Below are 57534 nucleotides of genomic sequence, written 5' to 3'. Positions count from 1 at the left end.
AACACCACAAAACAACAATCACTTATTTCTTGTCAAGGACAAGAGTTTGGTGACTTTTTACACTCACTTAGAAAGCAAAGAATAGGTGAAGATAATGTTTTAGCTTTAGACTGTCTCAATTATATACATTTACCATCAGCTATATTACATGTACAAGATTTTTATCGTGCTGACCTTAATAATTCAATATTAACAGATTCAGCAATGGCGCATTCTCTTCTTCAACATGCAAATTTATATAGAGCAAATTTATATAAAGCAAATTTATATAAAGCAAATTTAGCAGATTCTAATCTTGAAGAAGCATCTCTTCAAAAAGCAAACCTTCAAAATGCAAACCTTCAAAATGCCAATCTCTCTAATGCTAACCTGCAAGAAACAAATTTTGAAGGAGCAAATCTTGAAAGAGCAAATCTTGAAGGAGCAAATCTCTCTAATGCTAACCTGCAAGGAGCAAATCTTGCAAGCAGTAATTTAAATAAAACAAATATTGAAGGGGCAAATCTTAATGGAGCAAATCTTGAGCTGTATTATGGAACATACATATTAAATGAAACAAAATAGACAATTGTGTTAATAAATATTATTCTCACAAATTTGTATCTTTTGAGACGTCGAACCGCAGGTTAAATGGTCGAGCTGATCCGCTCGATATTTACCGCTTTCCCCTTACTATTCCTCTTCACATACTCCACAATCATCCCATAAACAGCACACCCTTGACAAATCATGATATTATCATTATAGTATCTATATGAAATCGTTAAAATTTGAATGGGATGATACAAAAGCTTCGTCAAATATCACCAAACACGGCGTATCGTTTGAAGAAGCCAAAACGGTATTTGATGATGATTTTGCCCGTATGATTCCCGATCCCGACCATTCGGAACAAGAAGAACGATTTATCTTGTTGGGGATGAGCTATACGTTAAAAATATTAGCGGTAGTCCATTGCTACAGAGATCAAGAGAGAATAATACGGATCATATCCGCCCGACGATCAACCAAAAACGAAGAACGCCAATACAAGGAGCTATTACCATGAGAGAAGAATACGATTTTTCACAATCCGTCCAAAACCCTTATGCCAAAGCGGCAAAAAAACAGATTTCGCTCAATATCGAAGTCGATACCATCGAGTATTTCAAACAGCTCGCCCTCAAAACGGGATTGCCGTATCAAACGCTGATGAATTCATATCTCACTGACTGTGCCATCCGCCACGTCGAACCGCAGGTTAAATGGTCGAGCTGATCCGCTCGATATTTACCGCTTTCCCCTTACTATTGCTCTTCACATACTCCACAATCATCCCATGAAACCGCGCAAAAGCGGCGGGAAGCTGAACGGTGTCGAAATATCCTCTCACCCCCGTTTCACACCACTCCTGCAGCTCATCATAACTCTCGAACTCATATCCGAACGCGTTTAACAGCCGCGCGGTGTAGGCATCGACGACCATAGAAGGACGGGCGCAGGCGTAGCAGAGGATCGAATCCGCCGTCTCGGGACCGACCCCTTTTTGGCTTAACAGCCAGTTGCGGTCGGTACTCAGCGCAAAGGTCTCGAAATCGCCGAACTCCTCCATCATATTGCGTGAAAGACGGATGAGATTGGACGCTTTCGCTTTGAACAGCCCGCTCGGACGGATCAGCTCCATAAGGGTTTCGGGATGTGTTTGTGCGAGGAGATCGGGGGCTAAAATCTCAGAATTTCGGAGATTGTCCAGAGAGATTTGAACCCGCTCCCATTGGGTGTTTTGAGTCAGCACCGCCCCGACGACGACCTCAAAGGTTCCATAGGCAGGCCACCACAACGGCGGAGAGTTCTCTAAAAGCTTCAGTTTTTCAAGTGCGCTGAAAAGCTCCCATGAGTCCTGCAGTTCCACCGCTTATTCCTCTACCCACGCATCGGTGCGAATCACTCTGCCGTCATCGAAGATTTTGAGTTTGAAGGCGTCGTTGCATTTCCCCCCTTCGAGGTTCATCACGGCGATTTGGAGAATCTTTCGGCATTTCTCAGGGACTTCGAACCGTCCCGCAACCCCCGTCAAAAAACGATCCAGCGGTACTTTGGCATCCATTCCGATGACGTTGTCGCGGCATCCGCTGAGACCGATATCGCTCAGATACGCCGTCCCGCCGACGATCTGGAAATCGTCGCTCCCCACATGAGTATGGGTTCCGATAATGCCGCTCACTTCCCCCGAAAGGAGCATCAGCATACCGCGCTTCTCACTGGAGGCTTCGGCATGGAAATCGAGGAAGATATGATGGATTCCCTCGCTTTTGAGCTGTGCTACCGTGTCGCGGGCGCATCGGAATGCATTATCGACATACGGCATCCCGTAATGCCCCATGATGTTGAGCACGGCGAGTTTCTCCCCCGCCACGTCGAAGATTTTACACCCTGTCCCCTTAACCCCCTCGGGGTAGTTGTGGGGGCGGAGCATCGGGAGGGATTCGAGCAGCGGTTCGACCTCTTTTTTGTCCCACGTGTGGTTCCCGCCGCTCATACAGTCGATCCCCATCCCCAGCAGCTCATGGGCATTTTTCATCGTCACTCCGAAGCCATGGGAGGCATTTTCGTAGTTGGCGATGACAAAATCGATCCCGTGTTCGCGTCGAAGCCTCTTCAAATGCTCTTTGATCATGCTCCGTCCCGGACGTCCGACGATATCTCCGATAAACGCTATCTTCACTCTTTCTCCTCTCTTAGATCCTCTCGAAGCTCAGCGAGTCTTTGACGGAAGTTCTCGCTGTCGCCGTAATCGAAGAATTTTTTATAATTGCCGTGCATCGATTTAACCCGTGTGGCGTGGCGTATCGGGCACCAGTACTGCTCAGTTCGGCCGGCGACCTCGGTGATGTATCCCATGAGGCCGTTGAAATAGCTGCAATAGAGGCAGTTGAGTTTTTCGATGCTATTGAGATAAGCAAGACGGTGACGGTCGATGATGATGTAATCCTGCCGTTTGACTTTCGAGATTTTGTAGATCGGAAAGCAGATCCACTGATAGATCGTGACGAAACCGTCCAGAATCAACGCCGGAAACAGAACCGACCAGATGACGGGGGCACTGAGGAGATTGAGAATCGGAGCGGTAAAGAGATAGCGCCATGCACCCTGCCGCTCTTTTCGATAAGAGGCCAGAATCTCATCGCGTTTTTTCGTGATCTCGCAGGTAAAGCGCTCATACTCCTGCTGCAGTTCACTCTCCAGTTCCGCTTCGAGTACTTTGATACGAGCTACAAGTTCATCAATCTTCTGGTGTTCCATCCCGAACCTTTGCATTATGTTCTGACTCGGCAGAGGCAAACGCATCCGAACGAGGTTTTGTTCCGTTGATCTATAATTTAATGAAACTATACTATAAAGATAGCAAAAGCTCCCGTAAGTTAGCAAAAACATACAAATTTACTGTGTACCGATAGCAGCTATAAAGGGGTTCTGCTGTATAATTTCAGATTAAAATTTAATACAAAGTGCTCTGATTCATGCGTAAACCAATCGTCAAATTTATTTTTGCATTCTTAAGTATTGGCAGCTGCCTAATGGCAAATGAGATCCCGAATATCTGCAGTCGCGATCAGAACCCGAACGAATTTACCGTCCTGAGCTATCACGAAATTTCCGAAAAAAGCGAAACCCTCGATTCAAGCTATGCGGTCACGCCGGAACATTTTGAAGAGCAGGTGAATTGGCTGATGAAAAGCGGGTACCGCTTTATCAGTATCGATGATATTTTAAAGTACCGGAAAGGGAAAAAACCTTTACCGAAAAAAGCGGTTTTGATGACGTTTGACGACGGGTACCAGTCGGTCTATACCAACGCTTTCCCCGTCATTAAAAAACATAAGATTCCGGTGGTCATCGCATTGGTCGGCAGTTGGATGGAGGCCAAAGAGAGCGTTGATTTCGACGGGCACAAAATAGCCCGCGGCAAGTTCCTGAGCCAAAAAGAGATAAAAGAGATGGTACAAAGCGGATTGGTGGAGATCGCCAGCCATACCTACTCTTTGCACAAAGGGATCGTCGGAAATCCGCAAGGGAACATGCAGCCCGCCGTCATCACACGCCAATGGCTGAGTGACAAACAACGGTATGAAGACGAAAAAAGCTATAAAGAGCGCATATACAACGACTTGGCGACAAATAACACGTTTTTAGAGAACTATACGGGACAAAAGCCCCGCATCATGGTTTGGCCGTACGGCTACTACAACAAAGAGGTTCGGCAGATCGTAGAGCGCCTGGGCATGCCGATCGGGCTGACACTCGATGATGGAAGCAATACCGCCATCACCCCGCTGTGGGGACTTCGACGGATATTGATCGAAAAAAACATGACGTTAAAAATGTTGGAACAAGACATGTGGTCACGCAATGCAAATCGCACCGATAACGACAGAGTGACCAAAGCGGCCCATATCGATCTGGACTATATGTACGATCCCGATCCTGCACAGACGGAACGTAATCTGGGGGATTTGCTGGATCGGATCAAGAAGCTGGGGGTCAACACGGTCTACCTGCAGGCATTTGCCGATCCCGATGCCAACGGTGCGGCAGACTATGTCTATTTCCCGAACCGAAACGTACCGATGCGCTCGGATCTGTTTAACCGCGTAGCATGGCAGATTGCAACCCGTACGCAGGTCAAACGCATCTATGCATGGATGCCGATGATGGCGTGGCAGCTGCCGAAAAACAATCCGGCGGCCAACGATACCGTCGTAACGCTGCAGGTCGATCCGACCCATCTGAATATGGGGTATCCGAGACTCTCCCCGTTTTCACCCAAAGCACAAAAAGTGATCCAAGAGATTTACGAAGACTTGGCAAAATCGCCCCGAATCGACGGAATATTGTTTCATGACGATGTCACCCTCTCCGACTATGAAGACGACAGTCCGTTTGCACGCAGACAGTATAAAAAATGGGGGCTGGCACAAAGCGTGACGCAGATCAGATCGGATAGCGGCCAATTCGAGAAGTGGACAAATCTCAAAACGGACTTTTTGGATCAGTTTGCGATGAAATTGGCACAAATCGTACGGGAAGAGCACCCCGGACTTAAAACGGCACGCAATCTCTATGCTCAAGTCGCCCTGAACGAATACGCCGAAGAGTGGTATGCCCAAGGGCTGGCCGAGTCAATCGACAAATACGACTACACCGCTATTATGGCGATGCCGTATATGGAACAGGCACCTGATCCAAAAGCCTTTTACGAAAAAATCGTCGAACGGGTAAAAAGAGAAGAGTGCGGAGTAGAGCGTACCGTGATGGAGCTTCAAACGGTAAATTGGAGAAAAAACGATGCACCGATTTCTTCTGAGGAATTGAATGATACAATACAACATCTGTACGGATTGGGAGTACATCATCTGGCCTATTATCCCGACAGCGTATTTAAAAATATTCCCGATGCCGATACGATGAGACAAGCGTTCGCGAAAAAACCGACCTATATGCATCAAACGACCCTAAACAATACCATGCCGAACAAATAAGAAGGATTCAGAATGACATTCGATATATTTTGGCATTCGCTATGGCACATAATGCTGGGCTATGTGTTCTATTATCCGCTGTTTATGTCCAGTTTGTGGATAATCGGGGCAATCTTTTTCTATTTTAAAAATGAAAAACCGTATCTTAAATACAAAATTCCTCCCCTTAGAGCCAACGAACGCTGGCCGGGGGTGAGTATTTTGATCCCGTGCTATAATGAAGGGGAAAATGCCGTCGAAACCATCTCGTATGCTTTGAATGTCGATTATCCGGAGTTCGAGGTGATCGCCATCAACGACGGAAGCAAGGATAATACGCTGGATATATTGGTCGCTCTGGCCAAAGAGAATCCGAAACTGAAAGTGGTCAATCTGGCCGAAAATCAGGGAAAAGCACTGGGGCTGCAAGCCGGAGCGCTGTTGGCAAAACATGAATATCTGATATGTATCGACGGCGATGCGTTGATCGATAAACATTGTGTCCACTGGATGGTCAAACATTTTATCCGCTATCCCGAAGTCGCCGCCGTAACGGGAAATCCGAGAATACGCAACCGCACCAGTTTGTTGGGCAAGATTCAAGTCGGCGAGTTCTCTTCCATCGTCGGGATGATCAAGCGGGCACAGCGCAGTTTCGGCCGGTTATTTACCGTCTCGGGAGTTATTACCGGCTTTCGGAAAGCAGCGGTGCATGAGATCGGGTATTGGAGTCCCGATATGCTCACCGAAGATATCGATGTTACCTGGAAGCTGCAGCGAAACGGCTGGGACGTCCGTTTTGAGCCTCGGGCACTGGTCTGGATTTTGATGCCGGAGACCTTAAGAGGGCTATGGAAACAGCGCTTGCGCTGGGCTATGGGGGGCGTTCAGGTTATGCTGAAGAACTTCAAGGTTTTGTTTTCCCACAAGCAAACCCATCTTTGGGGACTTATGACGGAGCTTATGCTCAGTACGATCTGGGCCTACACGATGGTTCTGGTCTTTTTGGTCTGGTTTTTAAGCCTCTTTGTCCACATTTCGTATTTGATGCCGTCGAGTTCGCCTATTTTACCCGATCAAAGCAGCGTGATTCTCATCGGTGCGTGTTTGATACAGTTTGCGATCAGCCGATGGCTGGATGGGCATTATGACGAAGGGATGGGGAAAAATTATTACTGGATGATCTGGTATCCGTTCGCTTTCTGGCTGCTCAATTTGTTCACGGCCGTAACGGCGTTTCCAAAAGTACTGTTCGGTAAAAAAGGGCGTGCACGATGGGTTAGTCCTGACCGCGGTGTCCATCAAAAGTTGCCGAAGAAGAAAGGGTAATATCGTATGGAAACACTTATTATTAACAAACGCCATGAAATGCCGAGACGAAAAAGATGGTTTTGGGATGCGATGACCATCGCTCTGTGGCTGGGCTTTATCTATTTATGGAAACCTTTACTGATCGTATTGTATAAAATCATTACCCTCAAAGAAGCACCCGATACGATATCCGATTGGATTTTCGAAAATGTCAGCAGCGTGACGTTTGAAAATGCTCTGTATATGCTCATCCTGACCCCTGTCATCTTGTTTGTCTTATCACGGCTCAATAGGCACAGAGCACCAAGCGAGCATCTACTCTATACTTCGTACGATTATTCCAATTATTTTCGTATCGACAATGCAGAACTGCAGAAGTGTATTGATAGTCAATTGGTTACGGTTTACCATGATGATCGCGGGCATATAATCCACTTGAATGACCAAATTGAAAACAAGAGCTAAAGCTTTCAGCGTATGCAAACACTTAAATATTTAGCCCACTACACACGGGAGATACGCTCTCAGGTACAAGAGCTGATCGATACCGATACGCTCGGAGATCGGCTTTTGCACAAATATCCCGAACCTCATCCCTACGTCAGCGACAAAAGTCTCTTTGACTATGTGATGGAGATCAAAAACACCCATTTACGAAGCTCCTCACCCATCTCCAAAGTGCTGTTTGATACCAAAATACGCGATTTGCACTCCGCACTGGGTACCCATACGTTCGTCTCACGGGTACAGGGGGGAAAGCTCAAAGCAAAAAACGAGATTCGAATTTCCCATCTGTTCAAGAAAGTTCCCGAGCCGTTTCTTCGGATGATCGTTACCCATGAACTCGCCCATCTGAAAGAGAAAGAGCACAATAAAGCATTTTACTCCCTATGTACCCATATCGAGCCGCACTATCATCAGCTCGAATTCGAATTAAGACTCTACCTGACCTATCTTGATCACTTCGGCAAACTCTATTAATTCTTCTGCTCTATAATACATCCAAACATCCAAAAGAGAAAGCATGCCAAAACCGATCTCCTCTACAGCGCTTCGGATTTTATTGCTGGAAGACGACTTTACCCTCTCATCGATCATCGAAGAGTATCTAAGCGATCAGGGATATTCCGTCACATGCGCGTATAACGGGGAGAGCGCTCTGGATTTTGGATACGAAATCGCGTTCGATCTGTTTTTATTCGACGTTAAAGTCCCCCTACTCAACGGATTTGATGTCCTGCGAGAACTTCGGGATAAAGAGAGAAAAGCCCCTGCTATCTTCATAACCTCCCTCAACACCATCGATGATCTATCAAACGCATACGATGCCGGGTGCGACGATTATCTCAAAAAACCGTTCGAACTCAAAGAGCTCGAACTGCGGATACGAGCCCTCATCAAACGCTCATCGATCCTCGGCGAAGATACTCCGATAGCAATCAGTGAAACCATCGTTTTTGATCCGAAGCTGGGACGGCTTACGAACGATGAAGACGAGATCACCCTTCCACGCAAAGAGGCGAAGATTTTAAAAATCCTCCTCTGTCATCCGGGCTCAATCGTCAGTTCCAAAGTTCTGATCGAATCGGCGTGGGATTTTGACGAAGACGGAAGCGAAGAGAGTCTGCGAACCCATATTAAAAATCTTCGCAAACATCTGGGGAAAGAGAGAATTATAAATATACGGGGACAAGGGTACCAGATTGCACTCGCCTGAAAAAAAATCGCTGATCCGCTTCGTATCGCTTTTTGTCGTATTGAACACCATTTTTCTATTAATTATATCAACGATGTATTATTATTACCAGCGAAATATGTATATCGAACTCCGACGCGACGCCATGTCATACTATGCCGGAACACTTCAGGATCATATTTTCGATGCGAAAAATATGGATGAACTCCAAAAACATCTCAGCCGCGATCCGCGCTTTGAAGTCGTACTTTTAAGTCACAAAAAAAAGATTCTCTACACATCGGCGCCCGAGGTAGTATTTCCGTTTCACCTCGGTTTTTATAAGTACGATCATCACTACTTTTTTACCGATACCATTGAACTTCAACATCTTAAAAAAGTCCGTTATCTTCTTGTCCGGGCTGACTCTATCGAGCCGCAGCTCGAACAAACCCGAAAAAGCATCTATCTTTTTTTGATTTTTTCGATCCTCTTTCTATCGGTTGTCATCTATGTTCTGGGGAAACTTTTCCTGCATCCCGTTCGTGATACCATCCATAAACTCGATCGCTTTATCAGAGACACCACTCATGAACTCAATACTCCCCTCTCCGTCATCACGATGTCTGTTGAGCAACTCCATAAAGAAGAGCTTCTCCCCAAACAACGCAAACACGTTGAGAGAATTTCCCTCGCATCAAAGACGATCTCCAATCTCTACAACGACCTCACCTTTTTGCTGATGCATGATCAGAGCAAACAGCATAACATCGACCTCGATATCAAAGCGCTTCTTCAAGAGCGTATCGAGTATTTCAATCCGATCGCCGAGGCAAAAAAAATCACGATCCGAACCGACCTGAAAGCCGCGGCATTTCGAATTGACAGGGAACATATGATTCGTCTGATCGACAATCTCCTCTCAAATGCGATCAAGTACAATAAACCCTCCGGCGAGATATACATCACGCTGGAACCACAATCTCTGAGTATTCGCGATACCGGAATCGGTATCTCCAAAGAGGTCATTGAGCACATTTTTCAACGCTATACCCGTTTTGATGAAGCCAACGGAGGTTTCGGTATCGGACTCAATATCGTTCAGATGATCACGCAAAAATACCAGTTAAAAATTGCCGTCCGTTCAGAAACCGCAGAAGGGAGCGAGTTTAAAGTTTCGTGGAATAAAAGTTCACACTAACTTCACGGACTCTTTATTATACTTTCAACCGTGTACAGCGATGTATCACCGACAATAAGGATGAATGAGAAAAAAGTTCCTGCTCTTGTAATAGCTTTGGGACTTATTTCGTATTTACTGCGAGAACAGTAAATCTGCTACCGATGCAGACGCAACTGCGGCTCCTCTCCCTCAGCCGCAGTTATTTCCTCTACCTATTCACTTACCGTTTTTTTAAAAATACCAGAACTTCATAATGTTCCGTATGGGGAAACATATCAAAAAGCTGTACTTTTTGGATTTCATACGAGCCTAAACGTTCCAAATCTTTTGCCAGCGTCACCGCATTGCAGCTTGAATAAATCAGATGTTCGGCCGAGACTTTTTCGAGCCATTTGCACAACTGTTCACCCAACCCCCGCCGCGGCGGATTAACAATCACGGCATCGGGCTTCTCTCCCGAATTTGCCCCGAAGCTTGCCGCATCCAGCGACTCAAAACGGAGATTCGTCATCTCCAGCTGCGCGGCCGAATCGCGGGCGCACTCTATCGCTTCGGGCTCGATCTCGATCCCTATGATTTCACGCTCGGGTGCAGAACAGTGCAGAGCAAACCCTCCGACGCCGCAAAACAGATCCCATAACCGCGACGGTTTGATCTCATCGATCCACTCGCTCGCCGTGCGATAGAGCTTTTCGGCGACGTCGGGATTGGTTTGAAAAAAACTTTTGGGGCGGATATAAAGAGGAATACCGTTAAACCGCTCTTCGAGACGGCGCTGTTCGCTCAAAAATATCTCTTCGTCCCCTTCCAAGATCGCCATATGGACCGGCTGGATATTGACCGTAACCACTTTCAGCTCCGGTGAGCGTTTGATCAATTCTTCCAGTCCCCCCTCCAGCCGCGCAATAATACCATGAGAGCGGAGGACAAAACGGAGCATCATCGTCCCGTTTGATTTGCTGCGGGTGAGGAGGACGTATTTGAGTTCCCCTTTTCGGAGTTTGATGTCATACCCTTTGATCCCCAATTCCCGAAGCCACTCTTGAACGCTATGCAAGACTTTTTGCATACTAAGATCATATAAAGGGCAGTCGATCAGACTCACCTCTTCGGAAAGTCCAAGCACAATCCCCTCCGGCGTAGGGGTCGCTACCATCTTGGCCTTGTTACGGAATCCTTTGAGCTGCGAGGTAACGGGCTTTTGCCACCCGTTGGGCTGATATTTGTTCAGCAGGGCATGCAGCTGGTCACTTTTGAGTTTCAGCTGTTCGGCATAATGGTAATCGATCCATCGGCATGAGTGGCAAAGATGGGTATCGAAATAGGAACAAAAACTCATTACAGCCCTTTTTGTTTCGTCGTGCGAAGATAGTGCAATACCGTACCGATAAGATCATCATCGTCTTTGCTTTTGCTCTGAAGCGTCTCTTTGATGCCACTTTGGTACTCTATGGTGATGTTTTGGTTGTAGTTGCTCACCATTTTGATCTTCTTCTCGATACAGAGCAGTTTGATCACCATGATCTCGAAAAACTGTTTCGTAGGAGTATCGGGTTTGCCGAACCGATCCCCGACCTCTTCTTCGATCTCGTATATCTCGCTCGGACTTTCGCACTGGCTCAGGCGGCGGTAGAGTTCAAGTCGAAGGCGGTCTTCGGTAACGATCTCATCGCTGATAAAGGCGCTGACGGTGAGCTTGATATCGACTTTTGCCCGCACCGCCGTCGTTTGGTTGGTAAGGAGCTTGATCGCATCTTCCAACATCCGCAAGTAAAGGGCATACCCGATATTTTTGATGTGACCGCTCTGAGCATCCCCGACGAGATTCCCCCCGCCGCGGATTTCGAGGTCGTGGTACGCCAACATCGATCCGCTTCCCAAAAAGGAGTTCGATTCGAGTGCCACAAGACGTTTTTTCGCCTCTTCGGTGAGGTTCTCTTTGTCATCGACAATAAAATAGGCATACCCCTCGATATGGCCCCGTCCGACACGGCCGCGCAGCTGATGCAGATCGGCCATCCCGAAACGGTCCGCTCCGTCGATAATCATTGTGTTAACCGTCGGCATATGAATCCCCGATTCGATGATGGAGGTTGCGAGAAGGACATCGTATTCGCGATTCGCAAATTTCGCCAGTTCCTCCTCGGTCTGATTTGCACTGATCTGAGAGTGGAGGATGAGTATACGCAGATCGGGGAGGATCGCTTTCAGCTCACCCGATTTGATGATCATCGAATCGATAGAGTTGTGGACGTAAAACACCTGACCGCCGCGGCGAAGCTCGCGCAAGATAACCTCTTTGATCAGTTTCTCGTCGTAGTTTTTCACAAATGTCCGTACCCCTAAGCGCTCGCTCGGAGGGGTGAGAAGCTCGGACATCGTCTTAATCGAACTGAGCGCCTGATTAAGACTGCGCGGGATCGGGGTCGCGCTCATGCTGAGAAGGTGGACGTTTTCATAGAGCGATTTGAGTTTCTCTTTTTGTTTTACCCCGAATTTGTGCTCTTCATCGATAATGACGATTCCGAGCTTCTTACAGCTCACCCCGAACAGGGCGTGGGTTCCGACGACACAGTCGAGTTCCCCCGCTTCAAGCGCCCGAAGGGTTGCGTTTTTCTCTTTGGTGCTGACGAAGCGGTCGAGCTTAGCGACCCGAAGACCGAATGGTGCGAGACGGGTTTTAAGCGATTGGAAATGCTGGGAACTGAGCAAGGTGGTCGGAACGACGAGGAGCGATTGGTATCCCCCTTTTGCGGCGGCGAAAATAGCGTTCATCGCCACCTCCGTTTTCCCGAAACCGACATCTCCACTGAGCAAACGATCCATGATATGACCGGAGGAGAGATCACGGACTATCGAGCTGATCGCACTTGATTGATCCGGAGTGTAGTCAAATCCGGCAGCATCTTGGAATCTTCGAAGCTCACCCGCATCGACACTGATCACCGACGCTTTGATCAGCGCACGGCTCGCCGCAATCCCGACGATCTCGGAGGCAATCTCGAACAACCGTGCTTTGACCGACTCTTTGAGTTTGCCGAAACTTCCCTTGCCCAGACGATCAAGGACGGGGAGGCTCCCTGAGGCGATATAGCGGTCAATCGTATCAAGGTTTTCGACGGGGAGGAGAAGCTTGTCATCCCCCATGTATTTGATGACGACGAGGTCTTTCACCCCGCCGAGAATCTCCGCCTGTTCGATCCCGACGAATATCCCGACCCCGTACTCTTCGTGGACGACGTAGTCCCCTACTTTCAAATCATCGAGGAGAATGGAGGTACGGCGGCGACGGCGCTTTTTCTCATGACGGTTAAGAGAAAGGATGATCTCATCGGGACCGATCAGATTCAGAACGATCCCGGATGTTTTAACCAAGATTCCTTTTAGATCAAAAATCCCCGCCGCTTTGAGCTGCGTATCGCTGGCGGCGATCAGGGTAAATTTTTTGTTTTTATGGACGCTTCGAAGGGTTTCTAAATTCCCTCCCCCCAATGGAGTGTACTTTTCGGATTCGGGGAGGATGTCTGCTTCGAGTCTCGTTCGCGGCAAGACGGGTTGATTGAGTCCGTACGCTTCGTCGAGGACACTTTTCATCTCACGGATACGCGAGACTTTTTTCCCCTCGCACAGATCGACTCCGTGCTCATTCAAGACCCAAAACCCGAGCGAGGCAATGTCTTTGACGAAGCTGTCGCTTTGTGCGGCGGCTATCGCTTTTTCGAACGCTTTGTGCTGCTGCTCATCGAGGGAGAAAAAAGCGCTGGTCACTTCGATAGAGGCCAGTTCCTCTTTGTCGGTGCGCTGGGTTTCGACATCAAACGCTTTGATCTCTTCGACCTCGTCGTCAAAGAGGCTGATACGATAGGGGTTGCTTTGGTTCGGGACGTAGATGTCGAGGATGTCGCCGCGGTGCGATACCTCCCCCTCCATCTCCACCATATCAACAAAGGTGTACCCCCAATGGAGCAGTTTTTGTTTAAAGCTGCCCAGATCGATGCGGGAGGCGAACTCGATCGTCTCGCTTTGAAGCAAACTCTCATGCGGCATCGGAAAAAGGAGTGTTTTGAGCGGGGAAATAATCAGCGGTTTTTTTGAGGCTGTATAATAGGTTCGAAGTGCGGCGAAAAGGGCAAATAGCTCTTCGCCAAACGGTCTGAGATCGTCCATATAGGTCGCACGAAAATCGGGCAATACGATGTGGGGGATTTCTAAAAAAGTGGAAACGTCGCTCAGTTCCGACGCCTCTTTCGCATCCTCGCACAGAAGAATCTCGGGGAGAGCTTTCGGATTGTTTTTACTATATTCATACCATCGTGCTTGTGACATCAGTGCTTATTCATCCTCTTCAAAAACGTTTCGGCTACACTAAAGGAGCCGAAAACCAAATACTCTTTATCTTTTTCAATCGATTCAAATTGGCTATAGGGTATTTCCAATTGCTCCAATACCGATTCGAGAAGCATTCTCTCTACAATCCGCCCCTCATTAACCTCAATAATCTCAACCGATTTGATAATCGGTTTTAGAATACTCAATATTTCCCGGTAATCTTTATCGCCGTAGGTATTGTAGATCAGAGTCACCTTTCTTCCAGCATATGCTTTCGCAATCGAATCGGCCGCCAATGCATTGTGCCCTACATCCAGCGTAACATTAGGGGCAATTTGACTCAAACGCCCGAACAGTGCACTTTGATCAAACAGCTCTTCATTTGCTTCATATCCCAATAGCTCATACGCCGCCATTGCCAATGTCAGATTATCGCGTAAATAGTCGCTAAGACCATTTTTCGTGGCAAGGTGCCATGCCATCTCTTCGATTTGAGAGTTCAGCCGCTCCGAGAGGGTATAGAGAGTACACCCTTTGTCTGCCGCAACCGTTTTGGCGATCGTTTCGACTTCAGGATGTTTTTGTTTTCCCAGCAGAGCAATGTCCTGCATACTGCGCAGTTTCGTCGTTGCGATCGAATCGATTGTGGTACCCAAAAACACCGCATGGTCAAAATCGATCGGAGTGAAAATACTCAATACTTTATCAAAAACATTGGTAGCGTCAAACTCGCCCCCCAGCCCCGCTTCGCATACAACGTATTCGCATCCCTCATACGCAACCATCGCTACAAGGGTCGTATACTCAAAATAGCTGAGCGATTCCGATACCTCCCGTGTCAGAAGCGATAAAAGCTTTTGATGCGCCTCTTCCAGCCTCTTATCGCTTATCTCGGCGCCGTCCATCCATATCCGCTCGTTAAACCGAAGGATATGGGGTGATGTATAGTGTCCTGTTTTCTTTCCGGCTCGATCGAGTGCAGTAGCCAAAAAACGTCCGGTCGAGCCTTTGCCGTTCGTCCCGACAAGATGAATGAGTTTCGGTTTTGGAAGCATCTGTGCAATCTGCCGATACGCTTTGGGAAAGCGCTCGACATCGATCACGTCGTAAAATAAAGGCTTTTGCGCTAAAAAATCGTTCAGTGTCATGCAGGCTCGACGCGGTTTCGCCCTTTACGCTTAGCATCATACAGCCGCTCATCCGCACCGCTTATCAATGCTTTCAATGAAGGAAAGTTACTACGCTGTGCGACACCGATACTTATACTGACGGCTATCCGCTGCCCCTGATACATAAAATGGGCCTGCTCGACATGGGCACGTACTTTTTCGCAAAAGATTTTCGCCCCTTCCAAATCGGTATCTCCCAAAATAGCCAAAAATTCTTCCCCTCCGTAGCGTCCGACGATATCGCTGTTTCGGGCTTCCAATTTCAAGATTTTGGCAAATGCGATCAGCACCGCATCCCCTGCTTCATGGCCGTAGGTATCGTTAACCGCTTTAAAATGGTCCAAATCGAGCATCGCAACGCAAAACGAATGTCCGTGGCGCTCATATTCGGCCTCTTTCAAATTCAGATACTCTTCAATCGCCCGTTTGTTAAAAAGTTTCGTCAAAAAGTCTTCCCGTGACGCCTGAGTCGCCTGCGCCAGTTCCGCCTCCAGAGTAGCGATCTTTTTCCCCATCTGATTCACTTTTTCATTATGAACTTTTAAATCTTTGCTCAACACTTCTACTCTTTCTTCCAGTGTACTGGCAATAGTATAGAGCCGTTTGTGAGCGGTTTTAAAATCAGCAGGCTTATGGCTCTCAAGCGCTTCAAGATCACGTTTTACTTCCCGGATTTCACTGCTTGAGCTTTCGCTTCTCTCGATCAAATCAATGAGTTGTACCGAAAGTTTATCTAGGAGTACATCAAGTGCGTGAACCATCTCTTCCACACTGTGTTTATCGAGGGCTATACGCATCGCAATCGCAGTTTTTATCTCTTTTTCGCACTCATCGGTTGCGATATACGCCGGGTTGCTATGAAGTTTCTGGGAGAGTTCTATTGTCGTATCGTCCATAGTGGGGGCGATGGAAGGGACCAATGAAGAGATGAGAATACGAATCGTTCTATCATAATCAACCCCTCCTCCTTGGCTCGTTTTGAACTTAAGCCCCTCAATCGTGCTTCGTAAATTGGTCGAGTCGACTGAACCGAAATGAGCCAGTTTCATTAAAAACGAATCGTCGTAAACGGAAAGAAAATTTGTCCATGCCTGTTTAAGCAGATCGATTTGCGTCGATCCTCCTTGGGACTCGAGAATGGCGATTGTCTTTTTTGCCAATGCGGAAGCATCCGGATTGTGCAGCAAATCGATGCTTTGCGCCATTTTTTTGGCGAGGCCGCTTAGGAGTTCGACCAAAATCGTCGCTTCATTGGGGTTCATGCGGCTCAGTTTGGAGATTAGGAATCGGATCAGTTCAGCCGTTGTCCGAACACGGTATTGTTTGATCTCATCGAGTGTTTTTTTATCCATCAAAGCGACATAGCGGTCTATTCCGCTGCAGTCTTCGACCGCAAATCCCGCTTTTTTAGCTTCAGCACAAAATGTCTCGGCATAGACGTCGGGAGTCCACACTTTCCCTTCCGCTTTAAGCCTCTCGACCGTATTTCGAACAATTTGGTTAATGGTCATATTTACCCCTTATTTCGAGTCAGAACCCTGTGCCGATACCTGTGCTATGAAAACATCAATCCCTTTTTGTGCCCCTTGACGGATCGCTTCAAAACGTGCCTGATCGGAAATAATAGCATTCGGTTCAATATCGAAATCATATACCCCGCTGGTCGTATAATTCGCCGTTTTGCCCGCCGTCGTACGGCTGATTCCCATTACAACCGCGGTGCGGTAGGTTATGATATAGCCGTTAGTATCGTACCGGAGAGGACTGAAAGATACGGAATTTATCATTATTTTCAAATGGGTATGCGAAACATTTTTAGGAACGAGTGCCGTTCTAAATCTCGTAATAACCGCCATATCGACGGCATCTTTTATAATAACGGTATTTTGAGGGTCTTCCATCCTAATTACCACTTCGGTACTGACACTGTCGCCCACAACATTTTTAGCCAAATGGCTCGAAGGCTGATAACCGCAGCCGGCTAAAAAGATCAATGCGCTCAGTATCCAGTATTTCACACTTTACCCTTTTATGACGAGATTGACGAGCTTGCCGGGGATCACGATCGCTTTGACGATCTCTTTGCCCTCTATCCATTTCTCTACGGATGCTTTGGCAATCTCGATAATCGCCTCTTGAGACTCATTCACACCCACTTCGATCGTGGCGCGATTTTTACCGTTGATCGAAACTCCAAGCGCCAGCGCTTCCACTTCGAATACCTCTTCTCGTACCGTTTGCGTACCGAAGTTTTTGCCGTTGAAAAGGTTGGTAGAAAGTTCCCAGCAGATATGCGGAACGATCGGCTCCATCACGGAAGTTAAAATCCAATACCCTTCCGTCCAGACATCGCGGTTATTTTGTTCGTTTAACGCATTCATCGCTTCCATTACACCCGCGATCATGGTATTGAATGTATGACGTTCACCGTATACCTCTTGAGCCCGTTTCAGCGCTTCATACACTTTTTTGCGGGCCGCTTTCTCCTCTTTGGAAAGGGTACTGTGCTCGATACTCGGTAATTTATCGGTAACATTGACGTATTGGCTTCGATCGGCAAAACGTTTCAGAAAGCGGAATGCCCCCTCAACCGCACTGTCGTTCCACTCCAGCTCCTGGGTTGGAGGGGCGGCAAAAAGGATGAACAGACGCGCCGTATCGGCACCATATTTTGCAACCAGCTCTCCGGGATCGACGGTATTGCCTTTGGACTTGGACATTTTTGCCCCGTCTTTGAGAACCATCCCCTGTGTCAAAAGATGCTCAAACGGCTCATCTGAGTTGACGTATCCCAGATCACGGAGCATTTTCGTAAAAAAGCGTGCGTATAACAGATGCAAAATGGCGTGTTCGATCCCACCGATGTAGTGATCGACACCCATCCAGTAATCAAGTGCTGCAGGGTCAAGCGCCTTTTGGTAATCATTTTTGACCGTATAGCGCAAAAAATACCATGACGATTGGATAAAGGTATCCATCGTATCGGTTTCACGGACGGCGCTCTTCCCGCATTTCGGACAGGTACAGTGTTTCCACGTCGGGTGGTGCTCAAGCGGATTTCCTTCACCGTTAATCACAACGTCTTCAGGCAATGCGACCGGAAGGTTGGCTTTATCTTCCGGAACGATTCCGCACGACTCACAGTGAATCAGAGGGATCGGAGCACCCCAGTAACGCTGACGGCTGATTCCCCAGTCTTTGAGACGAAAATTTATCACTTTTTTACCGAGGTGAGAAGCTTCGAAATGATCCATGATAGAAGCTTTAGCGGTAACATTGTCTAAACCGCTGAACTGTGCACTCTCACGAAGCGTCCCTGCTTCGGTATAGGCGCACCCCAGCGGCAATTCACCCTCGCTCGGGAAGATAACCGCTTTGATCGGCAAATTGTACTTCGCCGCAAATTCATAGTCACGATCGTCATGTGCAGGAACGGCCATAACTGCCCCGGAGCCGTAATCGGTAAGGACGAAATTAGCCACCCATACCGGAACTTTTGCCCCTGTCAATGGATGGATGACATGAATCCCCAGAGACACCCCCTCTTTTGGGCTCGTGGCGCGGTCACGCGCACTGACCCGCTGCATCGCTTTGATAGCATCGCTTGTAGCCTCATCCAAAAGGCCGAACGAAAGCATATGGCGGACAATCTCGTGTTCCGGAGCCAAGGCGGCGTAGCTCACCCCGTAGATCGTATCGGGACGCGTCGTAAAGACATCGAAGCTTTGATACACGGCGCCCAGTTTGCCTTCGCTCTCTTCGTCGAGTTTAAACGCAAATTCCAAACCGTACGATTTTCCGATCCAGTTCTCCTGCATCGTCAAAACCTGCTTCGGCCATTTTCCCTCTAACGTTTTTAAAGACTCAAGAAGTTCTTCGGCGTAATCACTGATTTTGAGGTAGTACTGATACATCTCTTTTTGGACGATCGGCGTTCCGCATCTCCAGCATCCGCCGTCTACCACCTGCTCATTTGCCAAAACGGTCAAATCGTGCGGGCACCAGTTCAAAAACCCCTGTTTTCGATACAACAACCCACGATTAAACATATCGATGATGAAACCCTGCTCGAACGCCGTATATTCCGGGTTAGAAGTCGCAAATTCCCGATCTTCGGAGAAAGATAGCCCAAGCCCGGCAAGCTCTCCGCGCATTGTTGCGATGTTTTCATAGGTCCATTTTTTCGGATGGACGCCGTGTTTGATCGCCGCATTTTCCGCCGGCATACCGAAGCTGTCCCATCCGATAGGGTGAAGAACGTTAAAGCCCTGCTGGCGATAGTAGCGGGCAAATGCGTCGCCGATCGTATAGTTGCGGACGTGTCCCATATGGATACGTCCCGACGGATAAGGAAACATGCTCAAAACATATTTTTTAGGTTTGGAAAAATCGTCCGAAGGCTCATAGGCCTTCGTCGTGCTCCACGTTTTTTGCCACTTGGCCTCAATCGATGCGGGGGTGTAATTCAAAAAAAACTCCTAAATACTCTTGTCAAATGTTAAACAATGCCCTGCTCAAATTGAGCACGCATTTTCTCTTTTTCAGCTTGCATTTTCTGTTTTTCAGCCATCTTTTCACGATAACGCCCGACACTGAATCCCGTCCAAACAACAAGCTGTGCCGCAACGAAAATCGAACTATACGTTCCGATAATAACACCGACCAGCATCGGGAAGCTGAACCCGAGCATAATGTCTCCGCCGAACAAGAACAGGGTCAATACGACGAAAAAGACCGTCAACGATGTCAATGTCGTACGAGACTGGGTACGGGATACCGCTTCATTGACGATCATCACAAAATCGCTGTTTTTAGATTCTTGGATGTGTTCACGGATACGGTCGTAGACAATAATCGTATCATGGATCGAGTACCCTAAAATCATCAACAGCGCCGCAACACTCTCGATATTGAAATCGATCTCAAAATAAGAGACAAATCCAAATGTAATAACGATATCATGCACAATCGCGATGATGGCCGCTAACGCGAAACGCCATTCATACCGAAACGTTACCATCGCCATAATCGCACCCAGCGTCAAAAGAAACGCGGTAAGCCCTTTGACCCGGAGTTCATCTCCTACTTTCGGCCCGACCATATCGACACGGCGGATTTCGAACTCACCCGTCCCTTTGAGAATCTCTCTCGTAACGTCTCCGATATCTTTACTCAATCCGTCCGTCGAAGCCGCTGTTTTGATAACGATTTCTTCAGGGGAACCGAATTCGCTGACCGCAGCGTGTTTAAAGAGTTCATCTTTTTCAAGTGCTTCACGCACTTTATCGATCGGAGCAGGACCTTGATATTTGACCTGAACAACCGTCCCTCCGGTAAAATCGATACCGAAGGAAAACCCTTTGGTCGCGATAAGAGCAATCGCTAAAAAGAAAAGGACAAACGATGCGACAAAAAAGATTTTCCCTTTGCCTAGGAAGTTATAGACTTTATCTTCTTTAAACAATTCCATTATGCATTCACCTTTCTCGTCATTCCAAACCACATTTTGTAGTTTTTCGATTTTTCAATACGATTGGTAAAAAGTTGGAAAATCCCGTAAGTTCCGACAATCGCGGTCAACATAGAGGCTAAAATACCCATACTGAGCGTTACGGCAAACCCTTTAATCGCACCGGTTCCATACACATAGAGGATCGTACAGGCAATAATCTGCGTAATATTAGAATCCAAAATAGCCCGCATCGCCTTGCTGTATCCCTCATGCAATGCCCGCTTAAGCCCTATTCCCAAACGTATCTGTTCACGAACACGTTCATTGATGATAATATTGGCATCAACCGCCAAACCGATATGCAGCACGATACCCGCCATCCCCGGCAATGTCAATGTCGCACCGAGCAGTGCCATCATCGCCAAAATAATAAAGATATTAATTACAACGGCAAGATTGGCGATAATACCGGCCAACCCATAATACATGATCATAAAAATCATGACAAGGACAAATCCGCTCACCAAAGCGAGCAAAGAAGCTTTAATACTGTCGGCTCCCAGACTCGGTCCAACAGAGCGTTTTTCCAACATATAGATCGGAGCCAGCAAGGCTCCCGAACGCAAGGCGATAGCAAGGTCATTTGCTTCGGCAACCGTATAGTTACCGCTGATCTGCCCGCTTCCGCCGCCGATACGTTCATTAATGACCGGAGCCGAATAAACTTTCCCGTCCAATACGATCGCAAGCCGTTTACCGACACTTTTACCGGTAAAATCACCGAAAACTTGCGCACCGGCAGAATTCAACGAAAAGTTAATCACGGGACGGTTGTTTTGGTCGTATCCCACTTGTGCATCGGTGAGCATTGTCCCGTCCAAAATCGGGATTTCATTCACCAAATGTTTCATTTGCGGCTGAAGGGCATCTTCGAGGATTCTATCTCCGTAGCTTGCCGCTTCCGCTTCGCTGAGATCATTCACCCGCATGGAGCGGTCTTCATCCACCGCCATCAGTTCGAGCTTTGCCGCACGGGAGATCAACTCGCGTGCACGCTGCTCTTCTTCAGCGGTTTTGATCCCAGGAAGTTCTACGAGAATTTTATCGATCCCCTGTTTTGCAACGGTCGGTTCAGCCAGTCCGAACTGATCAAGTCGGTTACGGATCGTCTCAATAGCCTGATCCACCGCTTGAAGTTTTAGTTTTTCAACTGCTTCAGGGGTGATTGAAATAGCGTATTTCCCCTCAGAAGCATGAACAACCGTCCCCTCAATCGTTTTGAGATGTTCATCCATAGTCGTCGCATCATCACCATCTAAAAGTTCAAATACAACTTTCCCTTCTCGAACACTGATACCTTCAATCAAAATGTCATTACGCTCGGCGAAATGTTTGACACCCGATGCTATTGATTTGATTTGAGAATTGACCGCTTCTTCGGTTTTAACCCCTAAAAGCATATGCAATCCCCCCTGCAAATCAAGTCCGAGGGTAATTTTTTTCCCTTCGGAGCTTTGAGTAAATGACGGGAGAGAAAAGATCAGACCAAATACAGTGGCGATAATCAGTAAAACAACGCGATAATTAAGCTTCATCCTCGTACTTTCTGGCAACCGCATCTTTGACGAGTCGCGCTTCGGTCTCATTATTCATTTTAATCATGAAGAATTTATCTTCGACTTTTTTGATTTCGACGATAAGTCCGCCGGTAGTGATGATTTTATCCCCTTTTGTGAGAGCTTCGATCATCTCTTTATGCTTTTTAGCCTGTTGGTTTTGAGGACGAATGATCACAAAATACATAATAGCGATCAAAAAGACAAATGGGAGAATTTGGGAAAGAATTTCCATGGATATCCTTGAGTAATGTGAAATTGGGGCATTATACTGAAATGTGGCTAACAACGATATAATTCCCCCATGAAATATCGATCATCCCCCCTTATTGAACTCGTTGTCGCCCCGTTGATCATCGCCCTTTTTTTCTCCGCTTTTATTTATTGGGAATACTTTTCTCTCACTTCGAAAGCACTTAATACCCTCTCAGGGCTGATTGCTTTATATGCCCTTTTGCACGTGCCCAAACGTACCGTCCTCCTCAGCGGATTTTGGATCGGATGGCTATGGTGCTACTGGATCGGATTTAGTTTCCAGTATTACGGTCTTGGGTGGGCGACATGGCTCGTAGCTTTGGGTTTTGGGTTTGTTTATGCCCTCTATTACGGAACGATGGCGCTCACGACCGATGCACTATTGCGCGCCCTTATCTTGTTTGGTCTCACCTTTGTGTGGCCGATGGATTTCAACTGGATGCAGCCCGAACTCATCTTCGTCGAAAGCTATCTCGGATTTTCCAAATGGCAGTTTGCCCTTATCCTTTTTGCCCTCGCTTCAACCGCATACTTTAAAGGATTCAAAAAAGCAATCCCTCTCCTGCTCCTTTTGGGTTCTGTTCAGCTCTCCTATACTCCGCCTCCCGTTCCTGATTTGAAAATCAAACTGGTCTCCACCGATATCTCGCAGGATTTCAAATGGCAAAGCGACCGATTACCCCAAACGATCCAAGACAATTTTTCCGCCATCGATGAGGCGATCGCGCAAGGGTACGATCTTATCGTCCTACCTGAATCGGCATTTCCCCTCTATATGAACGAGCATACCGAAATATCCGAAGCACTCAGTATGCGTTCGCTGCATATCGCTATTCTCACGGGAACCCTGCACAAAGAGAACGGACTGAACTACAATGTCTCCTATCTGTTTAATCAGGGGAACATTACGGTTGCCAAAAAAACGATCCTCGTCCCTTTCGGCGAGTATATACCGCTCCCTAAATTTTTACGCGGATGGGTCAATCGGGAGATTTTCGGAGGGGGAGCCGATTTCGTCACCGCTAGAACCCCGACCGATTTTCAGGTTAAAGGGGTAACGTTTCGCAACGCGGTCTGCTATGAGGCGACTCGTCGTGAGCTCTATACTCCCGATGTCCGCTATATGGTGGCGGTCAGCAACAACGGATGGTTCAAGCCCTCCATCGAACCGACACTGCAAAATCTGTTAATCCGTTTTTACGCACGGCAAAATAAGACGATTGTGTTTCATGCGGTGAACGGCGGGGGAAGCGGGATAGTGTATTAAGAGAGGATCAAGCCAGAGGGCTTGATCTTTTAGTGGCGAACGTTGAGATTGTTTTTGTTGATCGCTTCGATGACGGCAGTGATATGTTGCATTTTCGCCTCTTCGTCATCCATGTTGTGGATCGCATCGAGGTTAAAGTGCTGCAATTTGGTATCAAGGTATCCGGTATCGATTTTACCGTCGATAAAATCTTGGTCACGGACGATTTGTCTATGAAGAGGGATATTCGTCGGAACCCCCTCAATCAAGAACTCATCCAATGCACGAGCCGCTTTGCGCACCGCATCTTCCCATGTCAATGCCGTAACGATCAATTTACCGATCATTGAATCGTAGTTGGAAGGGATTTGATAGTTGGTATACGCCATAGAGTCCAAACGTACCCCCGGACCGCCCGGTGCAAGGTAGTTGGTAATAAGACCCGGCGAAGGGACAAATCCCAACTTAGGATTTTCGGCATTGATACGGAATTCGATCGCGTATCCGCGAAGGTGAATTTCCTCTTGCATGAATTTAAGCTGATCGCCCTCTGCAATTTGGATCATACGTTGAATCAAATCGATTCCCGAAATCGCTTCGGTAACCGGATGTTCCACTTGAACACGGGTATTCATTTCGATGAAATAGATGTTATCGTCTTGGTCAACCAGATACTCGATCGTACCGACACTTTCGTATCCGAGACGGTACATCGCTTTTTTGGAAATACGGTAAAGCTCACGGCGAGTTTCATGGTTCAAGAGCGGTGAAGGGGCAATTTCGATCACTTTTTGGTGACGGCGTTGAATTGAGCAGTCACGATCTCCCAAATGGACGATGTTGCCGTATTTGTCCGCTACGATTTGGATCTCGATATGACGCGGGTTTTTGAGGTATTTTTCGATGAAAACCTCACCGCGGCTGAAGAAACGCAATGCTTCGTTGGTTGCCGACTCGTACATCTCTTTGAAATCTTCGGCTTTTTCAACGATACGCATACCACGTCCGCCGCCGCCGAAAGCTGCTTTGATAATGATCGGAAATCCGATATCGATTGCGATTTTTTCCGCATCCTCGATATTGTCGATCGGCTCGTCAGTACCCGGCAACATCGGAACACCCACTTCTCGCATAGCTACTTTAGAGGCCATTTTATCCCCGAAAAGGGCGATATGTTCCGGTTTCGGTCCGATGAAGATGATTCCGTTATCGATACACGCTTGTGCGAATTCGGCACTTTCCGATAAAAATCCGTATCCAGGATGGATCGCATCACAATCGGCTTTTTTCGCCAAAGAGATAATACGCTCATAATCAAGATACGCGGCAATCGGATCACCCATAATCGGATAACACTCATCAGCTTTACGAACCCAAACACCATTGACGTCTACTTCTGAAAACACAACAACACTTTTAATCCCTAACTCTTTACAAGCCCGAATAATACGAAGTGCGATTTCACCACGGTTCGCGATCAATACTTTGCTGATCTTTTTAGTTTTCACTTATTACCTCATTCTGAACATTTTCAGGTCTCTGCATAAACCAGATTCCCAAAAGACGCCCGATATCTTGATTTAAAAATGAAATTATAGGATAAATCTGCTGTTTTAGCAAAATTTTTTACTCCTTTAACAAATCACGAAACGATTAATGTCCATTTTTTATTCCTGATTGAATTGCTTATGATTATTGGATAATTAAAAATTTGCTATTATAATAATCAAAAAAACAGGGATACATATGAATATCGCATCCAATATCACTGAACTCATCGGCAACACCCCTCTTGTACGCCTGAATGCCCCCTCTGATCAGAACGGGGCTACGATTTTAGGAAAATGCGAATTTATGAACCCGACCAGTTCCGTCAAAGACCGGATCGGGTTTAATATGATCAAAACGGCTATGGAAGCGGGATTGATCAATGCCGATACCCTTATCGTTGAACCCACCAGCGGTAATACCGGCATTGCACTGGCCTCAATCTGTGCCGCATTGGGATTGAAACTCACCCTCACGATGCCCGAGTCTATGTCGATTGAACGGCGCAATCTCCTCAAAGCGCTCGGTGCCAATCTTGTACTCACTCCGGCCGCTCTAGGGATGAAAGGGGCAATTGATGAAGCCGATGCACTGGTCGCCTCCAACCCTAACGCCATCGTATTGCAGCAGTTTGCCAATCCGGCCAATCCGGCCATCCACCGTGTAACTACTGCGCAAGAAATTCTCCGCGATACGGACGGTAAAGTCGATATTTTTGTCGCCGCCGTCGGGACGGGGGGAACCCTTACCGGAACCGGCGAAGCATTGCGTGCAGTACTGCCGAATATCCAAATCATCGCGGTAGAGCCCAAAGATTCGCCTGTCCTCTCAGGGGGGAAACCGGGTCCCCATAAGATTCAGGGAATCGGCGCCGGATTTGTCCCGAATGTTCTGAATACGTCACTCTACAATGAGGTCATAACGGTAAGCAATGAAGACGCGATTGCCGCTTCCAAAGCATTGGCAAAAACCGAAGGGCTTCTTGTGGGAATTTCGGCAGGGGCCAATGTCCACGCAGCCGCTCTGGTAGCCGCACGTCCCGAGAACAAAGGAAAAACCATCGTAACGATTCTGTGCGATACGGCAGAACGTTATCTGAGTACACCTCTGTTTGAATCGTAAATGCTGTTAGAGACCATTCGCTGCGAACATAAAGAGGCGAAGCACCTCCCCTATCACCAAAAGCGGTTGGAACTAGCGTGCCAAGCGCTCGGAATCACGAAACGGTATGATTTAAAGGCATTAATAACACCTCCCGATGAGAAACTCTACCGATGCCGTTTTTTGTATGATCAGCAGGGGTATTCCATCGAGTTTCACCCCTATTTTCCGAAGAAAATATCCTCGCTCAAACTCATCACCTGCGACAGCCTTGAGTATCCCCTCAAATACGCCGACCGCGAAGTTCTCAACGCCCTCTTTGAATTACGCGCAGAGTGTGACGATGTCCTTATCATCAAAAACGGCTGCCTGAGCGATACGACGATCGCCAATATCGCATTGCAAATCGATGGGGTTTGGTTAACTCCCGATAAGCCTTTACTCAGAGGAACAACACGAGCCAGATTGATTGATGAGGGTTTTCTGACACCGGCACCGCTCAGACCCTCTGATATTGCAAAGGCGACTAAAATAGCCCTTATGAATGCCATGGTAGGATTCATTGAAGTCGAAAATGGTATAATCCCTTAAATTAAACACCAATCGGAGCAATACCCTATTAAAGGGCACGTGAGCCCCGCTTGGTTACGCTTGCCGCTATGGCAAAAAAGAAGGGAACCGCTTGGCATCGCCAATGTTTCTTTGAAAAGCTTGCCTCTTTTGAGGCAGAATTTTAAATAGTAGGTCTACACTCATGTTATTCGACATTATTAAAAGCTCCTCATTTGCACGATTGATGGAAAATCATATCCGTGAAATGCTTATTTATCTTTTTGAGAATGACCAGAATTTCGGTATTTTATGCAAGATCGAACACGTTACGTTCGATCCCCCTCTCCCGAAACATCTCAATGACGAATTTCGATCTATGACCCTCTTCTTTTTAGCCGGATACACCTTCGAAAGCGCCCGTATCGAAAACGATACACTTATCTTCGAAGCGGGATTCGGTCAAGAGAATATCGGCAGTTTTGTCTCCGTACCGCTCCTCTCCATTGTCCAAATCATCGTGGATGACACACCGGCATTTGTCAATCTGGCACTCCCGCAAGAGCAGCATCCCATTGTTAATATCGAAAAGCACGAAGGGGTTCAGAACTCAATGAGCGCCCTGCTCTCGAACCCTGAAAATCAGAAGTTTTTGAAGAAAAAATAGTCTTAAAAGTGTAATAATTGAAGATAGTGAAGTGCGGTTTACTGCACGTGGGCTTCCCGCCGAGGGAAACGTAGAGTTATCGTAGCTATAGGGGCTTAGCTCCTATAGCGTTACAGTTTTAATCCCAGCAGATATGTGACGACGTTGTCGATAAAGGCGTCGTGCTTACGCTCTTTGCTGTAGACGATGTAAAACTTGCGTTTGATTTTGTAGTTTTTGATCCGCGCCTCAAACAGTTTACCCTCTTCCACCTCATCACTGATAACATGACGCGAAATGACCGATACGACCGGACGCGCCGCATCTTTCGGCGAGCGCATCAATGTCTCTTTGATCGCCGTTGAGCTGGCAACCACACCGATTACGCTGAAACTTGAACACTCGACTCCGATCTCTTCGAAGACTTCGGAGGTCAATTTGCGGGTGTGTGAGTTCTCATCACGGCAGATCCAGTCAAATTTATACATATCTTCTTTGCGAAGCTGTTTCGGGATCGGCTGGTTCGAGAAAATAACCAATTCGTCTTCTTCCCATTCGCGGTAGATCAACCCGTCTTTAAATACCGGCGATTCGATGAGTGCGATATCGATCTTTTTATCCAAAAGCTGATCGATAATCTCCTCCGAAAATGCAACACGGATATGAACTTCGTTATTGATCTTGTCTTTAAGCTGCCCGATATAGGAAGGGAGGACATAGTTACCGATCGCATACGATGCGCCGACAATAAAGGTGAACTCTTTGTTAATGATCTTTAAGACCTCTTTTTCGGAAACCTGAATCGCTTTTTCCAGTTTTGTTGCGATGCGGTAAAGGTCTTCCCCCTCTTTGGTCAGTTTAATCCCGTTCTTTTTGCGTTCGACCACACGGGTATCGAGGTAATCTTCGATAAATTTGATTTGCTGCGTTACCGCAGGCTGAGAGATGCCGAGTTTTGCCGAAGCTTTCGAAAAACTTTTTTCCCGCACTACCGTCAGAAACGTCATTAGTTTGGCAAAATCTTTTAACATAATAATTCCTATAAGCTGAATGAATAGCAGTATTATAACCCGTTATTATAACCAATGCAAGAGCGAAGACTCAAATTCTTACCACATTTTGTCAACGGAATTTTAATAACAGAAAACTTGGGCTATAATAAATGAACTATAAACACGAGTAAGGCAAAAACGGTATGGATGAAATTCTCTCAAACCTCAATGAAGCACAGCGCAGTGCGGTCGAACGGATCGACGGACCTTTGCTCATTTTGGCGGGAGCGGGGAGCGGAAAAACCAAAACCATTACGACCCGTCTGGCCTATCTGCTTGATCAGGTGGGCATTCCCGCCGGAAATACCCTTACCCTGACGTTTACCAATAAAGCGGCCAAAGAGATGCGGGAACGGGCGATGGGATTGATAACCCAAAACTCTTACCCTCCGCTGCTGTGTACCTTTCATAAATTCGGTCTGCTGTTTTTAAAATTTCATATTCATCTCCTCGGACGCGCCAATAATTTTGTCGTGATCGACACCGACGACAAAAAAAAGATCATCAAAAAGATCAACGCCGACCTTCCGACCGCATTGATCGCATCTGAAATTTCCCGCTATAAAAATTCCCTGATCGATCCGGAAGAGGCGTATGCGCAAGCCGAGCTGACTAACTACAAACATATTGCCAAAATCTACGAAGAGTACGAAGCGTATTTACTAAAAAACAATCTCGTTGATTTTGACGATCTGCTCTGCCTTACCTATAAACTGCTCGATGAGAATCCCGATCTTTGTGCTCAGACCTCCGAGAAATACCGCTATATCATGATCGATGAGTATCAAGATACGAATGAGTTGCAGTTGCGTCTGCTTCAAAAACTCTGCACGACCCATAACAACCTCTGTGTCGTCGGGGATGACGATCAGAGCATTTACGGATGGCGGGGTGCGCATGTGCGCAATATCCTCGAATTCGATCAGGATTTTGCCGATGCGATGGTCGTCAAGCTGGAGCATAACTACCGCTCGACCCAGCCGATCCTCACCGTAGCCAATGCCCTGATCGAACACAACCGTTCCCGCCTGGGCAAAACGTTGATCGCTACCAAAACGGGAGGAGACGAAGTTCAGACCATCACCTCCAATGACGAAAGCGAAGAGTCCCAAAAAATCGCAAAAGCGATCAAGGAACTTATTTCCAAAGGGGTACGTCCGAATGAAATCGCCGTGCTGTACCGGATCAATGCACTCAGCCGCTCACTCGAAGAGGGGCTTAACCGTACCGGAGTCGCCTATAAACTTGTCGGCGGTCTGCGCTTTTATGACCGTGCCGAGATCAAAGACCTTATCAGCTATCTACGGGTTATCACCAATGTCCATGACAACTTCTCATTAAAGCGAATCATCAACAAACCCAAACGGGGACTGGGGAAAGCGACGATCGATAAAATCGAGCTCTCGTCCATCGAGGCGGGCAAATCGATGTTCGAATTTATCTCTACCCTCAGTGACAGTGACCTTGAAGGGCTGGTTCGGAAAAAGAGTGCCGGAGAGCTGAGAGATTTCGTTGCCGAGATACTGGAACTTCGCCGCGTTTCCGAAGAAGCCATTTACCGATTTATCGATTTGCTCGAAGAGCGCTTCAAGATCAAAGAGACCCTAAAAGGACTTCCCGACGAAGCCGAAAAAATCGCCAATGTCGATGAGTTCTACGGGCTATTCCGTGATTATGTCAAACAAAATCCTGAGGCTTCGTTGGCTGAATTTCTCAATGACATCACCTTGCAAAGCGAACAAGATCAGGTCGAGGGGGAGAGCATCTACATTATGAGTATTCATGCCTCCAAAGGGCTCGAATTTGAACATCTCTTCGTTATCGGCCTCGAAGAGGGATTTCTTCCCCTTATCGGGGATGGAAGCGATCTCGAAGAGGAACGCCGACTGGGATACGTCGCTATCACTCGAGCCAAAAGCAATCTCACCCTCTCCAACGTCAACAGCCGCTTCTACAAAGGGCGCCGTACCGATTTGCAAAAAAGCCGCTTTATCAATGAAGCGGGGCTGTGCGAAGGATCTTTGATCCTGGAGAAAAATACCTCCTATAAAAAAGGGGATTTGGTTCGCCATAAAATCTTCGGTGCCGGACGGGTCGAGGGGGTCAGCAAAGCGGGACGCGAATTTAAACTCAGTATCAATTTCGGCGGCAACAAACGGGACATTCTCGCCTCATTCGTCGAAAAGCTCTAAACACTCATGAATCGTCTCTTCGTTGCCTACAAACCCTCCGGTATTAGTTCCAACCAGCTGCTCGGCAGACTAAAACGCAAATACGGCGTTAAAAAAGCGGGCTATTCCGGCACTCTCGATCCGTTTGCCAAAGGGGTCTTGATCATCGCATTCGGAAACCACGGACGTCTGTTTCGTTTTTTAAACAAAACCCCGAAACGCTACCGGGCCACTCTTTGGCTGGGAGCCTACTCCCCGACCCTCGATATCGAAAAAATTGAAACCATAGATGAAATCCAACCTGTCAGTGTAGAACAAATCGAGGCTATTTTTGCTTCTCTTGTCGGAGAGCTCACCTATCTGCCCCCTAAATACAGTGCCAAGCGGATTGAGGGGCGCAGAGCCTACGAATTGGCCCGTGAGGGGAAAGAGGTTGATTTACGCGCCATCACTTCGACGATCTATGACCTTACCTTCAAACACTATTGCCACCCCTTTGTCACCTTTGAAGCGACCGTATCGGAAGGGAGCTATATCCGCTCACTCGGTGAAATTATTGCCGAACATCTTGGATGCAACGGTGCGCTCACTGCGTTGGAACGCCTTAATGAGGGGCAATTCATTTTCGAAAATGAAAAAGAGCTCGATATTAAATCTTCCCTTGCGCTAACCAAAAACCGCTATAATGGCACATTGCAAACGATGCTTTTAGGACAGCCCCTTCTTCGTGAAGATTTCGAGATTCAAGAAGAGGGAACCTACTGGATCGACAACGGCGACACTATCTCGATACTGGAGATCACCCCCGAGGGTGTCCGTTATATTCTCAATAAGGTTGAAGCATGCTGATTCTCTCCCGCAGAGCCGAAGAATCTATCATTATCGCCGATACAATTACCGTCAAAGTGGTCTCCATCGAAAAAGGGGTCGTCAAACTCGGTATTGACGCACCTCACAACATTCGGGTACTGCGAAGCGAATTGGTTCGTGCCGTAGAAGATTCCAATAAAGAAGCTTCCTCTCATCAGGATGAATCGCTCCTTCAGCAGCTTGCACAAAAATTACGATTATGATCCGTTACCGTGCCTACGCCAAAGTCAATATTTTCCTTAAAATTACCGGGATGCGGGGAGAGTATCATACGCTGAGTTCCCGGTTTATGCGGGTAAAAGACCTCTTTGATACCCTCTGGTTTGAAGAAAAAGCTACTCCCGAGTTTGAAATACGGGGAAGCTTTGACTGTGAAGTCCATGCCAATACCATCTATAAAGCGTATAAACATCTTCTCGCCGTTACCCGCTCGGATAAACTCTCCTCCTTTTTTGAGAGCCATGCCGTATGCGTCGACAAAAAAATCCCCTCTTTCGCCGGCCTTGGGGGAGGCAGTTCCGATGCCGCAACTTTTTTAACGATGTGCAACGAGGAGCTGGAGCTCGGGCTGAGTCTCAACGAACTTGCTGAAATCGCTTCCCATATCGGTGCCGATGTCCCCTTTTTCGTTTACGGCTATGAGTCTGCCAATGTCAGCGGTATCGGAGAGGTTGTTGAGCGCTTTGATGAACCGTTGATTGATTTCGAAGTGGTTACACCCGACATACAGATCAGCACCCCCTCTGTCTACCGCTACTATCGCGAGCATCTTTACGCGCCGATAAGCGCTGAAGAAGCCGCTAGGTTAGAATCGACCCCGTCACGTGATATTCTCGCTTTCATGAGTCCCAAAGAGGCCAATGACCTTTATCCCTCCGCTCTTGCGTGCTACAGCGAACTTTCCGAAAAAGAGGGTTGGTTTTTCTCCGGCAGCGGAAGCAGTTTTTTTAGAATCAAATAGCTTCAATCAAAATCAATATGTGTTTCACTTTGTCTCTTCAAAACAGATATAAAAGAACTCACTATCAAAACCACAGCTTATTCATTCTGATATTTGCCGTTCGTGGTGAGCCTGTCGAACCATGAACTTTTTTGCTCTTCGACAAGCTCAGGGCGAACGAATGCACAATATAGTGTAAAATGAATAAGCCGTGCTATCAAAACAAATGAATTTGCTTCTAATTAGATTATTAACTATAATTAGTAGAATAATTTCAGGAGGTTAAATTTAATGAATAAAATCACAATAGGTGTTATAATTCTTGCCATGTGCGCAACACTGGCTACAGCAGATGAAAACACAAAAGTTCAAGAGATCGCTGTGCCAGTCAATAAGTGTGAAGCACCTACCCTTTCTATAGCAATCAACGATATCGAATGCAAAGCGCAGTCCTGTCAAGACACTGGTGTCCCAAGTGGCGGTTTCGCCGCTTTAGCTGCATTGGCAAGTGGTCAGGGAAATGTTAAAGGAATAGGAACAGGCGTAAAAAGCATGTTGACAAATGCTATTAAAGAGAGCAAATGTTTCAAAATTGTCGATTTGGAACAATTTGAGAAAATGAAAAAAATGTTAGCAGCTACAGGTCAAGAGGTCAAACCTCCTAAAATTGACTTAATTATTAGTGGTACCATTTCATCGGTTGATGTCAGTAAAGAGGGTGGAGCAATTGCTGGTGGAGTTATTCCTATCGTAGGGCTTTTCAGTAAAAACACCTCTAAAGCCAGTATTGGTGTCGAATTTTTCACTATGAACCCGTCAACTTTGGAAATGGGTGACTCAAAAAGCTTCAAAGCAGATAGCGAAAAAAGTTCATGGGGATTTGGAGGTTTCGGTGGAGCTGCTGGCGGAGGATGGAGCGTTACTAAAAATGTAGCTCTTGATAATGTTATTCGCGATGTTGTATTCAGTGCAACAAACTACATCACAGAATCTTACGCTAAAGATAAAATCGTAGAAAGACCTAAACTGGTCGCAGCTCAATAATATTGGCCTCTCTGCATAAATGAACTAGAGCATCTCTTCGCTCTAGTAATATCCAAAAAACAACTATTAAAAGAAACCAATATCTATATTTGTATTGACAATACATCTACAACTTGTTACAATCGGATATAAAATGAAAGGATAGTCATGTCCAAAATTATTCGTTGGAATGAAGAGAAAAACCAACTCCTCCAACTCCAACGAAATATCAGTTTTGAACAGGTATTGGAGAAGATCGAGAAAGATGAGATCATCGAACGATATATCCATCCTAATACGGAAAAGTATCCTAACCAACAGATTTTCGTCATCGAAATTGATGAATATATCTGGTATGTCCCTTTTGTCGAAACAGAAGAGGAAATATTTTTAAAATCGATTATTCCCAGCCGAAAACTGAATGCTGCTTACGGAGGCACAAAAAATGAAAAATGAACCGATCTACCTCGACCAAGAGGAAAATGAGCTTCTAAACGAAATAGAAAACGGAGAGTGGGTCAGCAATCCCCTCTCGCCGCAAGAGCGCCAAGCGTATCAAAACAATGCGAAATACACCAAATCTTTGCAGGAAAAACGACAAACTACTATCCGCTTCTCCGTCAGCGATTTAGCGGTTATTAAAGCCAAGTCCAAAGAGATGGGGATCGGATATCAAAACCTAATCCAAGCCTTAGTCCATAATTACGCAGTAGGTAAAATCAAACTCGAAGCCTAAAAGGTTATCTACGTTATCATTCGATAATTATTTTCAAGGATATATGCGTGGGCGAAAATATAGCCACTAATAAAAAAGCTTTTTTTGACTACTACATCGAAGAGAAATTCGAAGCGGGTCTCGTTCTCAAAGGCTCTGAAGTCAAATCGCTCCGCGCCGGACGGGTCAATCTCAAAGACGGCTTTATCAAAATCGTACGGGGCGAAGCGTTCGTATTCGGCGTTCATATCGGAGTCCTCGATACGACACACCGATTTTATGCCCACGAAGAGCGGGGAAGCCGCAAATTGCTCCTCCATAAAAAACAGATCGACAAGATGTTCAAAGCGGTCGAGAAAGAGGGATTTACCCTTGTGCCGCTCAGCATCTATTTCAATGACCGAAATATCGCCAAAATGCAGGTTGCGATCGTCAAAGGAAAAAAGCTCTATGACAAACGTGACGACCTGAAAGAGAAAAGTATTAAACGGGATATTGAACGGGCATTAAAAGGGGAATGAGCTTTAGCTTGTTTCGTCTTATTTAAAATAAAAAAGTTTTTTGGAAAGTTCAGAAGAGTTTGCCGCAAAAGCGCGGCAAGAGGGATTATTTGCGGCGAATTTCTTTAATACGTGCTGCTTTACCGGCAAGATCACGAAGATAGAACAATTTAGCGCGGCGTACACGACCACGGCGAAGAACTTCGATTTTCTCGAGGCTGTCGCTGTAGATTGGGAATACACGCTCGATACCAACACCGTTAGCACCGATTTTACGTACAGTAATAGTTTTACCAGTACCTTCTCCACGGATAGAGATACAGATACCTTCATAATTTTGAACGCGTGATTTTTCACCCTCGGTAATGGTTACTGCCAAACGAAGAGTGTCACCTGCGCGGAACTCAGGAACGTTTTTGCTAGCGATTTGTGCTTGCTCGAAACTTGCAATGTACTTATTTTTCATAAGATGTCCTTATTTTATGCTTTTGAAGCTGCTCCGGCCTGAAGTATTTTGTTTTGCATTCAGACAGAGACGATTTTAGTGCACGAATTTTACTGTGATTTCCCTTTAAGTATTCTGATGGAACACGCATATTCTCATATGCAGGGGGTTTTCCGAATGAAGGCGCTTCCAAAAGTGGCGTCTCAAAACTCTCATACTCCAAAGACTCGCTATTTCCCAACACTCCGTCAATGTTTCGGACGATCGCATCGGTCATTACCAAAGAGGGAAGCTCCCCTCCGGTGAGGACGTAATCGCCGATGCTGAACACTTCGTCACCGAAGCGCTCCACGACACGTTCATCGATCCCTTCATACCGTCCGCTGACAAAAACGACATGCGATTTGGTCGCAAGGCGTTTTGCATCGTTTTGGGTAAACTGTTTTCCGACGGGAGCAACAAATATAATATGCGCATCGTCATCAAGCGTTTTTAGTGTATCAAACAAAGGCTGGGGGGTCATCACCATCCCTGCCCCTCCGCCGGCGGCGGTATCATCAACTTTATGATGTTTTGACGTACTGAAATCTCTGGGATTGAGATAGCCGACCGAAAATTTCCCCGACTCGATGCCCCGCTTTAGGATAGAGTCTTGGAAATATCCTTCGATTAAATTGGAAAAGATAGTCACATACGTAAAACGCATTATGACGCTTCCAGCAGATCCAATCCGCCCTCTACGGTTATCACTTTTGCGGTTGCATCGGTGCCTAGAACAAAACGGTCAATGTAGGGGATTAAAAAGGTAGCCGCCATCCCTTTGGAAACCAAAGAAGGATCGGTTGCGACCAACAGATAATCCAACGGTCCGATCCGCTCGATCTCCTGAACTTTTCCCAAAACCGATTCACCCTCTACGACCTTAGAGCCGAGAAGATCGAACCAGAAAAACTCCCCTTCTCCCAAGTTGCACCGCTCACGCGTCGCCTCAAAAGTGGTAAAGAGTTTCGCATTGGTCAATGCCTTAGCCGCTTCGGGCGTATCGATCCCTTTAAGATGAACGAGTTCTCGATCGGGGTTATACGAAGAGAGAGTTACCTCTTTGCCGTTATCAAGAGTGAAGGTGGCATTGGGAATAAACTGTTCAGGGAAATCAGTGGAGAGATTGAGTTTCATGTCCCCCTTTAGACCGACAGTGCGGCCCAAAGTGGCGACATGGAGCAAATCGTGCGAAGGTGAATTACGAAAGCGGTTCGACATTGATTCGGTAACTTTTTCCGTCTTTGGCTTTGCAACCGGAAATGACGGTTTTGATCGCACCGATCATTTTACCCTCTTTTCCGATCAGCTTGCCCACATCCGCCTGATTGGCATACAAAACGATTTCGGTCACTTCGTCGCCTTCATGCGATTCTACCCGAATCTCTTCGGGATAAGAGGCTATTAACCGGGCAAATCCTGCGACGAAGTCCGCGATCATGATTATTTACCGGTAATTTTTTTAACGCGGTCTGACATTTGAGCACCGACGCTCAACCAGTAGTTAAGACGCTCTTCATCTACTTTGGTAGTGATAGGGTCTGTCATCGGATTGTAGTACCCGATCAATTCGATCCAACCGCCGTCGCGGCGTTTGCGACTATCGGTTACCGCGATACGGTAGAAAGGTTGTTTTTTACGACCCATACGGGTTAAACGGATGACTGTTGCCATTGTGTGTCCTTTTAATGTTTTTGTTTTGCACCAAGAAGCTTAGAAGAGTGTTTTACCCACAAAAGTAAAAGAAAAACCTCTAAGCCGCTTCAAATGCTAAAGACTGAACTCTTTTGAGTGCAATCTTTAGCATTTTACACGTGCAAAGTTAACGCGGTAAACGCGCACCCTGCATTTGACCCATCATGCTCTGAAGGTCCTTCATCCCCTGTTTTCCTGAGAACCGTTTTGCCATTTTAGAGGCATTTTTGAACTGTTTCAAAATACGGTTCACTTCGATGATATCCAAGCCGCACCCTTTTGCCAAACGGGCTTTACGGCTGTTATTCAAGAGTTCCGGATCTTCGCGCTCTTTCACCGTCATAGACGACACCAGAGCTTTGATCTGTTTGAGCTGCGTCGAATTTTCCAAATCGAAATCTTTGAGCGCCGAAGCCATGCCGCCCATTCCGGGGATCATACCCATAATCGATTTCATGCTCCCCATTTTTTTGAGGCTTTCCATCTGCTCCAGGAAGTCGTTAAAATTGAACTCCCCTTTTTTGATTTTTTTGGTCAAAGCTTTCGCTTTTTTCTCGTCGATTACCGACGCGGTGCGCTCGGCAAGACCTTCGATATCACCCAATCCCATAAGACGGTTGACGATACGATCAGGGAGGAAGATTTCGAGATCTTCCATTTTTTCACCCGCACCGATAAAGCGAAGCGGTACCTGAATCTGAGAAGCGATACCTAAAGCCACGCCCCCTTTGGAATCACCGTCGTATTTGGTGAGGATAACACCGTCGATTCCGATCTTTTCGTTAAACGTCGCGGCGGTACGGACCGCATCCTGACCGCTGAGAGAGTCGGCCACATAGAAAATCTCATGCGGATTGGCAACCGCTTTGACTTCCGCCAACTCTCCCATCAGTTCATCATCGATTGCAAGCCGCCCCGCCGTATCGATCAATACGACATCGACTAACACTTTTTTTGCATGTTCAAGTGCTGCTTTGACCACTTCAACCGGATTTTTTGTCGCATCATCGGCATAAAGTTCGACATCGATGGCTCCGCACACTTGACGAAGCTGCTCAACCGCCGCTAGACGCTGCAAGTCGGCCGCAACGACCAAAACCCGTTTTTTCTGACGCGTTTTAAGCCAGTTCGCCAATTTTCCGGTTGTCGTCGTTTTACCCGAACCCTGCAGACCGGTCATCAAAATGACGGTCGGAGCTACCGGAGCGTAGACAAATCCCGATTTACCTTTGACATCCAAAAGGGCATAGAGCGATTTTCGAAGAGCATCGAGGAATTGATCTTTCCCGACACCGTTTTGTTTGGTTTGAATCTCAACCGAATCGATCAGTTCTTTAACGACCTTGTGATTTACATCGGCTTTCAAAAGCGCTTTTTTAAGCTCGCCGAGTGCCTTGGTCAACGCCTTTTCATCATCGTGAAAACGGATTTTTCGTATGGCTGATGTAAACGATTCGGTTAGTGTATCAAACACTTCAACTCCTAAATAATAGCTCTACAGGGTATAAAAAGTTTCGAATTATACTTAATTTTTTCTTGATTTAGACTTTATTATCGTCTACTACTTTTCTGTTTAGCCAGAAAAGTAGCAAAAGAGCATACCGTGATCCAAAGGCGCTCGTTCCTCTCGGCACTACTGCCTTCGGAACGGCTCTTTGTATTGGATCACGGGAATTTTATAAATAATGCCGCGAAAACACACCTAGAGCCCAGCCGTTGGCAGTAGTGCCAAAACGGCTGGTAGCGTTCTGTTTGAGCGGCGCTTTTCTTTTCGTTCTTTTCTTTTCTAAAAAGAAAAGGACAAAAAACATTAACTCCCGAAATGTCCGAAAACTTTCGGTTCCGGCGCTTCAAAAGTCTGCCCGAGCAACGTCACCTTTTTCGCATGAAGCATCACCCGCTTCGACTGCCGTCCGCCGTAGCTCTCATCCCCGATAATCGGGTGCTGGGCAAATTTCATGTGGGCACGGATTTGATGGGTACGGCCGTGATGGATAATGAGCTGTACTTTGGTCTTTTTACCCGAAACTTCCAAAGGGGTTACTTCGGTAATGGCGGGTTTGCCTTTTTTGGCAACCTTGGTATAGGCTTTATTCCCTTTTTTCTCAGTAATGAGCGGCTGGTCTACCACAAACGGCTCACTCACCAACCCCTCTACCCATGCAACGTACTCTTTATAGACATTGTCTTTTTTAAATTCTTGAATCGCTTTTAGACGAAACTCTTCGTTTTTTACCAGCATCAATACCCCGCTCGTTTCACGGTCCAGGCGATGGAGAAGCTGCGAGCCTTTGAACTGCCGCTCGATCTCATCGGAGTTGACAAATGCCGGTTTATCGACAACGATCAAATCGTCGTTTTCAAAGATCGGACGTACTTTTTCCACTTTCTGGACGATAAACACCGTTTTGGGGCTGATCTCGCCCCGCGCGATCATCACCTTGCTGTTTCCGACATAAACCAAACCGCGGTCGATCAGTGATTTGGCCTCAGAGTTGGATATCCCCTCTTGCTCCGCCAGGAGCTTATACGCTTTTGGTTTTTCCATTTTATTTCTCCGTTAAATAATTGAGTACTTTTTTCAGATCAACGCTTCCGTTAATCTGTGACGGGGGCATCGTTTCAGCATTTTTCAATGCTTCCGCAATCCCCTCCACTGACGTAAACTGCACGTGAGAGACATATTTAAACAGTTCCCTCTGGTGAAATATCTCCATCCCCGAAATGATCCTACATCCGAATGTCGCAGGTTCCAGCGGATTATGCCCCCCGATAGGAGCGTAAGCACCCCCCAACACCACTACATCACTTATGGCGTAGAGATTATTCAAGTCTCCCATCGTATCGATAAGGGTAATATCCTCCGTAATCATTTGCGATTCACTCCAACGTGAAAGAGTCATCTTCGGTGCCGTTTTCGCAATCAACTCTCCTACTTTGGCAAACCGCTCGGGGTGACGCGGAACCACCAAAAGTTTGGCGGAGGGGTTATGCTCACGATATGCCATAAATCCCCGAATTATCCCCTCCTCTTCCCCCTCATGGGTACTTGCGGCAACGATAAGCAATCCATTAGGCTTCGGATAGTGTTTATTCGACTCGATTTTTTGAGCAAGCTTGATATTTCCGACGACTTCGACATTCCTGGCACCCAGTGCGATAAAACGGACCATATCCTCGCTGCTTTGGCAAAAGACACGATCGCATTGCGATAATAAAATCCGATAAAACCATCGCATCCGGTAATACTTCGAGAAACTTCGATCGCTTATCCGAGCGTTGAGTGCAATAACGCGAGCGCCTCTTCTCGAAGCTAAACGAAACAGCAGATACCAAAACTCCGCTTCCAGGACCACAACGGTTTTGGGACGCTCGATCCAAAACCACAGCCATAACTCATACGGCAGGTAACGTACCTGAGCCGCATACTTCGACGCCGCCTCATATCCCGTATGGGTAATAACACTGATCGCGATTTTTTTATCTTTCAATTTCTCCAAAACTGGAGCGATTGCTTTTGCTTCCCCGAATGAACACACATGAAACCAAATGTCATGAGGTTGAAACGGGGGATTTTTAATGCCGAAAAAGCGTGCCGGAATTGAATCGCGATATTTCTTTTTAAACGAAAAGAGGATTAAAAGAGGCAGGGCCGCGACGTAAAAAAACGCCGCAACCAGTGTATAAATCAGGTCGAATACTACGTTACGCACCGATAGCGTCAGAAGGCTCTAAAAATAAAATACGACCGCAGTGAGGACACATGGTGATCTCTTCGCCTTTGATAACGTCACTGTAGACTTTATCGCTGATCGCCATATAGCATCCCATACACGCTTGATTACGTACCGCAACGGCAGTCGTGTTTTTAGCCCAGCGGCGAATTTTTTGGTAAAATGACAACCCTTTTTGGTTCATCGCACCTACCAACGCCTCTTTGCGTGCAAAAACTTCTTTGCGTTCTTCATCGATACGTGCCAATTTAACATCGACATCCGCTTTTACACCTGCAAGAGTTCCGTCGATTTCAGCTGCTTTTGCTTCAAGCTCGTCAATTTTACTTTGTTTGTGATCGATCAATTTTTCCAATCGCTCAATCTCTTCGTTCGCAAAGCTCACTTGCTCTTTTGCAATCTCTTCTTCGAGTTGAAGCGATTTCATTTCGCGCTCGGTTTTTACCTCATTGCTTTTTTTGCTGTTCTCTTCAAGTTTTGCAGAAAGTTCCGCCAAATGAAGCTCATTTTTATGCTTTTTGATCTGTTCGTCTTTGATCTCTTGTTTCAAAGCATTGATTTCATTTGTGATACTGTTTTTAGTCGCTAAAAGTGCATCATACTGAAGATTCGCTTCTTCGATTTGCGGTTCAAATGCGTCGATCTCTTTATCAACATGAGAGAGCTCGATTAATTGTTCAAGGTGTTTGTTCATACGGTTCCTTTTGGAGTTACACGATTACCTAATTTTAGCTCAAAGATAGGTGAAGGGGTTCTTAGATGGTGAAATTATAACACTCAATCCTAATTTTTCCAAATAGCCCCCTAAAACCTCGCCAAAATAGCGTTCGCTCTCATAGTGTCCGATGTCGATCATTGATAAACCGAGTGCCTTGGCCTCCATTGCATCATGATATTTGATGTCGCCCGTCAAAAAACATTCCGCTTCGATATTGCGCATCAGGGATGCGCCCGATCCGGTCACCAAAGCACAGGTTCGGATATGATCATGACATTTGACGCCGCGGGTATGGGGAAGCCCCAGTGCCGTTTTGATTTTTTCGGCAAACGCATCGTAGGGTTCATCCACCCCCAAATACGCGACAAACCCCTCTTTGGCGATAATGGGATATCCGAGGACTTCAGTCGCGACGTAATCGTTCAAATGCGTTTGGTCGAAATTGGTATGCATCGCGATATTGGTGATATTTTTGCGGATCAGGGGCATAAGAATCTTAGCCGGATACTGATTAAACTGCAGCTGTTTAAGTCCGCCGAAAATAACCGGGTGATGGGTGATCAAAAGGGCATTCTCGGGAATCGTTTCGATTAATTCTTCATCAATGTCGATACTCAAGACAACATGCGTAATTTCCTGGGCAAAGTCGCCGACTAAAAGACCGGAATTATCCCATCCCTCCTGCGTCGCGAATGGGGAAAGTCCGTCAAGATACGTATAAATTTCCTGTACCGTCATTTCTCATAACTCCTTTTGTGCCGTTTCAGCCTGACATGTACCGCCTGCGAACCCGAAAGGGGATCGGAAAATTTAAACTCAAATTCCCCCAGACTTTCAATCAAATCAAGGAGTTTTTTGAAGCCGTAGCTTCGGGGATCGAACTCGGGGGATTTGTTGATAAGATTTTGTCCGATGGAGCCCAGATACGACCATCCCGCTTCATTGGTCGTATCCTCGACCGCGTTGCGCACCAAAGCCAAAAGGGCTTTATTGTCCGGTTTGATTTTTGTCCCGACCGGCTCTTTATGATTAGCGTCTCGGCGAAGGTTTTCGGTGTAAATGAATTTGTCGCACACGCCGATAAACGCTTTGGGTGTTTTTTGCTCCCCGAATCCGTAGACTTTGATCCCCGATTCGCGGATACGGCTCGCCAGACGGGTAAAATCGCTGTCACTGGAGACGATACAGAAACCGTCAAAGTTTTTCGTATAGAGCAGATCCATCGCATCGATGATCATGGCGCTGTCGGTCGCATTTTTTCCCGTCGTATAGGCAAACTGCTGCATCGGATGAAGCCCATGTTCGAGAAGGGCATTTTTCCATCCTTTCAGTTTCGTATCGGTCCAGTCGCCGTAAATGCGCTTGACGCTGGCAATGCCGTGAGCGGCAATCTCATCCATAAGCCCGGCGATAATGGAGGGCTGAGAGTTGTCCGCATCGATTAATACGGCGAGACGGGCCTGATCATCAATCATACGTGTGCTCCTAATGAAAGAAGCGCTTCGCGCGCTTCCGGAAAATCGCTTTGGAGCTCAAGAGCGCGCTTGTACATTCCTCTGGCCTTCTCAACCTCATCCATATCAACCAATAGATTGGCGTAGTTGTAAAACGTCTGGGGATACGTATCATCAATTTCAATGGCTTTGAGGTAATGGTCCTGTGCACGCTCGTATGCATTTTCCGCACGGTAAAGCGAAGCGATGGCATTATGGGTCAGGTCATCGTTTTCATCGAGTTCCAACGATTGTTCATACAGTTCTATCGCTTTAAGCCGATCACCCGTTTTTGCAGTGATAAATGCGAGTTTATTTAAAATCTCAGGATTTTCGCTCTCGATACGCGATGCCTCTTCAAGAGCGGTTCTGGCACGATCTAACTCGCCGCGCTGATAAGCGTTATCGGCCTCTTCAACCAAAGCCGAAGCACTGAAAACAGCCGTATCGACGATATTAGATTCCTTTTTGTGAGGCTGAGCATCGTCCAGGTTTTGAACGTGCCGAAAGATCTGATAGGCGAAAAAAAGGGTCGCCGCAAACATTAAAATTTGAAATATAGACATCAAGTTCCTTTTTTGTAACGATAAGTATAATATAATCCCGTTAACTTAAAACCAAAACTAGTAGAAAACATGCCAAATAATTACAAAGACCCAGCACTTTATATCAATCGCGAGCTGTCATGGCTCCAATTTAATACCCGTGTTTTGCGACAGGCACAGGATGAATCGCTCCCTTTATTTGAGCGGCTTAAATTTTTAGCGATTTACGGAACCAATTTGGATGAATTCTACATGATCCGTGTCGCAGGATTGAAAAAACTCTTCAGCGCCGGTGTCAACGTCTCCGGAGCGGACCGATTTACGCCGCTTCATCAACTACGCGGCATCCGCGAATATCTCCATAAAGAGCAAGAAGAGGTCGAATACTGTCTGCAGGGGATTATGAAAGAGCTGGAAAAAGAGGGGATTTTTTTCAAGCCGTACAAAGAGGCCACTCCCGAGCAGCGCAAATACCTCGACAAATATTTTCATGAAAACATCTATCCGGTCGTTATTCCGATCGCCATCGATGCGACCCATCCGTTTCCCCACCTCAATAATCTCGGGTTCGGGCAAATCGTCAAACTCCGCGATAAAGACGATGCGACGATTGAGCGTTACGGCCTCATCCGTATTCCGCGCGTCCTTCCCCGCTTCGTCGAAATCGACAATCGTATCTATATTCCGATCGGAAGTATCGTCGCCGAACATATCCAAGACCTTTTCCCGGGCTATGAGCTGATCAAATTCGCCGCTTTCCGCGTCACCCGCAATGCCGATATCGCGATCGAAGAAGAGGAAGCGGACGATTTCATGGAGATTCTTGAAGAGGGTCTAAAACTTCGTAAAAAAGGGGAATTGGTACGCCTTGAACTCAGTGTCCACGCGGATGATGATCTTTTGAACTTCTTTAACCGCCATGCCAATGTTTACAAAGATGACATCTACCGTTTCCAAACCTATCTCAACCTCGGAAGCCTATGGCAGGTGGTCGGAAACAAAGATTTTGCCCATTTGACCACTCCGAGTTTCAAACCGCGCAATCTTCCGCCGCTTGACACCGATGAGAGCCTCTATGCGACGTTGGATAAACAAGATTTGCTCCTTTATCATCCGTTTGAAAGCTTTGAACCGGTCGTACGTTTGATTCAGATTGCGGCCAAAGATCCCGAGGTCGTCTCCATCCGTATGACACTCTATCGCTCCGGTTCCAAATCGCCGATCGTGCAATCGCTGATCAACGCTGCCGAATCGGGCAAACAGGTCACCGTTATGGTTGAACTGCGGGCACGCTTTGACGAAGAGAACAATCTTCATTGGGCAAAAGCACTCGAAAACTCCGGGGCACACGTTATCTACGGTATTGCCGGGTTCAAAGTACATGCCAAAGCGGCACTCATTACCCGTCGCGTCGACGGCAAGCTTAAACAGTACGCCCACATCGGTACGGGGAACTACAACCCCTCTACCGCAACGATCTATACCGATATCAGCTACATGACCAGCAACGATACGATCACCCACGATATGACCCGTTTTTTCCATTTCCTCACGGGATTTAGTAAAAAAGGGAAACTTCACGAACTCTATATGGCTCCGACGCAGATCAAACCGAAAGTCCTCTCCTTGATTCAAAACGAAACCCGTATGGGAAGCGAGGGGGTGATTATCGCCAAAATGAACGCCCTAGTCGATGAAGATATTATCAAAGCGCTCTATAAAGCCTCTCAGGCGGGTGTAAAAATCGAACTCATTATTCGCGGAATCTGCTGTCTTCGTCCTGGGGTTCCGGGTGTGAGTGAAAACATTCGTGTCATCTCGCTCATCGGAAAATACCTCGAACACGCCCGTATCTATTATTTCAAACACTCAACGCCGCAAACCTATATCTCGAGTGCCGACTGGATGCCGCGGAATCTTTTGCGACGCATCGAGTTGCTCACGCCGATTCAAGGAGAAGAGATCAGTAACAAACTGATTCAAATTTTACAGCTTCAGACATCGGACAATATTCTCGCATACGAACTGCAAAACGACGGCAGCTACGTCAAAGTGAAACATGAGCCCGGCAATCTGATCGATAGTCATAAAATCGCTGAAACCCATACCAACAAAGTGTATAATTCGGTCAAAAAACAGACTCCGAATTATGTCCAGCAGCTTACGGCACGGCTATTCAAAGAGAGTTAATCAAGGATTTCCATGATCGCTAATTATCTACACTATACTCCGGATATGAAAGAGCGGGTCTGGATCGCCCCCTCCGCCGATGTCATCGGACGGGTATCAATGGGAGAAGACGTCAGTATCTGGTTCGGATGCGTCGTTCGCGGAGACGTCCACTATATTAAGATCGGGGATCGCAGCAATATCCAGGATTTGAGTATGGTACATGTCACCCATCACAAGCGCGACGATATGAGCGACGGTTACCCTACCATCATCGGCAACGATGTTACCGTCGGCCATCGCGTCATGCTGCACGGCTGCACCATCGAAGATGCGTGTCTGATCGGAATGAGTGCGACAATCTTGGACGGTGCCGTCATCGGGAAAGAATCGATCGTCGGCGCGGGAGCGCTGGTGACTAAAAACAAAGTATTCCCTCCCCGCTCTTTAATCATGGGAAGCCCTGCAAAAGTGGTTCGTGAGCTTACCGATGAAGAGGTTGCCGAGCTGTATGCTTCCGCAAAGCGCTACGTCAGTTTTAAAGAAAACTACCGCGCACCCAATGTCTGAATTTAATCTCGTTGTTTTTGCCGACATTCTCGGTATTATCGCCTTTGCACTCAGCGGTTTTCTTGTAGGGGTTCGCAGCAACCTCGATCTCCTCGGCATAATTATCTCCGCTTCGCTTACCGCACTGGGCGGAGGAGTAGTCCGTGACGTCATCTTGGACCGAACCCCGTTTGCGTTTAACGAATACTATCCTGCCATTACCGTCTTAACCACTATCGCCATCGCTTTCGCCTTTCGTCTTTACCACCGGGAACAGATTGAACGACAATGGCTTTTTGTCATCAGCGACACGATCGGTCTTGTCGCATTCAGTATCACCGGAGCGCTTTTGGCGATTGACGCAGGGTTCAATTTTTTCGGTGTTATTATCCTAAGCTTCCTCACCGCAATTGGAGGAGGGGTTCTGCGTGATATCCTCATCAATCAGGTCCCTGCCGTACTCGTAAGCGATTTTTACGGTTCCATCGCACTGATCGTCTCGATTTTGCTCCTTGTATTTTCGGCAGTGATCGGGTTGTCGACACTGAGCGTTGCGATTGTAGCCTTTATCGCCATCACACTGCGGCTCGCCGCCTATATCAAGGGGTGGCATCTCCCTACCCTAAATACGGATCATTAATATGCAAAAACTCAAAACTATCCTTCTCCTTTTACTCCTGGCGGGGGCTATCGACATCGGACGCTATTTCATCTATCCCAACATTGATGATCTCAAAGATATCCGTCCTATACCGACCGCATTTATGGAATACCGCCAAAACGAGTGGGCCGATGAAAACCGGGACATGGAAATCACCCAAAAATGGGTCTCCATGTCACAAATTTCCCCGAACGTGATCAAAGCGGTGTTAATCGGAGAAGACGACAAGTTTTGGAATCACGACGGATTTGACGTAACAGGGATGGAGCAGGCGCTGGAGCGGAGTCTCAAAAAAGGCTCCGTCGCCGGAGGAAGCACCATCAGCCAGCAGCTCTCTAAAAATCTCTACCTCTCTCCGAGCAAAAATCCGGTACGCAAAATCAAAGAGGCGATCATCACCTGGCGGATCGAACATGCCCTCTCCAAACGGCGTATTTTGGAAATCTATCTCAACGTCGCTGAATGGGGTGACGGTATATTCGGAATCGAAGCGGCGGCACGCCATTATTACCATAAAAGCGCCAAAAACCTGACGGGACAAGAAGCGGCGCGTCTGGCGGCGGTCCTGCCCAATCCGATCAAATACGATCCGACAGGGAGCCAAAAGTACGTCAAAAACCGTTCACGTATCATCTACAAGATTATGAAACGCAGAGGGATCGTCATTCCTCAATTCAAAGAGGTCATGACACCGCCGAGGGAAAGCGAATCCCCTGCTGTAGAAAATAATCAAAGTATCACCGATCTTTTCGATCAAACTGCCCCGGAAGAAACGGCACCCCAAGAGCAAATCGATGTACCGGTTTCAAACGGTACCGAAAAAAATGAGTCTATAACGTTTTAAATTTGTGGTACACTGCTTTTATCTAGAGATAAAGGATGTGTACAATGGATAAGCGGACCTTTCTCAAATTTTTTGCCCTCACCTCAAGTTCGCTGCTTTTGGCCAATTCAGCAGAAGCTTCTTCAGCCCATGCCGCCCCCAATACCCAAGAGCTGCAGGAAATAGCACAAAAGATGTTCGCCGAAGTCATCTCCCAAAACGACTATTACGTCAATCATCAGGGCTCCGCTTTCTTTGAAAAACTGAAAAACGGACAACATCCGCGTGCCACGGTCATCGGATGCTCGGATTCCCGTTTTCAAAGTGCTGCCCTCGACGCAACGGCTGAAAATGATCTTTTTATTATCCGTAATATCGGCAATCAGTTCAGCTCCAACATGGGGAGCGTCGAATACGGTGTACGCCATCTCAATACCCCGCTGCTCATCATCGTCGGACATTCGCGCTGCGGAGCGATTAAGGCGGCTCTGGGCGATTACTCTTCCGAGGGGCCGCACATCATCAAAGAGCTCGATTCTCTCTCACTAGCCGTACGAAAAACATCAATGATGGGGACGGAGGAAGCCAAATGGCTTGCCGCCGTTGTCAGCAATATCAATCAACAGGTGTATTACGCACAAAAAGAGTTTAAAGGGGATGTGGAGAGCGGAAAACTCACCATCGTCGGTGTTGTCTATGATTTGGCCAATGATTTCAATAACGGCTACGGACGCCTCAAAATCGTCAACATCAATGGAGAAAGCAATCCGGGGAAAATGATGGACTATCCCTTAATGAAATCGCTCTTCAAGCCCGTACATTTCTAAGAATACCCCACCCCCCCATCAGCGAAGCGGCCGCAATAAGATAAGAGGGGGCGAAAGGGTTGCCGCTATACTCTGTGATGGATGTCATAAGAGCAGGTGTAATTCCGCCTACTATCCCTGCGGCACTCCCTAATATTACCGCTGTAAACGATGCGCGATAGCCGTGATAATGCAGGGCATTCACCGTCGAAGCAAAGATGGGAGCCTGAAACGCACAAAGCAAAATTACCAGTCCGATCGTCCCCGCCAATGCACCCCAAAAACCTCCGATGCTCATCCAATAAAAGAGAGGATAAACGCTTATCGCGAGGGTTATAGAGGTTAAGCGCATCAGACGAAGCGAACCTATGACATCCGCAACCATAGCCATCAACGGGATAAATACTACACCGACAACAATAGAGAGAGTATTAATCTGCCCCGCTTCGGCTTTGCTGAGTCCCGCGCTCCCCTCTAGCCAGATGGGAAGATAAATAAAGACGGTATAGTAAAATACCCATATTGCCGATGCAATGGTCAAAAACTGCCAAAACTCACGGCGATGATGGCGTAAAATGGCAACGATCGGAACGGTTTTGTCTTCACTCGGTCTATAATCATCGGTTAGATTACGTCGCAGGTAAAGCCCCGCTGCCGCAATAATAATACTCGCCCAAAACGGTATTCTCCAACCCCATTCACCCATCGCATCGCCACCGATATACCACAACAAGGCCCCGCAAAATCCCGATCCCAACGCCATTCCGATTTTAGCTCCGACGGAGACAAACGAGCCGTAGAGATTCTGATGATCCGGTGCGGACTGCTCAACCAAATAGACGATGGAGCTGGCGTATTCTCCTCCGACGGAGAGTCCCTGGATCATACGAAGCAATACCAAAAGGATCGGAGCCAAAATCCCGATTTGCGCATACGTCGGCAAAAAACCGATAAGAAAGGTAGGGAGCGCCATCATCAAAAGCGAGCTCATCAATGCCGTACGCCGACTGACACGATCACCGATGTGTCCGAAAATCAATGCGCCGACCGGACGCATAATCATCCCTGCGGCAAAGGCACCGAAAGAACCTAATAAGGAGAGGAAAGGGTCATGCGAGGGGAAAAAGAGGTTCCCCATCATCACGGCCAAAAAACCGATAAGGGCGAAATCGTAGTATTCTATGACGTTGCCGATGATCCCGGCTGCAACAATTTTCTTTTTGGATGTCATATTTTATCCTTGTATCTTCTCTTTCTTTTCTTTTTCATAAGAAAAGAAACAAAAGAAAATCGCCCTCTCACCAAATCGCTGGCGGTTCGCCCGTGCACTTCTGCACGCGACCTTGCTCTTGGTGTGGTAAGAGGGCTTTTGTTTAAATTCTAAACGATCCACCCGCCGCCGAGTAACTTTTCTCCATCGTAAAAGACACCCGCCTGTCCGGAGGCAACGCCCAATACCGGTTCATGCAACTCAACCGTTGCATGGTCACCGTCGATTTTAACACTACAGCGCACGGCCGTAGTACGATAGCGGAGTTTTACGTCACATTCGAACTCGGTGCGGGAATCAAACATATTCACCCGTTCCAATTCGACACGATGGCACTCCAAATCTTCACGTGTCCCTACGACGATTTGATTTATTTCGGGTTTGATCTCGACGACAAAATGGGGGTCGTGTGCGCCGTGGACGCTGAACCCTTTACGTTTTCCGATCGTATAGTGCATGTACCCTTTGTGTTTGCCGACGACTTTGCCTTCAAGGTTAAGGACTTCTCCCTCTTGATCGACGGGAACATAGGGCTTTAATACATCCATGTAGGTTGTTTCAACAAAACATATTTCGCTCGATTCGCTTTGCGACGCAAACGACTCCAACCCCTCTATTCCTGCGGCATAGGCTTTGATATCGCTTTTATGGCGTTCTCCCAACGGAAACAGCAATCTCGGAACCAGTGCCGGATCGATGTAGAAGAGAAAATAGCTTTGATCTTTCGTATCATCGTGTGCCTGGAGAAGATACTGTCCGTCATGCCGGATGTAGTGTCCCGTTGCCACATAATCGGCACCGATCGAATCCGCATAGGCAACCATCGCGCCGAATTTGATGTTACGGTTGCATAATGCACACGGATTCGGGGTTTTTCCCTCTTTGTACGTTTCGATAAACGGAGTAAAAACTTTTGCGTTAAACTCTTCTTGAAGGTCAAGGATATGGAGTTTTACTCCGGCAAAATCCGCCGCCCTCTGCGCGCGGGCCTGATGAATCTCATGATAGCCGGGCTTGGAGTGAAGTTTCATATAGACTCCCTCCACGTCATACCCTTGTTCTTTGAGCAACAATGTCGAAACGGTCGAATCAACCCCGCCGCTCATCCCGATCAGTACTTTTTTACCCACTAACTGCTTCCTTGTCCTGCATAAGAGTGTGTTTCATCCACATGGGAAGTCAACGCTTTATAATACTTCGTATCGGTCAGCCCCTCTTTCTCCATTGTATGTATTTGAGATATAAGCGATTTTTCAATCTCTCGGACAACAAAGTCCAAATCATCTGTCAAATTGATAAGTTGAACGTCTTTATCGTCGATCATCCCCTCAGCCAACATTTTATCTTCGATAAATTGTAATAACGGAGCATAAAACTCCGTCCCTACGACGAATAAACGGACGCCCCATACTTTACGGGTTTGAATCAAAGTCAACGCTTCAAACATTTCATCGAGTGTCCCGAACCCTCCGGGAAAAATAACATACGCCATCGAGTATTTAACGAGCATTACTTTTCGGGAAAAAAAGTAGTCAAAACTCTGCCCTTTGGTAATATAAGGGTTGGGTTGCTGTTCGGTAGCCAGTTCGATATTAAGCCCTATCGACTCTACGGTTTCGACCTCATACGCTCCGCGATTTGCCGCTTCCATAATCCCCGGTCCTCCGCCGGTAATAACGTTATACCCCTTCTCTCCAAGCATATTTGCCAATGTCATCGCTTGGGTGTAGTACGGATGATTTTCATCCAAACGGGCACTTCCGAAAATGGTTACTGAAGGTCCTAAATCTCCTAATTCATCAAATCCCTGGACAAAATCGGCAATTATTTTAAAAACACTCCAAACATCCGCTGATTTGATATCTTTGACATAGCGGCTGCTTTCGTACTCTTTTGTTTTGCCATGTCGACGCGCCATTCTTATCCTTTTAATTTATTCAATCGATCTCGCTTGGTTCCGATAGAGGTGATTTGAACACCGAAATTTCCATCCACGATAACAACTTCACCCTGTGCAATGACATGATCATCCACTAAAATGTCAAGCGGATCATTGGCAAGCTGATTCAGCTCGATTACCGAACCGATATCCATGCTGAGGACATCTTTGAGAAGCATTTTTTTCTTTCCGATCCGAACCCGCACCGGAAGCTTTACCCCCATAATCAAACCGATATTTTTCATCTCTCCTTCATCCAGTTTAACGGCCGGTACGGAAGAAGAAGGAGCATCAAAAATATTACTGCTGTTGCTCGCAGGTGCAGGAGCCGCTTTTTCTCCCGTCAATGCTTCATTGATCGTTGAGTCTATCGCCAGCATCATTAATGAATTGATATGCCCCAGCGCAAAGGTGAAAACGAACATTTTCGCATACCCGTCAAGATTGACTTCTCCGCTTTCGGGAATAAATTCCGCACGTTCGGGCTTAATCGTAAACTTCGGAAGCTCTTTTTGGGATGCCAATGTGGTGCTCATCGCCCCGACGATATTGGAAACGATCTCTTTTGCCGCATCCATATCCTCATCCGACATCGTATCCTGAGCTTCCCCATCACCGCCGAGCATCATGTCTCCGAGCGCTGTCGCGAGCTGAGGAGGCATCATCACGATACCGCGTCCTGCCGCCGCCCCGCTGAAACTCACATGAATTTGTGCAATAGGGGGGATGACATTGGAGATGATCGAAATTTCTTCCGCCTCCTTAAGTGTAATCGTAGGAGTCTGACCCGTCAATCCCTCTATCGTGGCAACAGCTTCAGTTGCAAATACTCCGGGAAAATCACTCATCTTCATCCTCCTCTTCTATTGGTCCGCGTATCATCTCTTTTACCCCGCTGATACGGGCTTTTCGTTTCATCTCAAACTCTTTAAGCGCACGTTTGACCGCATCTTTTTCCGTATCGATCAATGAAGTAATCTGTATCGATTTTCTAAATCGTCGCAGCCCCATCTGACCGACGAAACGATCTTTTCCGTCAACACTGACATTGACGACATCATCTGCCGGAATATTGAGACGAATTATATCGCCCTCACCTAATTCCAACAATTCATGCAAACTCAATTCCGCTTCCCCAAGGTTCACTTCAACATTGACATGAGCCCCCCCGAGAAGAACCTGAAGTTCCTGATTACGGCTTTTTTTCGAACTGGTTTCATTAAGCATCAAATCACGGCTCGCCAACTTCGGCAGTACCGGTTCCAACGCGATAACCGGATAACAGATATTCATCATCCCCGAACTGTGTCCGATGATGATTTCCATAACGACCATAACGACGATCTCATTTTGGGCTACGATCTGAACGACGTTCGGGCTGGATTCTTTCGATTCGACCTGAGGATAGAGATCGGTAACCGGACCCCACGCTTCTCTGAGTGTCCCCATCATAACCCGTAAAATCGTCTCGAACAAGGAGAGCTCGATATCGGAAAACTCCCGATTCGCTTCAAAAGGCTCCCCTTTTCCGCCGAGAATACGGTCCAGCATCGGGAAGGCGATGGAGGGGTTAATTTCCAAAACACCGTTCCCTTCGAGCGGTTTCATCGAAAAGACGTTAAAGCTGGTCGGGTTCGGGAGCGACATCAAAAACTCACCGTACGTCATCTGGTCAACCGAATGGAGCTGAATTTCAACGATGGAGCGCATAATCGCCGAAATCTGCGATGCGATAGAGCGGGCCATCTTGTCATGAATCCCTCTAAAAGCACGAAGCTGCTCTTTCGAGACACGGTTAGGACGTTTGAAATCGTAAAGGGTAATTTGTCGCTGCGGATAAAGGGATTCTTCGGTCGTCTCTAATAACCCGTCACCTTCGTCGTCAACTACGTCTAAAAGGGCATCAATCTCTTCTTGGGATAATATATCTGCCATTACTGCCCTCCTACCGCTTCTTTAATTCGACGAATGACCGATTTGTGAATTTGTGAAATCCTCGATTCGGTAATATTGACGATCTCACTGATCTCTTTGAGGGTGAGTTCTTCAAAATAATAGAGCTGGATAATAATCTGTTCGCGCTCCTCAAAGGTCATCAGTACCTCTTGAATCGCTTCGATCAGATCTTCATGTTCCATCCGCTCCAACATTCCCCCCTCTTCAGGGGTCCCGAGCTGATCATCCAACGGCAAGACCGTATAGATATCCGATGCGATACGCGCTTCGCGCACTTTATCTTCTTCGATTCCCAAAATAACGGAAAGCTCACTGTCACTGGGTTCGTCATCATGATCGGCCATATAGACCTCAATCGCGTGATCGATCTCTTTGATTAATCGGCGGCTGGAACGGCTGACCATATCGAGTGATCTTAGGTAATCGAGCATTGCTCCGTAAACACGTGTTTTGGCATAGCCCCAAAACGAATCGTTTTGGCTCTCATCATAGCGGCGTGCCAGTTTCACCAACTCTTCCGTTCCGATGGCGCACAAATCCATATAATCGACCGAACTGGGAAGCCGTTCTTTCAAGCGAAACGACATCGCTTTAACGGCCGGAAGAAACTGGATAGCCAATTGGTCTTCACGGTGTTTCAGCTCTTGCGTATAGGCATTGGTACCGCTCATCCTTTCCCCCGTCCCTGATCATCCAGCAACTCTGATTTATGCGTATAAAAAGCGTCGATAAACTGCTCGCGCTTATTGATTTCACGTACAAAGAAATCGAGATTATGCTCATGCGCTTTTTTCGGAAAGCTATGCGCCTTGACTCCCAATGACTGGAAAAAGAACCCGACACACAAATGGGCGAAAAGGTAAAAAAAGAGACTAATCAAAATGACCCATCCCAAAAAATTCTCAGCAGAATCCGATTGCAGTATTCCAAAAACAATACCGACAAAAAACCCCTGTATTGTTAGAAAATAGACAAAATTCGAACCCCTCATCCCTTTTTATCCTTATCGTAGCCGTCTGTCCAAAAAAGCAGTCTTTCTCATTGCCGTAAATGTACGGCGAATCAAAAATGTTCCATCAGACGCTTAAACAGCCCACCTAATCCGCTTTCTTTGGGATCTACTAGCACATTGCGTTCCAGTTTTTTCGCGATACGCTTAACTATTACCTCGATTTCATTGGTCGGTGTCGCGGTCGGAAAATCACGAGAAAAAAGGGCTCTTTTTTTAACACTCGTAGAAATTTTCGGATCATTCGAGATCTGCCCTAAATAACTCAATTTTAAAGCACCGCCGATATTGGCCTGCGCTACTTTATTGATTTTTTCAAATAATGCTTCGGCCTCTTTCATAGATCGGACTTGGTTCATGATAACATTTATTTCATCACGCAGCTTTGAAGTAATCTTAATCGTCGCATACGCATCGGTAATTGCTGCGGGATCGGGCACCGTCACGACAATGACGTCATCGCACGCCCGTAAAAAAAGCTGGATATGTTCTCCGATTCCCGCACCCGTGTCGATAATCATCACATCCAGATCATCCAGAACATTGGCCTGGTCCATAAACCGCTCGAACAATCCCCCTGATGCGTATTTAAAAATCTCTTCGCCGCTTTCACCGGGGATCAGGACCAAATTCGGCTCGATCGGAACCAAAATCTCTTCGACGGTCGCTTCCCCTTTTAAGACATGCAAAATATTTTTTTTGATTTTGACGTTAAACATCACATCGAGATTGGCAAGGCCGATATCGGCGTCGAATATCCCTACTTTCAGCCCGTATTTTGCCATGACAAACGCCATGTTCGAGCTGATCGTACTTTTCCCGACTCCCCCCTTCCCGCTGGTAATCGCAATAAAGCGGGTTTTTTTAGCCGTGGCGTTTCGGTTTTGATTTACAAGTGCTTCGAGTTTGGAAGCTTGGTGGTTCATGCACTCTCACCTCTGTTAAATCCGTTCATCAAACAATCCACCAAAAAGTCAGATGTCGCTACAACCAAATCCTCAGGAACTTCCTGTCCGACCGAAAAATAGCTGATCGGAACTTTCGTTTCGTACACGAGGGAGAAAATATTTCCGAAACCTCTGGTTTCGTCCAGTTTTGTAAACATCATCGTGTCTATCCCGAGCGGAGCAAAATTTTCGTAAGTAGCTTTAAGATCATCGTACTTGATCGAGCTTGGCATCACTAATACGACATCCACCGTATAATCTGTATTGTTGTCTCGCAGACATTCGTAGATTTTTTCTATTTTCCCTTTATCGTACGGAGACGATCCCATTGTATCGATTAAAATATAATCACTGTAACGCAATGCGTTCAAAGCACTCGAAAATTCCGGCGGGTCCACGACCGTCTCAATCCCGAGTTTCATCATACGGGCATATTGCATCAGCTGTTCTACCGCTCCGATACGATAGGTATCCAGAACCACAAGGCCTACTTTGTATTTTTTCTCCAAAAGATACGAAAAACGTGCAGCCAGTTTGGCAATCGACGTTGTTTTTCCGACTCCCGTAGGGCCTACAAGCATGATCACTTTTTTGCTCCCCGGCCGTGGAGCACTCTCTAGACGCACGGGGATCATTTTACGCATCAACACTTGAAAATAGCGCTTGACGGTTTCAGAGCTCTCTCTCATTTTAGAGGGCATATGCTCCAGTGTGAGGTGCATGATCTCATCGAGATGTTCCTGGTCCATTCCGCTTTGCTGGGCAAGGCGGTAAATCTCGGCAAATTCAGGGGGGATAGCCGCGGTTGTTTTGGGTGATTTTTCCGACCAAAACATATTTTGGATCAGTTTGACTTTATCGCCGAGCTTTTCTATCTCCTCTTTAATCCGTTTTAGATCTTCACTCTCTCTAACGGGAGTTTGGCGGGAGGGGCGCTCTTCTTCCGTCACTTCAGCAATTTTGGATATCTGTTTTGCGGCGGCGGAAATATTATAAAGGACATCGCTGCTTTTTTGTGCCAACGGACGCTGCTTCATAAACGGCTCATCACTCGGAGCCTTTGATTTTGGAGCAGGAGCGGCATTCTCTTCAACGCCGACAACGATCTCGTACAAAGCACTTTTCCCGAGTGATTTCTTTTGTACTTCACGTGTTTCGATCAACATCGCTTCTTCGCCTACCTCCAACTGCGCTTTTTTGAGCGCTTCGGCAGGAGTGGCACCGCTAAATGTCAAAATTTTCATAGTGTCTCCGTGTGCTCTTATGAGCCAAGCTTCCTAGCGGAATCGTCACACTGATCCGCTCATTCCAATGAGGATGGGGAATTGTCAACTCTTTGCTCCGAATGGATCGTTTCTCAAAGAATAGTATATCCAAGTCTAACGTCCTCGGCGCATTCGCAAAACTGCGACGCCGCCCAAAACGTTTTTCTATCCGCCAAATCAGCCGTAACAGTGCTCTGGGTTCCAGTGATGTCGCGATTTCGATAACGGTATTCTCAAAATCGTGTTGCTCCGTATATCCGAAAGGGGGATTACGGAGAATTACGCCGCTTCGAACGATCTTCATAAGACTCAATCGACGAATATAAAACCACAAATGGTTCATCCGCCGTTTGACATCTCCGATATTTCCCCCAACCCCTAGAAGGACGCGGTAACGATAACCGCCTCCCCCCTGAAGCGTTTTGGGGAAATAACGGTCGATTGAAATAGAGTGCTTCTCATCGAGAACACGGCGTAAAGGCATCGCTTACTCTTCAACAGTACCTTGCTGGGCTTGACGCATTGCATTGATTTCGCTGAGAATCTGCAACATCCCCATCATTGCCAAATGGTATCCGAAAGGACCGAAACCGATGATCGACGACGTACATACCGGAGCCGT

The 57534-nt window shown here is 46.9% G+C and carries 63 protein-coding genes (2 of these 63 cut by a window edge); 26 read left to right on the top strand and 37 right to left on the bottom strand.

The features are described from left to right. The 3 genes from SULKU_RS14205 to SULKU_RS02705 form a co-directional block, all read left to right on the top strand. On the top strand, positions 1 to 564 hold the 3' portion of the coding sequence (locus SULKU_RS14205) for a pentapeptide repeat-containing protein (protein ID WP_049766953.1). 321 nt of this gene lie to the left of the window's left edge; only the last 564 of its 885 coding nucleotides appear in the window; its start codon lies off the left edge, out of view; the stop codon is at positions 562 to 564. A 190-nt stretch (positions 565 to 754) separates the two neighbouring features. Next, complete coding sequence (locus SULKU_RS02710) at positions 755 to 1048, top strand: BrnT family toxin (RefSeq protein ID WP_013459398.1); 294 nt, start codon at positions 755 to 757, stop codon at positions 1046 to 1048. Beyond that, positions 1045 to 1257: a BrnA antitoxin family protein gene (locus SULKU_RS02705; RefSeq protein ID WP_013459397.1), complete on the top strand. Its 213-nt coding sequence runs from the start codon at positions 1045 to 1047 to the stop codon at positions 1255 to 1257. The genes SULKU_RS02710 and SULKU_RS02705 overlap by 4 nt, the downstream gene beginning before the upstream one ends. On the opposite strand, the gene SULKU_RS02700 is transcribed toward SULKU_RS02705, so the two are convergent. The 3 genes from SULKU_RS02700 to SULKU_RS02690 are packed head-to-tail and all read right to left on the bottom strand — an operon-like array spanning position 1241 to position 3282. After that, complete coding sequence (locus tag SULKU_RS02700; protein WP_013459396.1) at positions 1241 to 1891, bottom strand: 3-methyladenine DNA glycosylase; 651 nt, start codon at positions 1889 to 1891, stop codon at positions 1241 to 1243. The genes SULKU_RS02705 and SULKU_RS02700 overlap by 17 nt on opposite strands. 3 nt (positions 1892 to 1894) lie before the next feature. Further along, positions 1895 to 2704 carry a TIGR00282 family metallophosphoesterase gene (locus SULKU_RS02695; protein WP_013459395.1) on the bottom strand — a complete coding sequence of 270 codons (810 nt, stop codon included), beginning with the start codon at positions 2702 to 2704 and terminating at the stop codon, positions 1895 to 1897. Continuing rightward, a complete protein-coding gene (locus SULKU_RS02690; RefSeq protein WP_013459394.1) occupies positions 2701 to 3282 on the bottom strand; it encodes a hypothetical protein in 582 nt (193 codons plus the stop codon). Before SULKU_RS02690 ends, SULKU_RS02695 begins: the two co-directional genes overlap by 4 nt. Before the next feature lie 275 nt (positions 3283 to 3557). Between SULKU_RS02690 and pgaB the strand changes: the two genes are divergently transcribed. Genes pgaB through SULKU_RS14200 form a run of 6 tightly spaced genes read left to right on the top strand, consistent with a single transcriptional unit; the run spans position 3558 to position 9685 of the window. Then, a complete protein-coding gene (pgaB, locus tag SULKU_RS02685; RefSeq protein ID WP_245535159.1) occupies positions 3558 to 5519 on the top strand; it encodes a poly-beta-1,6-N-acetyl-D-glucosamine N-deacetylase PgaB in 1962 nt (653 codons plus the stop codon). Between the two features lie 12 nt (positions 5520 to 5531). Then, entirely contained in the window at positions 5532 to 6827 is a 1296-nt protein-coding gene (pgaC, locus tag SULKU_RS02680) for a poly-beta-1,6-N-acetyl-D-glucosamine synthase (protein WP_013459392.1), read from the top strand. Between the two features lie 6 nt (positions 6828 to 6833). Further along, positions 6834 to 7274 (top strand): poly-beta-1,6-N-acetyl-D-glucosamine biosynthesis protein PgaD, encoded by a 441-nt coding sequence (gene pgaD / locus SULKU_RS14685; RefSeq protein WP_013459391.1) that lies wholly within the window; start codon positions 6834 to 6836, stop codon positions 7272 to 7274. A gap of 12 nt (positions 7275 to 7286) precedes the next feature. Continuing rightward, a complete protein-coding gene (locus SULKU_RS02670) occupies positions 7287 to 7790 on the top strand; it encodes a YgjP-like metallopeptidase domain-containing protein (protein ID WP_013459390.1) in 504 nt (167 codons plus the stop codon). Between the two features lie 43 nt (positions 7791 to 7833). Beyond that, on the top strand, positions 7834 to 8526 hold the full coding sequence (locus SULKU_RS02665) for a response regulator transcription factor (protein ID WP_013459389.1): 693 nt from the start codon (positions 7834 to 7836) through the stop codon (positions 8524 to 8526). Beyond that, positions 8513 to 9685: a sensor histidine kinase gene (locus tag SULKU_RS14200; protein WP_013459388.1), complete on the top strand. Its 1173-nt coding sequence runs from the start codon at positions 8513 to 8515 to the stop codon at positions 9683 to 9685. Before SULKU_RS02665 ends, SULKU_RS14200 begins: the two co-directional genes overlap by 14 nt. A 202-nt stretch (positions 9686 to 9887) precedes the next feature. Here the strand turns inward: SULKU_RS14200 and rlmC are convergent, their stop codons facing one another. The 9 genes from rlmC to yajC are packed head-to-tail and all read right to left on the bottom strand — an operon-like array spanning position 9888 to position 22468. Then, positions 9888 to 11006 (bottom strand): 23S rRNA (uracil(747)-C(5))-methyltransferase RlmC, encoded by a 1119-nt coding sequence (gene rlmC / locus SULKU_RS02655; RefSeq protein WP_013459387.1) that lies wholly within the window; start codon positions 11004 to 11006, stop codon positions 9888 to 9890. Continuing rightward, positions 11006 to 13993 carry a transcription-repair coupling factor gene (gene mfd / locus SULKU_RS02650; RefSeq protein WP_013459386.1) on the bottom strand — a complete coding sequence of 996 codons (2988 nt, stop codon included), beginning with the start codon at positions 13991 to 13993 and terminating at the stop codon, positions 11006 to 11008. The genes rlmC and mfd overlap by 1 nt, the downstream gene beginning before the upstream one ends. Continuing rightward, complete coding sequence (locus SULKU_RS02645; protein ID WP_013459385.1) at positions 13993 to 15144, bottom strand: bifunctional folylpolyglutamate synthase/dihydrofolate synthase; 1152 nt, start codon at positions 15142 to 15144, stop codon at positions 13993 to 13995. The genes mfd and SULKU_RS02645 overlap by 1 nt, the downstream gene beginning before the upstream one ends. Next, entirely contained in the window at positions 15141 to 16676 is a 1536-nt protein-coding gene (locus SULKU_RS02640) for a GGDEF domain-containing protein (RefSeq protein WP_013459384.1), read from the bottom strand. Before SULKU_RS02640 ends, SULKU_RS02645 begins: the two co-directional genes overlap by 4 nt. A gap of 9 nt (positions 16677 to 16685) precedes the next feature. Beyond that, positions 16686 to 17183, bottom strand: a complete 498-nt coding sequence (locus SULKU_RS02635; RefSeq protein WP_013459383.1) for a hypothetical protein — start codon at positions 17181 to 17183, stop codon at positions 16686 to 16688. 3 nt (positions 17184 to 17186) lie between these two features. Continuing rightward, complete coding sequence (leuS, locus tag SULKU_RS02630; RefSeq protein ID WP_013459382.1) at positions 17187 to 19634, bottom strand: leucine--tRNA ligase; 2448 nt, start codon at positions 19632 to 19634, stop codon at positions 17187 to 17189. A gap of 29 nt (positions 19635 to 19663) precedes the next feature. Next, entirely contained in the window at positions 19664 to 20635 is a 972-nt protein-coding gene (gene secF / locus SULKU_RS02625; RefSeq protein ID WP_013459381.1) for a protein translocase subunit SecF, read from the bottom strand. Next, positions 20635 to 22212: a protein translocase subunit SecD gene (gene secD, locus SULKU_RS02620; protein WP_013459380.1), complete on the bottom strand. Its 1578-nt coding sequence runs from the start codon at positions 22210 to 22212 to the stop codon at positions 20635 to 20637. The genes secF and secD overlap by 1 nt, the downstream gene beginning before the upstream one ends. Then, a complete protein-coding gene (gene yajC / locus SULKU_RS02615; protein WP_013459379.1) occupies positions 22202 to 22468 on the bottom strand; it encodes a preprotein translocase subunit YajC in 267 nt (88 codons plus the stop codon). Before yajC ends, secD begins: the two co-directional genes overlap by 11 nt. Before the next feature lie 69 nt (positions 22469 to 22537). Between yajC and SULKU_RS02610 the strand changes: the two genes are divergently transcribed. Continuing rightward, on the top strand, positions 22538 to 23755 hold the full coding sequence (locus SULKU_RS02610; RefSeq protein WP_013459378.1) for an apolipoprotein N-acyltransferase: 1218 nt from the start codon (positions 22538 to 22540) through the stop codon (positions 23753 to 23755). Positions 23756 to 23784: 29 nt separating this feature from the next. Here the strand turns inward: SULKU_RS02610 and SULKU_RS02605 are convergent, their stop codons facing one another. Next, positions 23785 to 25242, bottom strand: a complete 1458-nt coding sequence (locus tag SULKU_RS02605; RefSeq protein WP_013459377.1) for an acetyl-CoA carboxylase biotin carboxylase subunit — start codon at positions 25240 to 25242, stop codon at positions 23785 to 23787. A 238-nt stretch (positions 25243 to 25480) separates the two neighbouring features. Here SULKU_RS02605 and cysK point away from each other — a divergent pair, with 238 nt between their 5' ends. The 3 genes from cysK to SULKU_RS02590 all read left to right on the top strand — a co-directional run bounded on the left by cysK (position 25481) and on the right by SULKU_RS02590 (position 27599). Beyond that, positions 25481 to 26404, top strand: a complete 924-nt coding sequence (cysK, locus tag SULKU_RS02600; protein WP_013459376.1) for a cysteine synthase A — start codon at positions 25481 to 25483, stop codon at positions 26402 to 26404. After that, positions 26405 to 26974 (top strand): aminotransferase class IV, encoded by a 570-nt coding sequence (locus SULKU_RS02595; RefSeq protein ID WP_013459375.1) that lies wholly within the window; start codon positions 26405 to 26407, stop codon positions 26972 to 26974. It abuts the gene before it with no gap. Between the two features lie 163 nt (positions 26975 to 27137). Further along, on the top strand, positions 27138 to 27599 hold the full coding sequence (locus SULKU_RS02590; RefSeq protein ID WP_013459374.1) for a hypothetical protein: 462 nt from the start codon (positions 27138 to 27140) through the stop codon (positions 27597 to 27599). A gap of 110 nt (positions 27600 to 27709) precedes the next feature. On the opposite strand, the gene SULKU_RS02585 is transcribed toward SULKU_RS02590, so the two are convergent. Continuing rightward, a complete protein-coding gene (locus tag SULKU_RS02585; protein WP_013459373.1) occupies positions 27710 to 28609 on the bottom strand; it encodes a LysR family transcriptional regulator in 900 nt (299 codons plus the stop codon). Positions 28610 to 28773: 164 nt separating this feature from the next. On the opposite strand from SULKU_RS02585, the gene SULKU_RS02580 reads away from it, so the two are divergent. The 8 genes from SULKU_RS02580 to smpB all read left to right on the top strand — a co-directional run bounded on the left by SULKU_RS02580 (position 28774) and on the right by smpB (position 34870). Continuing rightward, complete coding sequence (locus SULKU_RS02580; RefSeq protein WP_013459372.1) at positions 28774 to 30822, top strand: ATP-dependent helicase; 2049 nt, start codon at positions 28774 to 28776, stop codon at positions 30820 to 30822. 6 nt (positions 30823 to 30828) lie between these two features. After that, on the top strand, positions 30829 to 31650 hold the full coding sequence (gene truB / locus SULKU_RS02575; protein WP_013459371.1) for a tRNA pseudouridine(55) synthase TruB: 822 nt from the start codon (positions 30829 to 30831) through the stop codon (positions 31648 to 31650). Next, positions 31644 to 31874: a carbon storage regulator CsrA gene (csrA, locus tag SULKU_RS02570; protein WP_013459370.1), complete on the top strand. Its 231-nt coding sequence runs from the start codon at positions 31644 to 31646 to the stop codon at positions 31872 to 31874. The genes truB and csrA overlap by 7 nt, the downstream gene beginning before the upstream one ends. Further along, positions 31871 to 32632, top strand: coding sequence for a 4-(cytidine 5'-diphospho)-2-C-methyl-D-erythritol kinase (locus SULKU_RS02565; RefSeq protein WP_013459369.1), 762 nt, complete (start codon positions 31871 to 31873; stop codon positions 32630 to 32632). Before csrA ends, SULKU_RS02565 begins: the two co-directional genes overlap by 4 nt. 270 nt (positions 32633 to 32902) lie before the next feature. Further along, positions 32903 to 33655 carry a CsgG/HfaB family protein gene (locus tag SULKU_RS02560; protein ID WP_013459368.1) on the top strand — a complete coding sequence of 251 codons (753 nt, stop codon included), beginning with the start codon at positions 32903 to 32905 and terminating at the stop codon, positions 33653 to 33655. Between the two features lie 147 nt (positions 33656 to 33802). Further along, a complete protein-coding gene (locus SULKU_RS02555; protein WP_013459367.1) occupies positions 33803 to 34090 on the top strand; it encodes a BrnT family toxin in 288 nt (95 codons plus the stop codon). Further along, complete coding sequence (locus tag SULKU_RS02550; protein WP_013459366.1) at positions 34080 to 34370, top strand: hypothetical protein; 291 nt, start codon at positions 34080 to 34082, stop codon at positions 34368 to 34370. The genes SULKU_RS02555 and SULKU_RS02550 overlap by 11 nt, the downstream gene beginning before the upstream one ends. Positions 34371 to 34417: 47 nt before the next feature. After that, complete coding sequence (smpB, locus tag SULKU_RS02545) at positions 34418 to 34870, top strand: SsrA-binding protein SmpB (RefSeq protein ID WP_013459365.1); 453 nt, start codon at positions 34418 to 34420, stop codon at positions 34868 to 34870. Between the two features lie 85 nt (positions 34871 to 34955). On the opposite strand, the gene rplS is transcribed toward smpB, so the two are convergent. From rplS to SULKU_RS02485, 12 genes are all read right to left on the bottom strand, one after another. Continuing rightward, positions 34956 to 35315, bottom strand: a complete 360-nt coding sequence (gene rplS / locus SULKU_RS02540; protein WP_013459364.1) for a 50S ribosomal protein L19 — start codon at positions 35313 to 35315, stop codon at positions 34956 to 34958. Further along, complete coding sequence (gene trmD / locus SULKU_RS02535; RefSeq protein ID WP_013459363.1) at positions 35305 to 36000, bottom strand: tRNA (guanosine(37)-N1)-methyltransferase TrmD; 696 nt, start codon at positions 35998 to 36000, stop codon at positions 35305 to 35307. The genes rplS and trmD overlap by 11 nt, the downstream gene beginning before the upstream one ends. After that, a complete protein-coding gene (gene rimM, locus SULKU_RS02530; protein WP_013459362.1) occupies positions 36000 to 36554 on the bottom strand; it encodes a ribosome maturation factor RimM in 555 nt (184 codons plus the stop codon). The genes trmD and rimM overlap by 1 nt, the downstream gene beginning before the upstream one ends. Beyond that, positions 36535 to 36774 carry a KH domain-containing protein gene (locus SULKU_RS02525; RefSeq protein ID WP_013459361.1) on the bottom strand — a complete coding sequence of 80 codons (240 nt, stop codon included), beginning with the start codon at positions 36772 to 36774 and terminating at the stop codon, positions 36535 to 36537. The genes rimM and SULKU_RS02525 overlap by 20 nt, the downstream gene beginning before the upstream one ends. A gap of 2 nt (positions 36775 to 36776) precedes the next feature. Continuing rightward, on the bottom strand, positions 36777 to 37007 hold the full coding sequence (gene rpsP, locus SULKU_RS02520; protein ID WP_013459360.1) for a 30S ribosomal protein S16: 231 nt from the start codon (positions 37005 to 37007) through the stop codon (positions 36777 to 36779). 148 nt (positions 37008 to 37155) lie between these two features. Further along, positions 37156 to 38502: a signal recognition particle protein gene (ffh, locus tag SULKU_RS02515; protein ID WP_013459359.1), complete on the bottom strand. Its 1347-nt coding sequence runs from the start codon at positions 38500 to 38502 to the stop codon at positions 37156 to 37158. A 336-nt stretch (positions 38503 to 38838) separates the two neighbouring features. Then, entirely contained in the window at positions 38839 to 39576 is a 738-nt protein-coding gene (locus SULKU_RS02510) for an RluA family pseudouridine synthase (RefSeq protein ID WP_013459358.1), read from the bottom strand. Between the two features lies 1 nt (position 39577). Continuing rightward, entirely contained in the window at positions 39578 to 40741 is a 1164-nt protein-coding gene (waaA, locus tag SULKU_RS02505; RefSeq protein ID WP_013459357.1) for a lipid IV(A) 3-deoxy-D-manno-octulosonic acid transferase, read from the bottom strand. Then, on the bottom strand, positions 40734 to 41456 hold the full coding sequence (locus tag SULKU_RS02500) for a zinc ribbon domain-containing protein (protein WP_013459356.1): 723 nt from the start codon (positions 41454 to 41456) through the stop codon (positions 40734 to 40736). Before SULKU_RS02500 ends, waaA begins: the two co-directional genes overlap by 8 nt. A gap of 39 nt (positions 41457 to 41495) precedes the next feature. Next, on the bottom strand, positions 41496 to 42218 hold the full coding sequence (locus tag SULKU_RS02495; RefSeq protein ID WP_013459355.1) for a Nif3-like dinuclear metal center hexameric protein: 723 nt from the start codon (positions 42216 to 42218) through the stop codon (positions 41496 to 41498). Further along, on the bottom strand, positions 42215 to 42955 hold the full coding sequence (locus SULKU_RS02490; protein ID WP_013459354.1) for an NYN domain-containing protein: 741 nt from the start codon (positions 42953 to 42955) through the stop codon (positions 42215 to 42217). Before SULKU_RS02490 ends, SULKU_RS02495 begins: the two co-directional genes overlap by 4 nt. Further along, positions 42952 to 43539 (bottom strand): tetratricopeptide repeat protein, encoded by a 588-nt coding sequence (locus tag SULKU_RS02485; protein WP_013459353.1) that lies wholly within the window; start codon positions 43537 to 43539, stop codon positions 42952 to 42954. The genes SULKU_RS02490 and SULKU_RS02485 overlap by 4 nt, the downstream gene beginning before the upstream one ends. A 69-nt stretch (positions 43540 to 43608) precedes the next feature. Between SULKU_RS02485 and SULKU_RS02480 the strand changes: the two genes are divergently transcribed. From SULKU_RS02480 to SULKU_RS02460, 5 genes are read left to right on the top strand one after another with little or no spacing between them, the layout of a single operon-like run. After that, complete coding sequence (locus SULKU_RS02480; protein ID WP_013459352.1) at positions 43609 to 45708, top strand: RNA degradosome polyphosphate kinase; 2100 nt, start codon at positions 43609 to 43611, stop codon at positions 45706 to 45708. Between the two features lie 12 nt (positions 45709 to 45720). Next, the gene (locus tag SULKU_RS02475) at positions 45721 to 46257 is read left to right on the top strand and encodes a gamma carbonic anhydrase family protein (protein ID WP_013459351.1); all 537 of its coding nucleotides are present in this window, start codon (positions 45721 to 45723) and stop codon (positions 46255 to 46257) included. Then, positions 46250 to 46876, top strand: a complete 627-nt coding sequence (locus SULKU_RS02470) for a trimeric intracellular cation channel family protein (RefSeq protein ID WP_013459350.1) — start codon at positions 46250 to 46252, stop codon at positions 46874 to 46876. The genes SULKU_RS02475 and SULKU_RS02470 overlap by 8 nt, the downstream gene beginning before the upstream one ends. Position 46877: 1 nt before the next feature. Next, positions 46878 to 47741, top strand: coding sequence for a monofunctional biosynthetic peptidoglycan transglycosylase (gene mtgA / locus SULKU_RS02465; protein WP_013459349.1), 864 nt, complete (start codon positions 46878 to 46880; stop codon positions 47739 to 47741). A gap of 44 nt (positions 47742 to 47785) precedes the next feature. Then, entirely contained in the window at positions 47786 to 48547 is a 762-nt protein-coding gene (locus tag SULKU_RS02460) for a carbonic anhydrase (RefSeq protein WP_013459348.1), read from the top strand. Here the strand turns inward: SULKU_RS02460 and SULKU_RS02455 are convergent. The 11 genes from SULKU_RS02455 to aroQ form a co-directional block, all read right to left on the bottom strand. Then, positions 48528 to 49757, bottom strand: a complete 1230-nt coding sequence (locus SULKU_RS02455) for an MFS transporter (protein WP_013459347.1) — start codon at positions 49755 to 49757, stop codon at positions 48528 to 48530. The two genes, SULKU_RS02460 and SULKU_RS02455, sit on opposite strands and share 20 nt — an antisense overlap. 149 nt (positions 49758 to 49906) lie before the next feature. Beyond that, positions 49907 to 50926: a tRNA 2-thiouridine(34) synthase MnmA gene (gene mnmA, locus SULKU_RS02450; RefSeq protein WP_013459346.1), complete on the bottom strand. Its 1020-nt coding sequence runs from the start codon at positions 50924 to 50926 to the stop codon at positions 49907 to 49909. Beyond that, positions 50926 to 51714, bottom strand: coding sequence for an LOG family protein (locus tag SULKU_RS02445; RefSeq protein WP_013459345.1), 789 nt, complete (start codon positions 51712 to 51714; stop codon positions 50926 to 50928). Before SULKU_RS02445 ends, mnmA begins: the two co-directional genes overlap by 1 nt. Positions 51715 to 51716: 2 nt before the next feature. Then, positions 51717 to 52583 (bottom strand): flagellar motor switch protein FliY, encoded by an 867-nt coding sequence (gene fliY / locus SULKU_RS02440; protein ID WP_013459344.1) that lies wholly within the window; start codon positions 52581 to 52583, stop codon positions 51717 to 51719. Continuing rightward, positions 52576 to 53670 carry a flagellar motor switch protein FliM gene (gene fliM, locus SULKU_RS02435; protein ID WP_013459343.1) on the bottom strand — a complete coding sequence of 365 codons (1095 nt, stop codon included), beginning with the start codon at positions 53668 to 53670 and terminating at the stop codon, positions 52576 to 52578. The genes fliY and fliM overlap by 8 nt, the downstream gene beginning before the upstream one ends. Continuing rightward, positions 53670 to 54362, bottom strand: coding sequence for an RNA polymerase sigma factor FliA (locus SULKU_RS02430; RefSeq protein ID WP_013459342.1), 693 nt, complete (start codon positions 54360 to 54362; stop codon positions 53670 to 53672). Before SULKU_RS02430 ends, fliM begins: the two co-directional genes overlap by 1 nt. Beyond that, positions 54359 to 54682, bottom strand: coding sequence for a hypothetical protein (locus tag SULKU_RS02425; protein WP_013459341.1), 324 nt, complete (start codon positions 54680 to 54682; stop codon positions 54359 to 54361). The genes SULKU_RS02430 and SULKU_RS02425 overlap by 4 nt, the downstream gene beginning before the upstream one ends. Before the next feature lie 71 nt (positions 54683 to 54753). Next, complete coding sequence (locus tag SULKU_RS02420) at positions 54754 to 55626, bottom strand: P-loop NTPase (protein WP_013459340.1); 873 nt, start codon at positions 55624 to 55626, stop codon at positions 54754 to 54756. Then, positions 55623 to 56891: a flagellar biosynthesis GTPase FlhF gene (gene flhF, locus SULKU_RS02415; protein WP_013459339.1), complete on the bottom strand. Its 1269-nt coding sequence runs from the start codon at positions 56889 to 56891 to the stop codon at positions 55623 to 55625. The genes SULKU_RS02420 and flhF overlap by 4 nt, the downstream gene beginning before the upstream one ends. Continuing rightward, entirely contained in the window at positions 56872 to 57396 is a 525-nt protein-coding gene (gene folK, locus SULKU_RS02410; RefSeq protein ID WP_013459338.1) for a 2-amino-4-hydroxy-6-hydroxymethyldihydropteridine diphosphokinase, read from the bottom strand. Before folK ends, flhF begins: the two co-directional genes overlap by 20 nt. 3 nt (positions 57397 to 57399) lie before the next feature. Then, positions 57400 to 57534, bottom strand: the 3' portion of a protein-coding gene (gene aroQ / locus SULKU_RS02405) for a type II 3-dehydroquinate dehydratase (protein ID WP_013459337.1). The gene runs 342 nt beyond the window's last position; the window shows 135 of its 477 coding nt (coding positions 343–477); the start codon falls outside the window, past its right edge; the stop codon is at positions 57400 to 57402.

The sequence above is a fragment of the Sulfuricurvum kujiense DSM 16994 genome, assembly GCF_000183725.1.
GTDB classification, from domain to species: domain Bacteria; phylum Campylobacterota; class Campylobacteria; order Campylobacterales; family Sulfurimonadaceae; genus Sulfuricurvum; species Sulfuricurvum kujiense.
This window is presented reverse-complemented; position numbering and strand designations above follow the sequence as displayed.

Coding starts and splice junctions, on each gene's coding strand:
- rlmC (WP_013459387.1), bottom strand. CDS start 11,006: ATGAGTTTTTGTTCCTATTTCGATACCCATCTTTGCCACTCATGCCGA.
- rpsP (WP_013459360.1), bottom strand. CDS start 37,007: ATGGCAACAGTCATCCGTTTAACCCGTATGGGTCGTAAAAAACAACCT.
- SULKU_RS02690 (WP_013459394.1), bottom strand. CDS start 3,282: ATGGAACACCAGAAGATTGATGAACTTGTAGCTCGTATCAAAGTACTC.
- SULKU_RS02670 (WP_013459390.1), top strand. CDS start 7,287: ATGCAAACACTTAAATATTTAGCCCACTACACACGGGAGATACGCTCT.
- mfd (WP_013459386.1), bottom strand. CDS start 13,993: ATGTCACAAGCACGATGGTATGAATATAGTAAAAACAATCCGAAAGCT.
- pgaB (WP_245535159.1), top strand. CDS start 3,558: ATGGCAAATGAGATCCCGAATATCTGCAGTCGCGATCAGAACCCGAAC.
- pgaD (WP_013459391.1), top strand. CDS start 6,834: ATGGAAACACTTATTATTAACAAACGCCATGAAATGCCGAGACGAAAA.
- SULKU_RS02425 (WP_013459341.1), bottom strand. CDS start 54,682: ATGAGGGGTTCGAATTTTGTCTATTTTCTAACAATACAGGGGTTTTTT.
- SULKU_RS02585 (WP_013459373.1), bottom strand. CDS start 28,609: ATGTTAAAAGATTTTGCCAAACTAATGACGTTTCTGACGGTAGTGCGG.
- secF (WP_013459381.1), bottom strand. CDS start 20,635: ATGGAATTGTTTAAAGAAGATAAAGTCTATAACTTCCTAGGCAAAGGG.
- SULKU_RS02705 (WP_013459397.1), top strand. CDS start 1,045: ATGAGAGAAGAATACGATTTTTCACAATCCGTCCAAAACCCTTATGCC.
- folK (WP_013459338.1), bottom strand. CDS start 57,396: ATGCCTTTACGCCGTGTTCTCGATGAGAAGCACTCTATTTCAATCGAC.
- SULKU_RS02455 (WP_013459347.1), bottom strand. CDS start 49,757: ATGACATCCAAAAAGAAAATTGTTGCAGCCGGGATCATCGGCAACGTC.
- SULKU_RS02490 (WP_013459354.1), bottom strand. CDS start 42,955: ATGATTGATGATCAGGCCCGTCTCGCCGTATTAATCGATGCGGACAAC.
- SULKU_RS02590 (WP_013459374.1), top strand. CDS start 27,138: ATGTTATTCGACATTATTAAAAGCTCCTCATTTGCACGATTGATGGAA.
- SULKU_RS02565 (WP_013459369.1), top strand. CDS start 31,871: ATGATCCGTTACCGTGCCTACGCCAAAGTCAATATTTTCCTTAAAATT.
- trmD (WP_013459363.1), bottom strand. CDS start 36,000: ATGCGTTTTACGTATGTGACTATCTTTTCCAATTTAATCGAAGGATAT.
- mtgA (WP_013459349.1), top strand. CDS start 46,878: ATGCAAAAACTCAAAACTATCCTTCTCCTTTTACTCCTGGCGGGGGCT.
- SULKU_RS02560 (WP_013459368.1), top strand. CDS start 32,903: ATGAATAAAATCACAATAGGTGTTATAATTCTTGCCATGTGCGCAACA.
- flhF (WP_013459339.1), bottom strand. CDS start 56,891: ATGAAAATTTTGACATTTAGCGGTGCCACTCCTGCCGAAGCGCTCAAA.
- cysK (WP_013459376.1), top strand. CDS start 25,481: ATGAATATCGCATCCAATATCACTGAACTCATCGGCAACACCCCTCTT.
- SULKU_RS02610 (WP_013459378.1), top strand. CDS start 22,538: ATGAAATATCGATCATCCCCCCTTATTGAACTCGTTGTCGCCCCGTTG.
- SULKU_RS02555 (WP_013459367.1), top strand. CDS start 33,803: ATGTCCAAAATTATTCGTTGGAATGAAGAGAAAAACCAACTCCTCCAA.
- yajC (WP_013459379.1), bottom strand. CDS start 22,468: ATGGAAATTCTTTCCCAAATTCTCCCATTTGTCTTTTTGATCGCTATT.
- secD (WP_013459380.1), bottom strand. CDS start 22,212: ATGAAGCTTAATTATCGCGTTGTTTTACTGATTATCGCCACTGTATTT.
- fliY (WP_013459344.1), bottom strand. CDS start 52,583: ATGAGTGATTTTCCCGGAGTATTTGCAACTGAAGCTGTTGCCACGATA.
- SULKU_RS02510 (WP_013459358.1), bottom strand. CDS start 39,576: ATGGAAAAACCAAAAGCGTATAAGCTCCTGGCGGAGCAAGAGGGGATA.
- SULKU_RS02420 (WP_013459340.1), bottom strand. CDS start 55,626: ATGAACCACCAAGCTTCCAAACTCGAAGCACTTGTAAATCAAAACCGA.
- SULKU_RS02480 (WP_013459352.1), top strand. CDS start 43,609: ATGCCAAATAATTACAAAGACCCAGCACTTTATATCAATCGCGAGCTG.
- csrA (WP_013459370.1), top strand. CDS start 31,644: ATGCTGATTCTCTCCCGCAGAGCCGAAGAATCTATCATTATCGCCGAT.
- rimM (WP_013459362.1), bottom strand. CDS start 36,554: ATGTCGAACCGCTTTCGTAATTCACCTTCGCACGATTTGCTCCATGTC.
- SULKU_RS02525 (WP_013459361.1), bottom strand. CDS start 36,774: ATGATCGCGGACTTCGTCGCAGGATTTGCCCGGTTAATAGCCTCTTAT.
- rplS (WP_013459364.1), bottom strand. CDS start 35,315: ATGAAAAATAAGTACATTGCAAGTTTCGAGCAAGCACAAATCGCTAGC.
- SULKU_RS02550 (WP_013459366.1), top strand. CDS start 34,080: ATGAAAAATGAACCGATCTACCTCGACCAAGAGGAAAATGAGCTTCTA.
- SULKU_RS02580 (WP_013459372.1), top strand. CDS start 28,774: ATGGATGAAATTCTCTCAAACCTCAATGAAGCACAGCGCAGTGCGGTC.
- SULKU_RS02445 (WP_013459345.1), bottom strand. CDS start 51,714: ATGGCGCGTCGACATGGCAAAACAAAAGAGTACGAAAGCAGCCGCTAT.
- SULKU_RS02475 (WP_013459351.1), top strand. CDS start 45,721: ATGATCGCTAATTATCTACACTATACTCCGGATATGAAAGAGCGGGTC.
- SULKU_RS02710 (WP_013459398.1), top strand. CDS start 755: ATGAAATCGTTAAAATTTGAATGGGATGATACAAAAGCTTCGTCAAAT.
- SULKU_RS02640 (WP_013459384.1), bottom strand. CDS start 16,676: ATGACCATTAACCAAATTGTTCGAAATACGGTCGAGAGGCTTAAAGCG.
- SULKU_RS02430 (WP_013459342.1), bottom strand. CDS start 54,362: ATGAGCGGTACCAATGCCTATACGCAAGAGCTGAAACACCGTGAAGAC.
- SULKU_RS02500 (WP_013459356.1), bottom strand. CDS start 41,456: ATGAACAAACACCTTGAACAATTAATCGAGCTCTCTCATGTTGATAAA.
- pgaC (WP_013459392.1), top strand. CDS start 5,532: ATGACATTCGATATATTTTGGCATTCGCTATGGCACATAATGCTGGGC.
- truB (WP_013459371.1), top strand. CDS start 30,829: ATGAATCGTCTCTTCGTTGCCTACAAACCCTCCGGTATTAGTTCCAAC.
- fliM (WP_013459343.1), bottom strand. CDS start 53,670: ATGGCAGATATATTATCCCAAGAAGAGATTGATGCCCTTTTAGACGTA.
- SULKU_RS02665 (WP_013459389.1), top strand. CDS start 7,834: ATGCCAAAACCGATCTCCTCTACAGCGCTTCGGATTTTATTGCTGGAA.
- SULKU_RS02645 (WP_013459385.1), bottom strand. CDS start 15,144: ATGACACTGAACGATTTTTTAGCGCAAAAGCCTTTATTTTACGACGTG.
- SULKU_RS02595 (WP_013459375.1), top strand. CDS start 26,405: ATGCTGTTAGAGACCATTCGCTGCGAACATAAAGAGGCGAAGCACCTC.
- SULKU_RS02470 (WP_013459350.1), top strand. CDS start 46,250: ATGTCTGAATTTAATCTCGTTGTTTTTGCCGACATTCTCGGTATTATC.
- SULKU_RS02485 (WP_013459353.1), bottom strand. CDS start 43,539: ATGTCTATATTTCAAATTTTAATGTTTGCGGCGACCCTTTTTTTCGCC.
- SULKU_RS02495 (WP_013459355.1), bottom strand. CDS start 42,218: ATGACGGTACAGGAAATTTATACGTATCTTGACGGACTTTCCCCATTC.
- SULKU_RS02460 (WP_013459348.1), top strand. CDS start 47,786: ATGGATAAGCGGACCTTTCTCAAATTTTTTGCCCTCACCTCAAGTTCG.